52 protein-coding genes, 2 pseudogenes and 1 riboswitch (2 of these 55 running past the window's edge) are annotated in these 57,671 nt (G+C 57.7%); of the genes and pseudogenes, 30 read left to right on the top strand and 24 right to left on the bottom strand.

Annotated elements, in window-relative coordinates; genetic code table 11:
* From ACF8E5_RS01720 to ACF8E5_RS01700, 5 genes and pseudogenes are all read left to right on the top strand, one after another.
* Positions 1-625, top strand: partial view of a hypothetical protein gene (locus ACF8E5_RS01720; protein WP_392474817.1) — the 3' portion only. Its footprint begins 1,247 nt before the window's first position; only the last 625 of its 1,872 coding nucleotides appear in the window; its start codon lies beyond the left edge, outside the window; the stop codon is at positions 623-625.
* Positions 626-628: 3 nt separating this feature from the next.
* Entirely contained in the window at positions 629-1,618 is a 990-nt protein-coding gene (locus tag ACF8E5_RS01715; protein WP_392474816.1) for a hypothetical protein, read from the top strand.
* A 302-nt stretch (positions 1,619-1,920) separates the two neighbouring features.
* Positions 1,921-3,780, top strand: a complete 1,860-nt coding sequence (locus ACF8E5_RS01710) for a hypothetical protein (protein ID WP_392474815.1) — start codon at positions 1,921-1,923, stop codon at positions 3,778-3,780.
* A gap of 915 nt (positions 3,781-4,695) precedes the next feature.
* Positions 4,696-5,686: pseudogene (locus tag ACF8E5_RS01705) on the top strand (DNA-binding protein).
* 69 nt (positions 5,687-5,755) lie between these two features.
* Positions 5,756-8,029 (top strand): P-loop NTPase fold protein, encoded by a 2,274-nt coding sequence (locus ACF8E5_RS01700; RefSeq protein WP_392474814.1) that lies wholly within the window; start codon positions 5,756-5,758, stop codon positions 8,027-8,029.
* A gap of 188 nt (positions 8,030-8,217) precedes the next feature.
* Here ACF8E5_RS01700 and ACF8E5_RS01695 read toward each other — a convergent pair whose 3' ends face one another.
* Positions 8,218-11,733, bottom strand: a complete 3,516-nt coding sequence (locus ACF8E5_RS01695) for an SIR2 family protein (protein WP_174369650.1) — start codon at positions 11,731-11,733, stop codon at positions 8,218-8,220.
* A 668-nt stretch (positions 11,734-12,401) separates the two neighbouring features.
* Here ACF8E5_RS01695 and ACF8E5_RS01690 point away from each other — a divergent pair.
* The 3 genes from ACF8E5_RS01690 to ACF8E5_RS01680 all read left to right on the top strand — a co-directional run bounded on the left by ACF8E5_RS01690 (position 12,402) and on the right by ACF8E5_RS01680 (position 16,076).
* Entirely contained in the window at positions 12,402-13,052 is a 651-nt protein-coding gene (locus ACF8E5_RS01690) for a hypothetical protein (RefSeq protein WP_174369651.1), read from the top strand.
* A gap of 8 nt (positions 13,053-13,060) precedes the next feature.
* Entirely contained in the window at positions 13,061-14,200 is a 1,140-nt protein-coding gene (locus tag ACF8E5_RS01685) for an ImmA/IrrE family metallo-endopeptidase (RefSeq protein ID WP_174369652.1), read from the top strand.
* Between the two features lie 280 nt (positions 14,201-14,480).
* A complete protein-coding gene (locus ACF8E5_RS01680; protein WP_392474813.1) occupies positions 14,481-16,076 on the top strand; it encodes a hypothetical protein in 1,596 nt (531 codons plus the stop codon).
* A 131-nt stretch (positions 16,077-16,207) separates the two neighbouring features.
* On the opposite strand, the gene ACF8E5_RS01675 is transcribed toward ACF8E5_RS01680, so the two are convergent.
* On the bottom strand, positions 16,208-17,101 hold the full coding sequence (locus ACF8E5_RS01675; RefSeq protein ID WP_039577894.1) for a LysR family transcriptional regulator: 894 nt from the start codon (positions 17,099-17,101) through the stop codon (positions 16,208-16,210).
* Positions 17,102-17,236: 135 nt separating this feature from the next.
* Here ACF8E5_RS01675 and ACF8E5_RS01670 point away from each other — a divergent pair, with 135 nt between their 5' ends.
* Positions 17,237-18,382 carry a TDT family transporter gene (locus ACF8E5_RS01670; protein WP_392474827.1) on the top strand — a complete coding sequence of 382 codons (1,146 nt, stop codon included), beginning with the start codon at positions 17,237-17,239 and terminating at the stop codon, positions 18,380-18,382.
* A gap of 3 nt (positions 18,383-18,385) precedes the next feature.
* Here ACF8E5_RS01670 and ACF8E5_RS01665 read toward each other — a convergent pair whose 3' ends face one another.
* Entirely contained in the window at positions 18,386-18,961 is a 576-nt protein-coding gene (locus tag ACF8E5_RS01665; RefSeq protein ID WP_174369654.1) for a uracil-DNA glycosylase, read from the bottom strand.
* 85 nt (positions 18,962-19,046) lie between these two features.
* Positions 19,047-19,108, top strand: a riboswitch (Fluoride riboswitch).
* Between the two features lie 141 nt (positions 19,109-19,249).
* On the opposite strand from ACF8E5_RS01665, the gene crcB reads away from it, so the two are divergent.
* From crcB to ppa, 3 genes are read left to right on the top strand one after another with little or no spacing between them, the layout of a single operon-like run.
* Positions 19,250-19,633, top strand: a complete 384-nt coding sequence (gene crcB / locus ACF8E5_RS01660; protein WP_028697117.1) for a fluoride efflux transporter CrcB — start codon at positions 19,250-19,252, stop codon at positions 19,631-19,633.
* 10 nt (positions 19,634-19,643) lie between these two features.
* A complete protein-coding gene (locus tag ACF8E5_RS01655; protein ID WP_039577902.1) occupies positions 19,644-19,997 on the top strand; it encodes a DUF190 domain-containing protein in 354 nt (117 codons plus the stop codon).
* Between the two features lie 2 nt (positions 19,998-19,999).
* Positions 20,000-20,545, top strand: a complete 546-nt coding sequence (gene ppa, locus ACF8E5_RS01650; RefSeq protein WP_028697115.1) for an inorganic diphosphatase — start codon at positions 20,000-20,002, stop codon at positions 20,543-20,545.
* On the opposite strand, the gene tnpC is transcribed toward ppa, so the two are convergent.
* The 5 genes from tnpC to ACF8E5_RS01625 form a co-directional block, all read right to left on the bottom strand.
* The gene (gene tnpC / locus ACF8E5_RS01645; protein ID WP_392474812.1) at positions 20,504-22,126 is read right to left on the bottom strand and encodes an IS66 family transposase; all 1,623 of its coding nucleotides are present in this window, start codon (positions 22,124-22,126) and stop codon (positions 20,504-20,506) included. The genes ppa and tnpC overlap by 42 nt on opposite strands.
* Before the next feature lie 61 nt (positions 22,127-22,187).
* Positions 22,188-22,523: an IS66 family insertion sequence element accessory protein TnpB gene (tnpB, locus tag ACF8E5_RS01640; protein WP_039577914.1), complete on the bottom strand. Its 336-nt coding sequence runs from the start codon at positions 22,521-22,523 to the stop codon at positions 22,188-22,190.
* A complete protein-coding gene (gene tnpA / locus ACF8E5_RS01635; RefSeq protein ID WP_155290564.1) occupies positions 22,520-22,852 on the bottom strand; it encodes an IS66-like element accessory protein TnpA in 333 nt (110 codons plus the stop codon). The genes tnpB and tnpA overlap by 4 nt, the downstream gene beginning before the upstream one ends.
* Before the next feature lie 170 nt (positions 22,853-23,022).
* A complete protein-coding gene (locus ACF8E5_RS01630) occupies positions 23,023-23,625 on the bottom strand; it encodes a DUF6088 family protein (protein ID WP_219824843.1) in 603 nt (200 codons plus the stop codon).
* A gap of 419 nt (positions 23,626-24,044) precedes the next feature.
* A complete protein-coding gene (locus ACF8E5_RS01625) occupies positions 24,045-24,497 on the bottom strand; it encodes a hypothetical protein (RefSeq protein ID WP_174369655.1) in 453 nt (150 codons plus the stop codon).
* Between the two features lie 85 nt (positions 24,498-24,582).
* Between ACF8E5_RS01625 and ACF8E5_RS01620 the strand changes: the two genes are divergently transcribed.
* Positions 24,583-24,882 (top strand): helix-turn-helix domain-containing protein, encoded by a 300-nt coding sequence (locus tag ACF8E5_RS01620; protein WP_174369656.1) that lies wholly within the window; start codon positions 24,583-24,585, stop codon positions 24,880-24,882.
* A gap of 525 nt (positions 24,883-25,407) precedes the next feature.
* Here ACF8E5_RS01620 and ACF8E5_RS01615 read toward each other — a convergent pair.
* Positions 25,408-26,757 carry a site-specific integrase gene (locus ACF8E5_RS01615; RefSeq protein ID WP_254612364.1) on the bottom strand — a complete coding sequence of 450 codons (1,350 nt, stop codon included), beginning with the start codon at positions 26,755-26,757 and terminating at the stop codon, positions 25,408-25,410.
* Positions 26,758-28,543: 1,786 nt separating this feature from the next.
* Between ACF8E5_RS01615 and ACF8E5_RS01610 the strand changes: the two genes are divergently transcribed.
* The 3 genes from ACF8E5_RS01610 to ACF8E5_RS01600 all read left to right on the top strand — a co-directional run bounded on the left by ACF8E5_RS01610 (position 28,544) and on the right by ACF8E5_RS01600 (position 31,978).
* Positions 28,544-29,155 (top strand): trans-aconitate 2-methyltransferase, encoded by a 612-nt coding sequence (locus tag ACF8E5_RS01610; RefSeq protein ID WP_058639291.1) that lies wholly within the window; start codon positions 28,544-28,546, stop codon positions 29,153-29,155.
* A gap of 311 nt (positions 29,156-29,466) precedes the next feature.
* Complete coding sequence (locus ACF8E5_RS01605; protein ID WP_392474811.1) at positions 29,467-30,717, top strand: MFS transporter; 1,251 nt, start codon at positions 29,467-29,469, stop codon at positions 30,715-30,717.
* 7 nt (positions 30,718-30,724) lie between these two features.
* Entirely contained in the window at positions 30,725-31,978 is a 1,254-nt protein-coding gene (locus tag ACF8E5_RS01600) for an arsenic transporter (protein ID WP_197844478.1), read from the top strand.
* A gap of 41 nt (positions 31,979-32,019) precedes the next feature.
* Here the strand turns inward: ACF8E5_RS01600 and ACF8E5_RS01595 are convergent, their stop codons facing one another.
* Both ACF8E5_RS01595 and ACF8E5_RS01590 read right to left on the bottom strand, forming a co-directional pair.
* Entirely contained in the window at positions 32,020-32,256 is a 237-nt protein-coding gene (locus ACF8E5_RS01595) for a hypothetical protein (RefSeq protein ID WP_230384416.1), read from the bottom strand.
* On the bottom strand, positions 32,256-32,600 hold the full coding sequence (locus ACF8E5_RS01590; RefSeq protein ID WP_078478616.1) for a transcriptional regulator: 345 nt from the start codon (positions 32,598-32,600) through the stop codon (positions 32,256-32,258). Before ACF8E5_RS01590 ends, ACF8E5_RS01595 begins: the two co-directional genes overlap by 1 nt.
* A 248-nt stretch (positions 32,601-32,848) precedes the next feature.
* Between ACF8E5_RS01590 and ACF8E5_RS01585 the strand changes: the two genes are divergently transcribed.
* Positions 32,849-33,145, top strand: a complete 297-nt coding sequence (locus ACF8E5_RS01585; RefSeq protein ID WP_058604601.1) for a hypothetical protein — start codon at positions 32,849-32,851, stop codon at positions 33,143-33,145.
* An 18-nt stretch (positions 33,146-33,163) separates the two neighbouring features.
* Here ACF8E5_RS01585 and ACF8E5_RS01580 read toward each other — a convergent pair whose 3' ends face one another.
* Complete coding sequence (locus ACF8E5_RS01580; RefSeq protein WP_392474810.1) at positions 33,164-34,786, bottom strand: hybrid sensor histidine kinase/response regulator; 1,623 nt, start codon at positions 34,784-34,786, stop codon at positions 33,164-33,166.
* A gap of 115 nt (positions 34,787-34,901) precedes the next feature.
* Between ACF8E5_RS01580 and ACF8E5_RS01575 the strand changes: the two genes are divergently transcribed.
* Both ACF8E5_RS01575 and ACF8E5_RS01570 read left to right on the top strand, forming a co-directional pair.
* Complete coding sequence (locus ACF8E5_RS01575; protein WP_392474809.1) at positions 34,902-35,516, top strand: LuxR C-terminal-related transcriptional regulator; 615 nt, start codon at positions 34,902-34,904, stop codon at positions 35,514-35,516.
* A gap of 155 nt (positions 35,517-35,671) precedes the next feature.
* Positions 35,672-35,842, top strand: a complete 171-nt coding sequence (locus ACF8E5_RS01570; protein ID WP_392474828.1) for a hypothetical protein — start codon at positions 35,672-35,674, stop codon at positions 35,840-35,842.
* A gap of 25 nt (positions 35,843-35,867) precedes the next feature.
* Here ACF8E5_RS01570 and ACF8E5_RS01565 read toward each other — a convergent pair whose 3' ends face one another.
* Positions 35,868-36,137: a DUF6555 family protein gene (locus tag ACF8E5_RS01565; RefSeq protein ID WP_027915584.1), complete on the bottom strand. Its 270-nt coding sequence runs from the start codon at positions 36,135-36,137 to the stop codon at positions 35,868-35,870.
* Between the two features lie 131 nt (positions 36,138-36,268).
* Positions 36,269-36,442, bottom strand: a pseudogene (locus ACF8E5_RS01560) (general stress protein); the annotation flags it as partial.
* A gap of 319 nt (positions 36,443-36,761) precedes the next feature.
* Here ACF8E5_RS01560 and ACF8E5_RS01555 point away from each other — a divergent pair.
* Together ACF8E5_RS01555 and ACF8E5_RS01550 are read left to right on the top strand one after the other, a co-directional pair.
* Positions 36,762-40,901 (top strand): CheR family methyltransferase, encoded by a 4,140-nt coding sequence (locus tag ACF8E5_RS01555; RefSeq protein ID WP_392474807.1) that lies wholly within the window; start codon positions 36,762-36,764, stop codon positions 40,899-40,901.
* A gap of 90 nt (positions 40,902-40,991) precedes the next feature.
* Entirely contained in the window at positions 40,992-41,390 is a 399-nt protein-coding gene (locus ACF8E5_RS01550) for an NUDIX hydrolase (RefSeq protein WP_058639282.1), read from the top strand.
* 43 nt (positions 41,391-41,433) lie between these two features.
* Here the strand turns inward: ACF8E5_RS01550 and ACF8E5_RS01545 are convergent, their stop codons facing one another.
* Positions 41,434-41,985: an ATP-dependent Clp protease proteolytic subunit gene (locus ACF8E5_RS01545; protein ID WP_058604595.1), complete on the bottom strand. Its 552-nt coding sequence runs from the start codon at positions 41,983-41,985 to the stop codon at positions 41,434-41,436.
* A 186-nt stretch (positions 41,986-42,171) separates the two neighbouring features.
* On the opposite strand from ACF8E5_RS01545, the gene ACF8E5_RS01540 reads away from it, so the two are divergent.
* The 4 genes from ACF8E5_RS01540 to ACF8E5_RS01525 are packed head-to-tail and all read left to right on the top strand — an operon-like array spanning position 42,172 to position 46,023.
* Entirely contained in the window at positions 42,172-43,089 is a 918-nt protein-coding gene (locus ACF8E5_RS01540) for a DUF72 domain-containing protein (protein WP_392474806.1), read from the top strand.
* A complete protein-coding gene (locus tag ACF8E5_RS01535; RefSeq protein WP_196127759.1) occupies positions 43,086-43,871 on the top strand; it encodes an endonuclease/exonuclease/phosphatase family protein in 786 nt (261 codons plus the stop codon). The genes ACF8E5_RS01540 and ACF8E5_RS01535 overlap by 4 nt, the downstream gene beginning before the upstream one ends.
* A complete protein-coding gene (gene clsB / locus ACF8E5_RS01530; protein WP_326383463.1) occupies positions 43,868-45,070 on the top strand; it encodes a cardiolipin synthase ClsB in 1,203 nt (400 codons plus the stop codon). The genes ACF8E5_RS01535 and clsB overlap by 4 nt, the downstream gene beginning before the upstream one ends.
* The gene (locus ACF8E5_RS01525; protein WP_197844472.1) at positions 45,070-46,023 is read left to right on the top strand and encodes a lysylphosphatidylglycerol synthase domain-containing protein; all 954 of its coding nucleotides are present in this window, start codon (positions 45,070-45,072) and stop codon (positions 46,021-46,023) included. Before clsB ends, ACF8E5_RS01525 begins: the two co-directional genes overlap by 1 nt.
* A gap of 173 nt (positions 46,024-46,196) precedes the next feature.
* Here ACF8E5_RS01525 and ACF8E5_RS01520 read toward each other — a convergent pair whose 3' ends face one another.
* Both ACF8E5_RS01520 and ACF8E5_RS01515 read right to left on the bottom strand, forming a co-directional pair.
* Complete coding sequence (locus tag ACF8E5_RS01520) at positions 46,197-46,421, bottom strand: metallothionein (RefSeq protein WP_027915593.1); 225 nt, start codon at positions 46,419-46,421, stop codon at positions 46,197-46,199.
* A 2-nt stretch (positions 46,422-46,423) separates the two neighbouring features.
* Complete coding sequence (locus ACF8E5_RS01515; RefSeq protein WP_392474805.1) at positions 46,424-46,882, bottom strand: phosphotransferase system, HPr-related protein; 459 nt, start codon at positions 46,880-46,882, stop codon at positions 46,424-46,426.
* A gap of 148 nt (positions 46,883-47,030) precedes the next feature.
* Here ACF8E5_RS01515 and ligD point away from each other — a divergent pair, with 148 nt between their 5' ends.
* The 5 genes from ligD to ACF8E5_RS01490 are packed head-to-tail and all read left to right on the top strand — an operon-like array spanning position 47,031 to position 52,635.
* Entirely contained in the window at positions 47,031-49,532 is a 2,502-nt protein-coding gene (ligD, locus tag ACF8E5_RS01510) for a DNA ligase D (protein WP_392474804.1), read from the top strand.
* A 34-nt stretch (positions 49,533-49,566) separates the two neighbouring features.
* The gene (locus tag ACF8E5_RS01505) at positions 49,567-50,610 is read left to right on the top strand and encodes an acyl-CoA dehydrogenase (RefSeq protein WP_392474802.1); all 1,044 of its coding nucleotides are present in this window, start codon (positions 49,567-49,569) and stop codon (positions 50,608-50,610) included.
* Positions 50,607-51,362, top strand: a complete 756-nt coding sequence (locus ACF8E5_RS01500) for a PIG-L deacetylase family protein (protein ID WP_145254441.1) — start codon at positions 50,607-50,609, stop codon at positions 51,360-51,362. The genes ACF8E5_RS01505 and ACF8E5_RS01500 overlap by 4 nt, the downstream gene beginning before the upstream one ends.
* A gap of 11 nt (positions 51,363-51,373) precedes the next feature.
* Positions 51,374-51,973 (top strand): bifunctional 2-polyprenyl-6-hydroxyphenol methylase/3-demethylubiquinol 3-O-methyltransferase UbiG, encoded by a 600-nt coding sequence (locus tag ACF8E5_RS01495; protein ID WP_144965838.1) that lies wholly within the window; start codon positions 51,374-51,376, stop codon positions 51,971-51,973.
* Positions 51,970-52,635 (top strand): glycosyltransferase family 2 protein, encoded by a 666-nt coding sequence (locus tag ACF8E5_RS01490; protein ID WP_196125561.1) that lies wholly within the window; start codon positions 51,970-51,972, stop codon positions 52,633-52,635. The genes ACF8E5_RS01495 and ACF8E5_RS01490 overlap by 4 nt, the downstream gene beginning before the upstream one ends.
* A gap of 15 nt (positions 52,636-52,650) precedes the next feature.
* Here ACF8E5_RS01490 and ACF8E5_RS01485 read toward each other — a convergent pair whose 3' ends face one another.
* The 7 genes from ACF8E5_RS01485 to ACF8E5_RS01455 all read right to left on the bottom strand — a co-directional run.
* On the bottom strand, positions 52,651-53,511 hold the full coding sequence (locus ACF8E5_RS01485; protein WP_078478626.1) for a Ku protein: 861 nt from the start codon (positions 53,509-53,511) through the stop codon (positions 52,651-52,653).
* A gap of 103 nt (positions 53,512-53,614) precedes the next feature.
* Positions 53,615-54,202, bottom strand: coding sequence for a nucleosidase (locus ACF8E5_RS01480; RefSeq protein WP_058639270.1), 588 nt, complete (start codon positions 54,200-54,202; stop codon positions 53,615-53,617).
* Between the two features lie 145 nt (positions 54,203-54,347).
* A complete protein-coding gene (locus ACF8E5_RS01475) occupies positions 54,348-55,301 on the bottom strand; it encodes a methyltransferase (RefSeq protein WP_392474801.1) in 954 nt (317 codons plus the stop codon).
* Positions 55,301-56,647, bottom strand: coding sequence for an iron-containing redox enzyme family protein (locus ACF8E5_RS01470; protein ID WP_197844467.1), 1,347 nt, complete (start codon positions 56,645-56,647; stop codon positions 55,301-55,303). Before ACF8E5_RS01470 ends, ACF8E5_RS01475 begins: the two co-directional genes overlap by 1 nt.
* Positions 56,648-56,668: 21 nt before the next feature.
* Complete coding sequence (locus tag ACF8E5_RS01465; protein ID WP_058639267.1) at positions 56,669-56,866, bottom strand: hypothetical protein; 198 nt, start codon at positions 56,864-56,866, stop codon at positions 56,669-56,671.
* 60 nt (positions 56,867-56,926) lie between these two features.
* A complete protein-coding gene (locus ACF8E5_RS01460) occupies positions 56,927-57,094 on the bottom strand; it encodes a general stress protein (protein ID WP_058604579.1) in 168 nt (55 codons plus the stop codon).
* 147 nt (positions 57,095-57,241) lie between these two features.
* A protein-coding gene (locus tag ACF8E5_RS01455) for an NTP/NDP exchange transporter (RefSeq protein ID WP_197844466.1) crosses the window boundary here: on the bottom strand, positions 57,242-57,671 show its end. Its footprint extends 854 nt past the window's final position; 430 of the gene's 1,284 nt are visible here — the last part of the coding sequence; the start codon falls outside the window, past its right edge — the gene reads right to left on this strand; it ends in the stop codon at positions 57,242-57,244.

Here is a 57,671-nt window from a genome sequence, read left to right as displayed (position 1 = left end):
CCTGGAGGTCAAGAGCAATCCCCGATTGTCGAAGTCCTGCGTGTATTGGGAAGGCGTGCGCAGGCTCGTGAATGAGCCTGGCTTGCGGGTGATCGAGGATATTATCGACGACGCGTTCAGCTCCATTCGCTACACACTCGCGGACTACACCTTCGATACCTATCTGTTCTCATCAAACTATCAAGAGGATTTGAGAAAGGTTCACAGCGCAGGCAGCGAAGCCCGGCACGAATTGGTCCGCCTGTGGAAAACACATTGGCTCGGGGCATTGACAGCGCTTGACCAAGCGTTCAAGCGCGACATGAAGGCGCTCGAAGCCAACCTCGAACTGCAGCGGTACGAGCAGATGCTTCTGATCAAGCAGCGCGAGCGAGTTGAGCACGAAATCTCCCTCAAGCACGGCGAGTTGCAGCGCATTGCCCAAACCTCGCAACAAGACCTCGAGCGGTGCGAACGCTTCGTTCACTTGCTCAATGAGGAATACCTTGCCGAACTCAGCCAGCGGATGAGCTTGGCGATGAACGAGCAAGATGATTGTGACGCGTTACTGCAACTGCTGGCCTGTATGCAATTGAGCAACCAGCGGGTAGAACTGATGAGACTAAGCCAAGATGGCCGGGCCTGAAAAATGAGTACAGTTACAGAGATTCACCACAAAGAAAAGACCCTTGCCGAGCTGATGGTTAAGATCCTGAAGGAGCCTCTCAACCCACTCGAAGCCTCGATCAAGGCACTGAGTGGAGACCTTGCGGACACACGAGATTCTATCACCGAGATCAACGACACCTTGGGCGCCTCCGCGGACGATGCGGAAAAAGCCACGAAGTCGTTGCTGCAGGCGTTGCGCAAGATCCGCGAAGAAGACGTCCCTTCGTTGCTCACCAAGCTTCAGAAACACATCACCGACCAGAGCGCGAGTGATGCTCGTTCAGTCGAGGCCTTGCTCGAGCACTCTACGGCCGTCCACACCTCTAGCGTGAGCTCGACTGAGGCCGTGCTGCTCGATGCGCTCGCTGGGGCGACCCGGCAGCAGGGGGAGCTGGCGCAGTCGATCGAAGCGCTGCGTCCGCACATCGAAAGTTCGGCCGCTGAAGTGTCGCGCCAGCTGTCGTCATCGCATAGCTCAAGTGTCGCTGATTTCAACGCAGCGGTCATTGGCGTCGGCGTTCGCATCGCCGAGCAGCAGCAAGCTTCGCAGGAAACCCTCCTGGCAGGGCTGCAAACACTGGGGCGTGAAGAGCAAGCGGCCAAGGTCGAGGTGGTGGAAAAGGTCTTGAAAGAAATTGTGTTGAACCGGGAGTTCAGCAAGAGGATCAACTCGGCCTTGGCGGCGCAAGTCAGCACCCTGGGCACGGACGTGGCAGGTTTATTGACCCGGCTGTCGACGCAGGTCGAGGCCGTGGCGGCTGAAAACCAACGCGTTGTGCAACAGTTCTCGGCAGCGGCCAGCGGCGAGCAAAGAGCACTGGTCGCGCTGCTGACCGAGCAGAATGCGGGTTTAGCGGCGCAGCTCTCATCCAGCCAGCGTCATATGAAAAGACTGACAGTCATCACGGGCGTGTTTTTCGGATCGATGCTGCTATATGCGGGGTATGACATCTGGCGAAAATTGCTCTGATTGAGCAGGCCGCAATACACTCGGGTGATAAAATGTATCAGGGTTATAATCGGCCCGTGGTACCTAAGCCATTGCGCCGGCGAATCTTAGTTCGAATCGTCAAGCGCTGGCTAATTCTGCAGACCGACTGCTATGGCCAGGTCTTCGGGCACAAGTGTGCAGGTCTTCTCTTTGCAGGGCGATAGTAGTCACATATTTTTTAGAATAAATTTTGGTTGGTCTCGTACTCATTGTGGCATTGCATAATGGAATTGAGATCGGACTCTCAAAAATCAAAGACTTTTTAGATTGGGGAAGAGTGAGTGAATAAAAATACAGGGGAAGCAAATGAATGCGACGAAGAAAAATATAGTGATAAGTTTGCGACCATATGTTTAGAGCATTCCCATGCCGAAGTCATGGCTTACTATAAGGCTGGGGCGCCCCCGCAAGAGCCGGACTGGGCGTCCCTAAAATATTCCGTCGAATCAGGTGAGATCCATCTAGGTTTCGATGCGTCAAATACGCTTTCTGTACGGCAGCACTTGCTGGGCAAGTTGAGAAAAGGTGAAGGCGATATTGAGGGGCTAACATTCTTTCGCGACAAGACAGAGCGTTTTATACGCGATAATTGGTCGGCTTTCGAAGCCAAGCTATCTGACGAGGCATTCTCTCGATTTTGTAAATGTGATAGTGAGTTTCTTAGTTTCTCAGTACTGCTCAAAGACTGGCCATTATTGATTAGCAGTTCTGATCTTCGTAGTCGGGCTGTATCTTACTATCTTAACAGTAACTCCAGCGGAACGCTACAGTTACAGGGGTTGTCCCTGCTGAATGGCGACAGCGGAGTGATGCGTCAGATCTTAATTAAAACAATGACCATTGGTGGGCGCGAGCAACAAGCCAAGAACAATTTGCGGAGTTTTGCGAATCTGGCATATAAGTGGGATCCATGTTGCCCAAGAGCGCAGTTTTTTCGCCTTCTCTGGGCGGAAGAACAAAATGTTAACTCGGCATTACCAATAGACGTAATCTCGACCTGGGAGAAACTTGAGTTTATCCCGTTCGAGCCACACGGCCCCAGGGTCAAGACCAGATTGAACACGCTCTCTGCAGAGTCAGAGGCCGCCTGGCGTCGGCAGCTGAGAGACGCTGTTGGTAATAACCGTTCGTTGAAAATGGCAGTTACCGAGGTGCTTTTCTGGTTCGGTCGCCCGGATCATGATCGCTCGATTATTTTTGCAATACTTGAGATCTGGGGGGGGCAAGTGGGGGAGGCTCTGTCCGAGATGGCAAGCCACCCTGATTCACTGGTGAGGATACGTGCCGAAGCTGTTCGCGGTTTGATCGAGCAAGCCCCTGACGCCGCTCAGCTATTGTTACAGGCCCAATCCGCCCGACTGAATCTATCGACATCATCAAACTGCGGTGCACCTCCGAGAACTTGGCTGGCTGACGCAACGATCGAGCGCCTCATTGAGGCTGAGTTTGAAGCGTGCGCTGCTAGCTATAGCCACTGGGTCCCCAAGACCGGGGGGAGCGGAGAAGAGACCCATGTAGCTATGCTTTTTGAAAAGCTTGCAGCAACATTCAACAGCATAAACGAGCAAATTTCTTTGCTAGCCAGTCAACGAAAACAAAATGAATATCTTGAGTTCGAACTGAGCTATCGAATAGTTGGTAAATTTGAAGAGGGTAGTCCGCATTTAAGTGCGCGACGATTTTCAACGGACGTATGTCTTGTTTTTGAAGCCCATGACGTTGGCAGCCAATCATTCACTCGTCGTGCTTCGTTCATTCAAGCGAAGCGCCTGCACGGAGGGCATCTGGCTGGCCGAACTGGTTCTTACCCCGTCGACTTGTCACAACTTCAGGATCTGATCCTGCAAACGCAGTCCAGCTACCTGCTACTTTTAGGTCCGTGTGCAGTAGCCCCTATGCCCGTGATTCCGGTGCAGTTGTACTTGGATCTTATTAATCGTGGGGAGTCTCCTACAGGTATCAGCCCTGTCTTCGCATCGAACATTGGCAAAAGTCTGGCGAGTTGGCTGCTTTATGACGTGATTGGGTTGTGGAGCGGTGATCCAGATCCGCAGCTGGTTAGCAAAGCTATGGGGCGCGTGGGTAGTGAACCTTATATTCTTGTGAAGCTAACCGCGAGAAACATTAAAATAACTACTTAAGTAATATGCAGGAAAGGCAAGCTCAGTCAATAAGCCAAGGAGAGGTCGACGAGGGATGAGCAGCCAATAGCTTTGTCGGCTTCATGCACCGTTTGTAAAGTATTGAGTTTTGCTCACCTGCAAGAGCTTCACCCTTGATTCGCGATAAAAGATGCGCCCCTACAATGCTTGGTCGTACCGAAAGCTTTCCGCTTGCAACCTTTGTCATTCGCAACTTATCCCTGCTCTGTGGGCCTTTGGGAGTGGTAGCTGCGTTGAACTGTTCGGTAAGGATTGCACGACGCAGCCCCGCACATCCAGATTCGGAGTCAGCAGTTTTCGCTCGAAATATCCTCGCCTTAGGCTTTGACGGATTGCAACAACGTTGCTCCGTTCACCCTCCTGCTTGGAAAGCGAGGCCTACCGTGGCCACCGTGTTCTCGGTATGCATGACTGCGAATTTTAACCCTTATCCCCCCCAAGATAAGCAACCCGAGAATAGCAATTCTGGGCTTCTCCGGACGCACGCTGCCATCGTGGTCTTGGCGCTCTGAGTGCCCATCATCGCCGTTCCATTCTGGTAGCGGGTCGCGGAGCCATCGATGCAGGCAGTGAGAATGGCCAGGTAGTCGACACCAAATTGAGCGGCGGCCTCAGGGGGAGGGGCGCAATCTGCGGGCGTCCAGGCCTAGCGCATACGCAAATAGACGAACCAGTGGCCAAGCGCGCTCTGGCAGCTATCAAACGCATTCGCTGTTTGCCGAATCAACACTTCTGCAGTCCCTTTGCTAGGCATTCCAGAGCCCGTGGCGGTGGAAGCGTGCTAATCGAAAAATGTATATTATTTAATACGTTGAACGTATTTTTAATAAGGAAATCGACCAATATAGTCGGATAAGATTTAATTATCAGACCTAAATGGTTGGAGGCTAGGGCATGGCAGTGGGCGTACCAGAAAACGACGTGTTTGCCGCCGCGGACGCGGTCCTCGCCCGCGGCGAGAGGCCGACGGTGGAGCGGGTACGCCTTGAGCTGGGGCGCGGCAGTCCGGCCCGGGTCGGTACCTTGCTGGATCAATGGTGGGAGCAACTGGCCGCCCGGCTGCGCGGCGAGGCGCGCCTGCCGGGCCTGCCGGCAGAAGTAGCGCAGGCCTTCAGGGCGATTTGGCAGCAAGCCACTACCCTGGCCCAGGGCGTGGCGGAGCAGGCACTATCCTCCCAACGGCAAGTGCTGAACGAAGAGCGCGAAGCGGTGGGGGCGCTGGAAGCCCGTGCCCGGCTGGACGTAGCGCAGGCGCGCCAGCAGGCATCTGAGGCCGCTAGCACGGCAAAGCGTGGAGAGCCGCCTGGCCGGCCTGGAGCAACTGTTAGCCGAGCGCCAGGCACAAATCGATGACCTGCGTGCGCAGCGCGACGAACTTCAGGCGCAGCGTGACGAATCTCACGCTGACGTGGCCAAGGTGCGTCAGCTACTGGACGAAAGCCGTGAACAGGCCGAGCAGGCTCGTGAGGCACAACAGCTCTACACCCGTGATGTCGAGGATCGAGCTTATCGTGAAATCGATCGGGCTCGCGAGGATAGTAAAGGGCTGGCCATCCAGCTCAAGGATGCCAATGCCCGCATGCTCACCTTGCAACAGTCGCTACAAGCTGAGCAGCGCCAGCTGGCTGAAGCGCGTGAGCAGCGTGCAACTGCGGAGGCACAGAATGAGGCGCTGAATCAGAATCTCAGTCAGATGCACCAAGCCGCTGCGAAAGCGGAGGCGCATAGCCACGCCCTGCAACACAGCCTCCAACAAATGCAGACTCTGCTCGCCGAGACTCAGTACAGCGCCGTGGCACAGCAGTCGCGTGCCGATACCCTGGAGGCACAACTCGAGCAACTTCAAGAGGCACTTAAGAAGAAGCCTCAACGCAGCCGCCCCTGATATGCCACGCGGCCCCCGCGCCTGACTACACCGAACTCTCCATAGCCTCGATTGCCGGAAAGCCGCCCCATGAACCATGATGACTTGAAGTTCGCCGATGACCGTCCAATTCTATTGAAGAAATATGACCTCCTCGATCGCGCCGGGTTTGCCCAGCGGCTGGCACTGGCGATTAGCTCGTGGAAAAATCAGGAAAGCTTGGTGATCAGCCTGACGGGGGGCTGGGGTAGTGGCAAGAGTTCGATCAAAAATATGACTCTGGAGCAGCTCGAAGCAGACCAGAGCTGCCAGGTGATCGAATTCAATCCTTGGCAGTGGGCTAGCCAAGAGAAATTGAGCAGCGCGTTCTTCGAAGAAATCTCCCGTGTCGTACAGCGCCAGGATGCCGGCGGTAACGACAAAAAGCTTGCCAAGCTGTTGCGTCATTATGGCCGGTACTTGAATGCCGGCGCCGGCGTACTCAGCACGACTGCTAAATGGACGCCGGTGTTGCTCGGTTCGGCGCTGGTGACTACCGCGCTGGCCAGTGTGGCCGAAGGCGACGCGGCAAAGGTGACAATATGGCTCCTCAGCGCCGCTAGCTGGCTCGGAACCCTTGCACCGCAGGTAAAAAAGCTCGCCGGGACGATGACCAATCACTCCAAACGTCTCGATCAGCAAGCAAAGGACAATGAACTGACCCTCGGAGAAATTCGCACTGAGCTGCAGAAACTCTTGAGCGCGCGTACTAAGCCGCTGTTGATCGTGCTGGATGATCTGGATCGGTTGTCGGCCGATCAAATGAAGGCGATATTTCAGCTAATTAAGGCGCACATGGATTTCGCCAATGTCGTGTTCCTGCTGCTGTTCCAGCGCGATACGGTCGAGCAAGGACTGAACCAGGTCGGCTTCAAGGGGGCGGATTACCTGGAGAAGATCATCCAAGCCCCTCTCAGCGTACCGGCCATTGGAAACAGTCAGCTACAGACGATCTTGTTTAGCCGATTGGACGCTATCTTGACCGACGAACCGCAACTGCAGGAGCGCTTCGACAAAGAGTACTGGGAGCAGATGTTCGAGCGCGGGATGCGACCGTTCTTTCGCAATTTACGTCACGTTTACCGGTACACCTCGACCTTGGCTTTTCACTGTCGCCTGCTGCGCGGCACCGAAGTGGCAGAGGTCAATGCGGTCGATCTGTTTGCGTTGGAATGCCTACGAGTGTTTGCCCCGGAGACTTACGCTGAGCTACCACGGTACAAAGCGTTGTTGACTGACAGCGAGCCGTACGCCCGGAAGGATCAGCCACAACAAGCGCGCGTAAACCAAATAATCGATCAGCTGGTCAACCTGGCACCTTCTCCTCATCAATCTGCCATACGGCAATTGCTTCAAGCGATGTTCCCCACGCTGGAGTGGGCATTGACCAACACCTTCTACGATCAAACAGACCAACTGCGCTGGTTGGCCCGCTCACGGGTGTGCTGCGATGAGGTGTTCGACCGCTATTTCGAGCTCTCAATTCCTCTGGCGGACATCCCCAATTCGTTGCTACACGAACTTGGCAGACGCATTACCGATCCGGTGGCCTTTACCGCACTGCTGATCGGTCATGAAGAGGAGCGTCAGGCGGAAATCCTGCAGCGACTTCTCGGCCTAGTGGACGAGTTCCCCCTCGATCAGTCGCTCGCGGTGGTGCAGACTTTGCTGCGCGCCGGCGATCATGTTGGACGGCGCATGTCCTTCACCAACTGGTCGCCGCGTCTGCAGGTCACCCGTCTGCTGAGGCTGTTCCTTGAACGGCATCAACTGGAGCGCACCCGCAGTCAATTGGTCATCGAGGCCTTCGCCGCGGGACCAGGCCTGGTCGTCATGGATCAGTTGCTGGGAGGGGAGGTTGGACTGCGCCGCAAGGGTGATGTCGGCTATTTCGATGATGCCGGATTTGAGCAGTTAAAAACCCTCTATGTCGAAGCGCTGCAACAGTTAGCAGAACGTGACCCGGATGCGTTCCTGGCTGATGAGAACCTTGCCTCCTATCTCATCGACTTGAACCGTTACAGTGTCGGTGGTGATGGCGGACGTCGCTGGGTCAAGTCCCACGTCACCACGCAAGCCCGCTTCCTCCTCTTTGCACGAGGACACGTCAATTTCCGGACCTCACACAGTGGTGGTCGCTCAACCCGCACCGACTACATCTCATCAACCGCATTGGAACAGATGATGGGATTGGCGCGCTGCGCTGAGTGGCTTGATCACCTCGACGTCGGCGCAATGAATAATTGTGAGCTGGAGACGCTTAGGCTGCTTGAAGATGCTTTGGCCCGACACGCCCGGGGAGAGGCAGAGTCTTGGAGTGACTGATCCTCGCGGATCATCGCGTTAACCAACCGGGCCGTGCACTGCATACGTGTCCGCGCTAATAGACAGCAGCTAACTACGTCACTGAAGTTAGCAGTCACATTGCGGGGTAAACGGCAGTAGACCGCCTAACGGACCAAAGGCGTACCGCGCCAGCAGCATCGTCCAGAGTATTCGGTTTGCGCTCTTGCCTAGGCGAACCGGACTTCAGGCAATGGATCCTCCTTGGCTTCGACCATGACGCGAGCGAGCTCTCCGCAGGGTTCGGTACGGTGTGCGCTGAGGCTGCGAGCCAGCTGCACACACTTGGTCCTGACAATCGAAATGGTAGCGGCCTCATGCCCGAGGTCGCCGGTCGCTTCATATCGGGTGCAATCAAACACCACTGGCAGTGTGTCGATCAATGACCCGGATTCCTCTGCGGAGAGCCAACCGCGCTCAAGCAACGTACGCAATGACTCGATGATCTCCGGCAGTGCGCTCAGGCGCTGCGGGCCAAAAAGCATGACAAGCAAGCTCACCAGCCGGCGGGTGATGGGGCTGTCGACTCGCGTGCGCCATTCGCGGATTGCATAAGCGGCATAGCTTACGAACTTGGCATCTTGGTGCTGCAGCGCATGTCGCAAAGTCTTCTCGACAAGGGAGGCAACAGGATCTGTGTCGGCGAAATAGATGTACGCGACCAATGCTCCGGGTGCTTGGACTTCTCGGTAAAATAGGTCGAGCTGGGCGAACATCGCCTCGCTGGACAGGCCTCCCAGGTGAGGCGCCACAACTAGGCCCAACGCTTTACTGATCAGTATGCCTTTCCTTTGCTCGCCACCGTGCGAGAACGCCATTTCCAGCTGGCTTTGCGCTTTCGGCCGCCAGCGTGTCATCAGCTCGAAGTAACGTCGGGCCTGCTCGGCGCTGGGCCTGATATCCGCGCTGACAGAGCCCACCGAGTTGATCAAATCTTCCAACAATTCCTCTTCGAACAGACCCTCAGCACCTGCCTCAAACAGCTTAACACTCAAGCTATCTTTGAGGTTCTCTGGCTGATGGCTCGGAAGTTTGAGCAAGGCATGAGCGAACAATCGGTTGGCGCCCTGCAGGAGGGGATTGGCGGGGTCACTGCCCCACACTTGCTGGAGCAAACTATCGCGTTCTGACGGCGTAAGGTAGTTCGCATCCAGCAACGGGATCAGTCTGATCAAGGCTGCGCCGGTGTCCTTAATATCGGCGTTCACCGACTGAATGATCTGTGCGATCCGCCGATCGATGACAGGGTTCGCCAGGCGCTCTCCGGGTTTTTCAATCACCGGATTCGGCCAGTCGTTGTTAGCACTGAGACCGATCTCGTGCGCCAATGGCACCTCGAGTGCGTACTGCACCAAGTCGGCCTGTTCATTCTCAGGGACACTTTCTAGCGAATACCGCAACAAGTGGCCCAGGGCGTCCTTCAGCCAAAGATGGTGCAGGGCGGGTTGCTTACTGAGTTCGGTCGCCAATATGAATAACTGTCGGGAGCGGTCAGGAGGCAGTCGGACGCTAATGCGCGCCAGGATTTCGATGAATACACGCAGGTTGGGTAGTGCAGCGTGCCGGCCTGGGCCAACTCGCTCGGCGGCTCTTGCTTTCCAGTAATTGATCGCACGCACGCACTGATCGGCGAGTTGCTCGACCTGCGAGTACGCAAAGCGCGCGACTCGCAGTCTGCTGAATGTTTTCTTGATGATTTCAGCGGTCTCTGTGCTCGCACCCCGCACAGCAAGCGAGAAGCTGTAGAGCCCGTCCACGCCGTCCAGGTCGACCAACTTTTCCGCCTGGCGACAAAACAAGTTTGTCTGTTGCCAGCGCAGTGGAATGCCTACCGTGTCCAACAGCCCTGTCATAACGATCAGGGGATGTAAACCGGAGGTGAAAGTCACGCTGCTGGATCCGTCGCGATAGCTGCCAGGGGCAAAGTTGGGTACTACTGCGTTGTCTTTGCGCTGCCGATCGAGTGCATTATCGATACTGACCCTCAGGTCATCGAGGATCGCCCAGGGATCGCAACGATGCTCTCGATAGAGGGAAGGGAAGGGCAACGCCTGTCCTGCGAGGTCCAGCACATGATAAAGCCAATGGGCCCAGGCGAGTCGAGAAAGCAGGAACAGTGATCGCCGGTTTTGGTGATGAAGTACGAGAAGCTCGCGATAGGCCTGCGCGACTAGCAGGCTTGCTTCATTGAGCGTGCCGAGTTCCACCAGCAGCGAGGCTTTGCGCAGCTTCCACCAGGGTTCGTCGATGGAAATCCGGTCACATTGCACCTGCAGTGCTTCATAGTCGAACGCATCCCGTGCTTGGATGGCCCGGTAGTAGGCGATCTCGTTCGCCGCGTCGGACCAGTGTTTGGTATTGGACTCAATGAAATGCTCCACGCGACTCCATGAGTCGGAAATAACATCGGCCCAGCGCTGATTTTTCAGCAGCAACACCGCGCCCTCCAGCCGCTCTCGTTTGGAAAGCGGGCTTTGCTCGTCGAGCACGGTGTCCAGCAGCAGTTGAGAAAACTCAGCATCGAGCGGATCGTGTGCCAGGTATCCGCGCCAGATACGCTCGTAGATCAGGCGGGCGCGCAGCTGCTTCGGCAGTTGCCGCAGATTACTGGCTGAGAAAGCATGGAAAGTGGCTTGTTCAAGGACGCGGTCTTGAAGATGGGACGGCAAGACTAACCACCCTGGGTAGCTGCTTCGGTCCGCTTGTAAGGTTGCAAGGCTGTCTTCGAACCACTTGTAATTCTGTTCCCGCAGGAACGCATCGATGTGCTTGTTCTGTTGGAGTGGCTGGTTGAGATAAGTCGGTGACCAAGCGCTCTCGGCCTTCGGCTCGAGGCTAACAAGGGCCTGGAGAAATAGCTTGGTGGCCTCCCGATGAGCAAGTTCTGGATCATCATAATCGGCGACCAGCGGTGCCAAATCGATGGGAGCGATATTGATCGATTCGAGGTATTTCCGCTTGGCCGCGTTGAGCCCAAGTGCGCCCACCAGGTAGATACGACGCGCATGTCCAGCCAGGTGATCGCGGACCCAGCCCGCCCAGGCAAGGAAATTAGGATCTTCGCCGGAGAAACCCAATAAACACAGTTCGTTTTCAATGAACACTTGCCGGGCGTAGTTGACGAAAGCGGCATACCGAGCGGGATACCTCCGGTAATCTTCCTGGGTAAATACCAGATGGTTATCGAGCACGATGGTGCCGTGCAGTTTGACGATGCGCGGAGACCTGGCGCTTGCCAAGTCCTCCTGTTTGCGCACCACGTGGTAAACCCTCTCCGGTAACGCCGCTGCAGCGCGCTCCAACAGTGTGTCCCAATTGGTTGTCAACACTTCCGACCACGGCAGCCGCAACAAGTCGTCATGCAGGGCGCTAGGTTGAAATGCCTGGTCATTGACGGCCGTCTTCAGGCTGTCATGCATCGACTGAGGGCCAAAGAACGCTTGATACTCCTCCGCCAGGCGTAGCAGGTCGGAGCTCGAAGAGCCCAATTCCTCGCCCATTCGCTTGCAGAGCTCGAACCACAAGGGCATTTTTTGCGCTGGATTACCGCTGATGGCGGCGCTCCGGCTAAAGCCCGCTCCGACCATGATGGCAGCGCCGTGGAATGTCCCGTCTTGTTGCCACAACGCCGCAGCCAGTTTCTTAAGCGCGGCGAAATCTGCCAATTGGTTTACATCCACGTTCATTGCACCTCGTGCCATTGTTCCCAGCGGGCCAAGTTTTCTGCCTGCTGCCGTGCCGGATATTGTGTGTGGCTACGTGAGACCATTCGGCAGCACGTCAACGTCATCAGCCACCGCAGCGCTCATGCTTGTGGCAGCCTCACCCTGCGGCGTCCGCAGGCATTGTGCCACCGTCGACCCTTGGATCCAATCCGCTCAGCAATAGCATTTATGCCTTGCCGTGAAAGTTCAGCTGCGGCGTTGGCAATGGGGCGGTTGGGAGCAAGGCATGCGGCGGTGCTCGAAATACGAGACCGCTATCGCTGCGCACGAACAGGTCAGTGAATGCTCGGTAGTTATAGGCTGAAGCGCAGGTCAAAGCCGCTCGACCCTTTACATTGACGTCACTTCTGGCAACGACGTTTCCCGTCGAAGCTCATGGTAGCGAGTGAGCTGCCACAATCGATGGGAGTAGCGTTGTGAACGTAGTGGGTGCTGCAACGGGAGGGGTGGCGTTAAGTGAGCTGGACGTACAGACCCTGGATTTGGTGAAGGCGGCGCTGGGGTGGTGGTACTGGCTTGCAGCGCTACTTCAGCAGTAAGCAGAACAGCTGCTTGCAGGTCAGGACTTCTTGTTTTTATCCCTCAAAAGAGGGAGGATAACCGGAAGCGCGTCCCTGGAGGAAGTTGGCATGCATGTTTGTCAGGTTTACGAAGGTGTTGTCGAAGTGGCTGACCGTCTCGGCCAGTTGCGCATGCCAGCCGAGGCGATCGCCGAAGCTGTCTATCAAGGCCACTTGCACCGGGTCAGGCTGACCCCCAATCACCCCGGGATTTTCCCGGGTATGGAAATGTGGGGCTGGATAGTGAGCTCGCTGCGTGATCAGTTGCGCCCGTTCGGTTGGATGGCCCACGAAAATGCCAATTACCCGCTGACCGTGCACCCGGATCTTCTGCTTGCCCTCACCGTCGCCTCGGCTGACGCTGGGGTAGGGAATTCGTCGTGCACACCCACCAACCGTTCCAAAAAGGGCAAGAGCACCGTCGATGCGGTCCAGCAGAACCGCCAATTGGACATGTTTGCCGAGTTGCTCCCGCAATTGAGCAGCCCCCACGGGGCTGACGGACACGAAACCTGGATTCTGCTACATCACACGGACACGGTAAAAAATGAAATTCGCCTGGAGCTGTCCCGTCCAGCGAGTATTGGCCGTGGCGGGAAAATTACTGCCTGGTTTGAACGCATCCTATTGTCTCCCATTGACCTGAATGATGATTTCACTGCCCTCTCGACGCCGAGCGGTGCTGACATCGAAATTGACATCCGCCGTAAGAACGCCTGATTTTCTGTATGTTTAACTCCCTGCGGTTTGCGCTAGCCAGACGGCGGCGCGGTATGAAAAAACGGGAGCTCGCATCCCGTATCGGTGTGACCGAGCGCTCTGTATCGAGCTATGAAAGTGGCACACAAGAACCTGAAGCAGCCACGATGACGCGGATTGCCCAGGCACTGGGTTTCCCTGAAGCGTTCTTTTTCGGCGACGATCCGGAAATACCCACGCCTGACGTGGCCAGCTTTCGCTCGCTGTCGAAAATGTCAGCCGGCCTGCGTGACAGTGCGTTAGGCGCCGGTGCGATTGCGCTTCTTCTCAACGAATGGCTGGAATCACGCTTCGATCTTCCTCCGATAAATGTGCCTGACTTGGGCAGCGAACGTGCTGCACAGACTTCCGTGGATGGAGTGGCGGGTCCCGATCAAACCCCGGAAGTCGCTGCTGAAATGTTGCGGGCACACTGGCAGATCGGTGAGCAACCAATTAAAAATCTCATTCTGTTACTGGAATCGAAAGGCGTTCGGGTCTACTCCCTGGCCATCGACGCCAAGGAAGTTGACGCATTCTCCATGTGGAGTGGGGGGCGCCCGTTCATGTTCCTCAACACCTATAAGTCAGCGGAACGATGCCGGTTTGATGCGGCGCATGAATTGGGCCATCTGGTTATGCACCAGCACGCCCATCCCCAGGGCCCCGATTTGGAGCGCGAAGCTAACGCATTCGCGTCGGCATTTCTGATGCCGCGCGCTAGCGTACTGGCAAGTGCACCGCGCTCGATCACCTTGAACAGCTTGATCAAGTTCAAGCGGGTCTGGGCCGTCTCGGTTGCCGCATTGAACTATCGCTTGCACAGCCTTGGCCTCAGCTCGGATTGGACCTATCGAACCTTGTGCATTCAGATTGCCCAGGAAGGCTACCGCACCAATGAGCCGCAGCCGATGCAACATGAGCGCTCGGTGGTTTTGGAAAAGATTTTCGCGGCGTTACGGGCCGAAGGGCTGAGCAAATCGGCGGTGGCCGCGCAGCTGGCCATTCCGCCTGAGGAGATCAACGAGTTGACCTTTGGCCTGATGCTGAATGTCTTGAAGGGGCAGGGCGGGGATGCCGACATCTCGCGCCCGACTTCCGCGGCTCACTTGCGTCTAGTCAAAGGATAAGCGCTCCGGTCGCTAGGCAATGCCCCCCTGGATCGAATACCCCGGCAGCGGTGGCTGCTGCTGGGTGTCCAGCCAGTAAGAAGAGCTGAGCCCCCGTTTGGCAACTATTAAAGGATTCAGTCGCAATGGATTATGTCGCCGCGTTCCCCCTCCCCGAACACCTGCTGCCTAAGCGTTTACACGAGCTTCTTCTGCCCATCGGCACCGACCCGAACTGCGTGTCGAGGTCACCTGCTTCACGGAAAATGAAGGGCTTGGCATCTCCGACGAGGCGGTGTACATGGTCATGGCTGTAGTCCCGGACAATGGCCAACCGGTGCCGAGCCTGCACACCGAACAGGGTCAGGTGGCGTTCTCGACCCCGGATCTGGGCGAGAAGGGTAGCGTGAGCCGGTATTTGCCCAGTGTGAGCGGGCACGACTACATCGTGGCCTCTTGGGGCAACAGCGCCTTTTACACCTACAACCTTGCGGAAAAGGTATGGATGGCACTCGGTCTGACCCCGCGCTGTTTCGGTAATGAACAGCAGCGAATAGCCTACGATGACTTGGGCGTACCTGAATTCAATGTGGCCGAAGGTGAGATTTCCGCCCAGTACTATTTCAAGGCCTCGCGCCATGTGCGATGGCACATGTCCAATGACTATCTGCGCCGTTACCTCTGGCTGCGCGGAGGGCGAGGTGTCCGTCAGTTCTATTACAAGGCGCGGCTTGAAGCGGGCGCGGAATTGCGCGCCTGGATGAATGGCCGAGCTTTTGTTGAGCTGGGGAGCGCAGGCACCTGGTTGGACGGCGATATTCGGGTGGACAATGGCGGGTTGCTGCTCCAGGTTTGGGCCACCGTGGAAGCGGTGTCGTGCCAGCTTTCGCCACAGCAGTCCGCGGAAGGCCTGCTCTGGCCTGGTGTCCAAGAGCCTGTTACACATGCCCGCGCCAATGACATCTTCAATGCAGTTACCCTCTATCTGGATGACCGATTCCTCGAACGGTATGAACAGAGCCATTTTTACGACACGACTCCAGTCAACCTCCATGGCTTCTGGCACTGTAGTCCGTCCTACCTTGGCCAGTGGGCTTTCAGCGGATGCGAACGCGTCGGCCGCAATTTGATCAAGGTGCAACTTCGAGAGCTGTACAAAGGACTGCCAGATCGAGAAATTTTGCATGCCCATGCTCATGTAGTGCCGCCGCATCAGATCGGTGATCATGACCTTGGGGCTGAGCACGTCGTCGCTAAGGTCGACCGGCTGTTGGTGCAGTTGCTGAACCTCGCCGATAATCTGTCCGCACTGGCTGGCCATCTGGGCATTGCTAAGCCTGCGGAAGAACTCATCGGTTTGCGGCGCAGCGATATCAAAGACAATGGCTGGCTGCATTACCCCCAGTTGGCCAAGCTCGCGCAGGTTGCCCCGTTGGCCTTGACGCAACAGGCGTTCCTAGCGCGTTGCAAATCCATCCACGAGCTGTGTCAACGGCTTCCCGATGGTGTTCTCAAGCAGCTTTTGCATGCGGCAGGTGTACCCCGCGCCAAGATCGTGCAGCGAGGCAGTTTGAAGCTGCTACAAACGCTGCTGAATATCCTGCAACGCCTCGATGCAGAAGAGGAGGCGATTGATGCGTTTTCTCGCGTTGAATGCCCCGAAGGCTGGGATAATCGCAACCCTGACCTCGCCATGCTCTTCGTCGCAAACGATCTGCGTATAGCAGATGCTCACGATGCGGTAGGCGCGTCGCTGCAGCGTCTTCAGGATCAAGGGTTCGACAATGCATCTTTGCATCAAGGTTACGGACGAGCCCTCGACTTCGTATTGGACGGCGTTATCAATTCCTTCGCTGCGCTCAACTTGCCCCTGGGTCGAATCCTTGCAAGGCGATGAGGGCTCAGTCCTCGCTATTTGTCGCGCTACTTATGTGAGCTGAACCAATCATCAGGCTTCGCAAGCGGTTACCAGTAAGCGGCTGGTGAACACGTCTTCCATTTTGATGAGGGCATCGCGTGGTCTGACCGTCATCTCGCATTGGCCGACGCGAAATCCTTGATTACACTGAAAAAGGTTTCAAGAGAGCGGGAGATAAACTTGTCTCTGTGATAAATCGCGTGCAACTGCCGTTTGTGCTCAGGAATCATGTGGTTCAACGTGATCAGGCTCCCCTCGGCGATGAGATCTCCAACCACCCAATAGGAAAGGCAACTGATTCCGACGCCAGCCGAGACCATCCGCTTGATAGCTTCTGAACTGCCAATCTGCCGGGCATTGCGCCAGGCACCCAGGTGTGGAAAAAGCCAGCGCTGAACCTCTTCAGCCGTACCCGATCCCTCTTCGCGTACCAGCCAGCGCGCTTCTTGCAGGTCACTAAGCGAAAGCCGCCCCTTGTGTGCCAGAGGGTCATCCGCCGCTGCGACAATGATCAACTCGTCCTCACACCAGGGCTGCACGGCCAGAGTGGGCTGATGGCTCGGCCCCTCGACCAGGCCAACGTCAATTGACAATTGTGCCGCCTGCCGGGCGATCTCTGCGCTGTTGCCCAGGATGACATCGATCTGTGTCCCGCCGGCACGCTCGGCCATGTGTTGCATCAGCAGCGGCATGATGTAGTTGCCAATCGTCGTGCTGCAACCTACCCGCAGCCGCGCGACCACGTCAGTCCGAAAACCACCCTCGATCTCCAGTGCAGCCTCCAGCAGGCGGATAGCCTTGGGCAATAGTGCCTGGCCGTTTTCGTTGAGCACCAGGCGTTTGCCGACGCGGTCGAAGAGTCGAATATCCAATGCGCCTTCGAGTTCTTGGAGTGCTGCGCTGGTGGCTGACTGCGAAAGAGCGAGGGTTGCGCTGGCTTGGGTGGTTGAACCCAGCTGGGCGATAGCGCGGAAGATGTGGAGTTGCCGAAGTGTGAGCTTCACTTTCTTACCTTGAAAATAGGTATGCCATATTCAAAATATCCGTTTTTCCAGATAGATGCATGCCGCTATTCTGAACCTGTTGCCGCATCGCAATCATTCGGAGGTTTTATGCGCGAGATCAGCCTAATCAAGGTCATGCAGGGCGGCCAGCCGCTCTCGGCGCTTTCCAATCCCAAGGAAGCGATTCGACAGTTCACGCCTAACTGGTTTGCCGCAACGATGGGCACCGGCATTCTGGCCTTGGCCCTGGGGCAGTTGCCGGGTCACAGTGTGCTGCTTACAGGTATTGGGGAGGCCCTTTGGCTGTTCAATATCCTGCTGTTTACCGTCTTTACCCTGATGTACGCCGCCCGCTGGGTGTTCTTCTTCGATGAGGCCAAACAGATCTTTGGGCATTCCACGGTTTCGATGTTTTTCGGCACGATACCGATGGGCCTGGCAACTATCATCAACGGCTTGGTTCAGTACGGCCTGCCGAACTGGGGAGACGGTGTGATCCCCTTGGCCCATGCGCTCTGGTGGCTGGACGTCGCCATGGCACTGGCGTGTGGGGTGCTGATCCCGTTCATGATGTTTACCCGGCAGGAGCACAGCATCGATCAGATGACTGCTGTATGGCTGCTTCCTGTGGTAGCGGCGGAAGTGGCAGCGGCGAGCGGCGGTACCATCGCACCGCATCTGGCTGATATCAGTGCTCAGTTCACGATGCTGATCACCAGCTACGTCTTGTGGGCCTACTCGGTTCCAGTTGCTTTAAGCATACTGGTTATTCTGGTACTGCGTCTGGCACTTCATAAATTGCCCCATGAGAGCATGGCGGCGTCGTCTTGGTTATCGCTGGGGCCAATTGGCACGGGCGCTCTGGGCATGTTGGTCATTGGTAACGATGCACCGGCAATCTTCGCTGCCCACGGCATGTCAGGCGTCGGCGTGGTGGCCGGGGGTATCGGGGTAGTATCGGGTGTCCTGTTCTGGGGCTTGGGCTTGTGGTGGATGCTGTTGGCGCTGTTGATCACCGCGCGTTATGCCAAGGGCGGCATACCCTTCAATCTTGGCTGGTGGGGCTTCACATTCCCGCTGGGGGTATATGCGGTGACCACGCTGAAGCTCGGCGCGACGCTGAACTTGGCCTTTTTTGATGTGCTGGGCATTATCCTGGTGATGATGTTGGCCATCATGTGGCTGGTGGTTGCGACCAAAACCGCTGCCGGTGCATACCGTGGCAATCTATTTGTATCGCCTTGTATCGCGTCGCTGAACGCCAAACGCGCCAGTCGCTAACGATCAGACACTCGCCACGTTCACCGCCCGGGCTAGCGTGGCGACAATGTCTTTAGCGACATCAGGATGCTGACACACCGAAAGCGGGCTTGGGTGCGGCATGGCGAACAGCCTGACCTCGGGGCGATGATGCTCGATTTCGGGTGCAGCTCTTTGAGCCACGCGTCCAGCCAAGACCACGACGCGCAGGCACGGGAGCAGATCCATTACCTCTTTCAGCAGTGTGACGCCCTCTGCGATTTTCGAGCGGGTGATCGCTTCGGCAGGACTGTCCAGCTCCGGCAGCCACGGATAAATATTCCACAAAATGGTCTGCTCGCGCGCGAGGCACGCCTGTTCAAGGAAGCGCTTCAGGTTGCGCTGGGAGGGCCCTGTGTTGTCGCGGGAAACGAAGCGTGGCCACGAGCAATCCCTGGCCGGAGATTCCAGCAATATCAGAACAGACGCATCGACCCCACCATCCAGCGGATCAAAGTACGGCAGTCGTCTAGCTCCCAGGCTCCGGGCGTCTACCCACTTGTTCAGAATACCAGCAGGCTGGGAGTACAGACGATGTCTGCGGGTATCTTGAATATTCATCTAGTCTCTAGCCATCGAGGGGAAACCGTGCTCGCGTCAACGATTGCAAAGCACTATTTACGTGACAATCGCGCGAGTGATATGTTGCTTCCAAGGAGATGGCATTCCTCCTCACAACCGCCCCGTGCTGATGATGCCTACGTGAACCCTGGACAGGGTGCGTAGGTGTGCCCCCTGTCCGCAAATCTAGGACAGGAAATTGACTCAAAATTTCGTATTAACTCTCTATCGCAATCTGCGGTTATCAGCACCTCCTCGGCCCTACCAGCTTCGAGGAGATTTGCAGTCATGCTGAAATCACTCTTTGTCATCGCCATCGGCGCATCACTTGGTGCCTGGTTGCGCTGGCTCTTGGGTATGAAGCTCAACGCTCTGTTCCCGACTATTCCCCCAGGCACTGTAGTGGCGAACATGGTCGGGGGATACATCATTGGCCTAGCCATCGCGCTCTTGGCCGCATCTCCCTCCTTAAGTCCAGAATGGCGCTTGCTGATAATCACGGGCTTTTGTGGGGGACTTACCACCTTTTCCACCTTTTCAGCCGAAACAGTTGCCCTCATCCAAGAAGGAAGATTGCTGTGGGCGCTCGGCTCAATTTCATTGCACGTCGTAGGTTCGTTAGCGATGACCGCTGCCGGACTACTTTCCTACCAAATGATTGGTACTCGCTGAGGAAATTGAAATGAAAGGCTATATGGTCGTTTTCTTCACCCAACAAAACCGTCGTTATCAAGGAAAGATGCTCGGCGAATGGATCGTCGACATAGCTAAGGAAATGGGGCTGCGCGGTGCCACGCTATGCACCGGAATCGAAGGTTTTGGACACACTGGAAAACTTCACTCATCGCACTTTTTTGAGCTGGCTGATCAACCTACCGAGATTCGCTTGGCAATGACGGAGGAGGAGTCAGAGCTATTATTCAAGCGACTGGACTGTGAGGAAATTTCGGTGTTTTTCACAAAAACGCCAATCGAGATGGGCACACTTGGAAAAGCGCCTTCCAGCTCAGCCCCGTCTACAACTTCGGAGCTATGAACATGAGCTATACGGACATTTCAGCTGGTAAAGCGATTCCCGATGACTTCTTCACCGTTATTGAGATCCCTGCAAACCACTCGCCGATCAAGTACGAGGTGGACAAGCCAAGCGGACAGATCTTCGTTGACCGCTTCCTCAGCACGCCGATGTTCTACCCGGCCAACTACGGGTTCATTCCAAATACACTGAGCGATGACGGCGATCCTCTCGACGTCCTAGTGATTTGTCCTTACCCGGTATCACCTGGCGTTGTCATTCGTAGTCGCCCGGTTGGTGTGATGTACATGACGGACGAAGCTGGAGCGGATGCCAAGGTGATCGCAGTGCCTCATGAAAAACTCAGCTCTATGTACAGCGACGTTAAGGAGTGCTCAGACCTGCCTGCATTACTCCTCGCGCAGATCCAGCACTTCTTCGAAAACTATAAGGCGTTGGAACCGGGTAAGTGGGTAAAGATGGGGCGATGGGGTAGCGCAGATGAGGCTAGGGAAGAAATCCGCAAGTCAGTAGCTGCCTACGTTCCAAAGAGGCTGATGTCTCACTAGAGAATCTGGACTGTTAGAGTGAACCCACTTATGCGGAAGTAGCTCAGTAATCTCACTCGCCCGCTGTGTTGGCAGGCGGGTGAGCACGTCCTTTAGGTACGCATACGGATCATGTCCATTGAGCCGTGCCGTCTGGATCAAGCTCATAATTGCAGCCGCACGTTTACCGCTGCGCAATGAGCCCGCAAAGAGCCAGTTCTTACGCCCAAGAGCCCATGGTCGGATCTGGTTCTCTGCCCAGTTGTTGTCTATGGGTACAGCTCCGTCATCGAGGTAGCGCGACAGCGCTGTCCAGCGTTTCAGGCTGTAATCGAGTGCTTTGCTGATGGCTGAGCCCTCGGGCACAAGATCGCGCTGGGCAATCATCCAGGCATGCAGTTTTTCCATCACAGGGATGGCTTTTTCTTGCCGTATTCGGCGTCGCGCATCCGGCTCAAGATCGCGGACTTCGCTCTCGATTTCGTACAACAACTGGATATAACGCAGGGCCTGCTCAGCCAGCGTGCTTTTGTTCGTGGCGTGCAGTTCAAAGAACTTACGCCGCGCATGGGCCATGCAGCCGATTTCGGTCACGCCAAGTTCGAAACTGGCTTTGTAGCCGCCAAAATCATCACAGACCAGTTTGCCTTTCCAGTCTTGCAGAAAATTGCGAGCATGCTCTCCGGCACGGCTGAGACTGAAGTCGTACACCATCGCTGCCACGTCCGAGAACTGGCTGGTGGCATAGGCCCATACATAGGAACGGTGAGTCTTCTTCGTTCCCGGCATGAGCATCTGCACGGGTGTTTCATCGGCATGAATGACCTGCTGCCCGAGTACCACGTCACGCAGCGCGTCGACCAGTGGCTGCAACTGTACGCCCGTCACGCCCACCCATTGAGCCAGGGTTGAGCGTGGAATCGCCAGGCCAGCTCGACCGAAGATCGACTCCTGACGGTAAAGCGGCAGATGGTCGGCAAACTTGGCGATCATGACGTGGGCGAGCAGGCCCGAAGTCGGGATGCCCTTATCAATGACTTGCGCCGGAACGGGTGCTTGGATCAGCGTTTCGCAGTCGTCACAAACCCATTTGCCACGCACATGACGTTCAACGGTAAACACACCGGGCGTGTAGTCCAGTTTCTCGCTGAAGTCCTCGCCGATGCGCTTGAGGGCGCAGCCGCATGGGCAGTGGGTATTTTCTGGCTCGTGATGGATCAGTGTGCGTGGAAACTCTGCCGGCAAAGCCCTGCGCTTGGGCGTTTGCTTTTTCTCGGTCGGAGTTATCACGGCCTGCAAGCTCTGAAGCTCAGCTTCAATCGCAGCGATGTCGGTGTCTATCAGATCATCGAGCAGGCTAGCATGCTCGGGATTCATCTGTTCGCTGCGCTTGGCAAACCTCAGACGTTTGAGCTGGGCGATCTCAAAGGTCAGCTTCTCGATCAGCGTTTTGTCTTGGCCGATCTTCTTGCCCATGAAATCAACGGTCTTACCCATCGTCTCGATTTGTTGGTCGAGTGTCGCGACACGCTGCATCAACTGCCCCGCCAAGGCGCGCAATTGTTCAGGGGGCAAATGATCGAGATCGGGTAGTAAATTCATGGCGCCGATATTGCCGGAGCAGGCCAATCGCGGCGATAGAGCGATAGGCTAATGGCAGCCGTTAAAGGAGTGTGATCGAACCTCCAGCACCTGCGCGCTGCCATGGCAGACCCAACACCAATGCCTGAAGTTGCTGGGTATCCAACTCCATTTCAGCGCCATGGCGAACGCCAGGCCAGTGGAATTTGCCTTGGTTAAGTCGCCGCGCCGCCAGCCATATGCCGAAGCCATCATGCACCAGAACTTTCATGCGATTAGCGCGGCGGTTGGCGAACAGATAAGCACAGTGCGGCTGCGCCGCACCGAACACCGCAATCACCTTGGCCAACGCCGTTTCAGTGCCCGCGCGCATGTCCATAGGCTCGGTGGCGAGCCAGATGGCGTCGATGCGAATCATCGGAGTAGGTCTCGAAGAAAAGTCGAGCAGGTAGCCGCATGTTCAGTGGGCCAGTTCACTTTGATGGTGGCGCGCGGATGCTGGATTTCAACGCAGATGCTAAATGCTGCCGGGTGCAAGTTCGCGCTGGTCAGCGAAACAGGTAATGGAACAAATGCAGGTTGCAGGGCTGTGCTTTTCTGCGCTTGGAGCCGAATCCATTTGTGGACGAGGTTTGCGTTGAGGCTGTGGCTGAGCGCGATGCTGGCAATCGAGGCGCCGGGGTGGGCGCACTCTTGAATGATTTGGGCTTTGAAAGACTTGGAATAGGTGCGACGTGTTGGCTGCATGAAATACCCGCTTAAAAGGCTAGAACTGGTGTCCACTTAAATTAGGTGGACACCATGGCCTTCGGCGGTAGTGTCGGGAAGGTGTGTTTGCCGGACGGATACGGTTACCAGAGAAATCGTTGCTGTGGATTTCGCGGTTACCAGCTTGGTGGAGGGTGGAACGTACGATTTTAGCCTTCATTCTCGTAAGCGGAGCCGGCCCATACAGATCGCATCCACTTAGGCATTTTGCAGGCCATGAGCTTTTTGTGTTCCTCAGGGCTAAGCGAGTGTGCGATCTTCCTTACCGTTTGCTCAGTCAGCCCTGTTTTCCCAAGATAAAATGAAGCAGTCAGTACTATTCCTACTTTCGTGCCAGCTAGCTGGAGTCGTTGCCGTGACACATGATGTAACCGAACTACCGCGTTACCGACCTTAATTTCACGCGTCGATCCGCTGGTGTAATACGTCGGCAGAACCTGCATTTGAGTGCTCAGTCCAAGCCAGCGCACGGCCTCTGAGCCATGGATCTGGATAGTCTCGCCTCTAGCCCTTGCAACCGCTTTCATAACTGCAATCGGATTGGCTCGAACCTGTTTACCAGAGTATTCACTCTTCTTGGGGCGCATGTATACGCCGTGAACAACGCGCTCTAGGAAGCCACTTAGGACCATACGAGACAGCGCTTTGTTTACCGCAGAACGGGAGCCGGCTTGCGCGAAAACTGCACCAACAAAGGGCTTACCCTTGGGCATGTGCTTGATACGGTTCGAAATAGACTCTGCGACAGATATGACTGACGCCTCCATGTCATCTAGTAATTTTAAGCCTTGCTTCTTCAGATCTCCGAATGGCCAGCCTCTCTTCTATTTTGCAACACGTTTCCTGCAAGTTTCCCAAGGGGTTCAGCATCTCTCCCAGCAGCTTCCGCACGCGAGAGAAATCTTCCTCTTCGCTGGCTGAAAATGTCAGATTCCAAGATCGCTCTGGCATCTTGGGTGAACTGCGAAATTTGCTTCCACTTTGCCGACTTCGCTTTACGTCGCCCCTTCATCTGCTCCTCGCGTCAGTAACCTGGCCTGAAGAATTGATAGATCTGGAACTGATCACAGCTCCTCCCCACGCGGAAAACCCAATGCCCTGGGATATTTACCAAGTGGTCTCGAATGCCCGTGAATGCTGCTGTCAGTGGAGGAGAGGCCTCACAAGCATTTCACTTTTGACTGAGGAGATCATTAGTGGAGTCGAACAGGACATGACTTGTTGAAAAGCCTTGGGGGTCGTGGCTTCCGTTCAAAAAGTAGCTATGGCCGCCCTTGACCTCGTATTGCAGTTCAAAGTCATTGGTGCCCCCTGAGCTGAGCACACTCAATTTCTCAAGTTTCTCCATCATCCATCGAGCTTGCCCGTTGGTATGTGGTGGCGTTACCAGCATCACCTCATCAAGCCATGTGTGGCTGGATTGACAATCAACGAGATCTCGAAGCTCTTGGGCATGATGGACCATCATCATGGACGTTGAGACCTGACTCCCTGACTTGCGGCTCACCTGCAGATAGAACCATGGGTGAATCAGCTCCTGCTCAACGCATCGCCATAGCTGGCTGTGACCATGACCCTCAAGCCCTTCGATTACCATTTCAGTGTGGCGATAGGTAGTGAACATCGGCAAGCCCTCAAAATGAACACTATAGATTGTAGCCCTATAGGATTCGATAGCGCTTCATCGTTCCTTTTGTGGGAACGTAAAATTGGAACTCAGTATCGCGTTCGGCCTTGCGCTCAAAAAGGTTCGAAATAGTAGAAATCTCACGCAAGAAGATTTCTCTACCGTGAGCAGCCGCACGTATCTCAGCTCACTGGAACGAGGCCTGAAAAGCCCTACGCTGGAGAAAATCAATCAGCTAGCGGGTACGCTCGACGTTCACCCGCTCACCATCCTCGTAGCCACATACGTCGCGCGGGACGCCAACCTGGACATTGAGGGTCTTTTTCAGACAATCAAAGATGAATTGGCTGGGATGAGCTCTTTCCAGGACCTCTCTCAATGATGCGCTAGCGCCTCTCGCTGAACCTGTGATGAGTGAGCGCATGCTATCGCTGGGCATGGAGGTCTTTGAGGGTACGGCGTGAGCAAAAGGGGCAGGGCAGAGGTACATCGTTGGTTACCACCAGAGTGAGAGGCATAAGATCTGCCGGGTGCCTGGTGTGCCGGGATACACTGTTGACGCATCCTTGCCTGTTCCACGTTCTTCGGCAAGCGGCAGACTGCCGAAAACCTTGGCTGCCTGCTCAAGAACCTTGGCGAATTGAAAGGCTATTGCGCTCTGCGCGTCGGCGCAAGTGATCAGCATAATTGAATGCCAGGCTTGGGATACGAGCAACGAAGACCGTACACAGCATGAACGGATGCTGGCCCAGCGTGACCTGTTATCCAACGATGCTACTCCTTGAGGTAAGCCAATACTTGGAAAAAGCAATCCTCACACAGGTGCAGTTCATAGCGCTCCCCATCCAGGACGGAGCGTAGGTTAGCCAAAGTGAAGAGGTAGACGACCACGGTAATCGCCATCTATTCAGAGATCACGATCTACAATGCTCAAATCTTTGTTAGACCGGTGACGTTGTTCGTCAATGCTGTGGTAGTAATTGTTCACCGTAGTGGACAAGCTTTCGTGACGCAAATCAGCCTGCAGGTCTTTATCATTACGAACTTTTGCATCGAAGGTTGCTGAGGTATGACGTAGCCAATGGGTCGAGGCAGAACGTAGGGCATCTATCTCGTCCTCAGTTCGATCTTCCTCCTTCATTCGGCTTAGGGCCTCATCAAAGACACTCTGCACCAAAACACGAATATGTCCTTCAGACAATCCTTCTCGTCCATGATGAGCGCGGAGGAGGGGTGTTGCATCATCCGAGGTGGGGGTAGCAGTTAAGCCTAGATAATGACGGTACCGACGCATCCAGACATCGATATATTCATTTTTAACGCTAATCTTGGCAATTTTGTTACCCTTGCCGATTACGTGAAACCACCAGGCGCCGGATGAGTCCTTCCGGAAATCACTCATCAAAGGTAGCCAGTTATCACGACCGGCTAAGTCAGAGATACGGAGGTACATCGAAAAGATCGTTGAGATGATGAATAAGGTGCGCTCATGCTTATCCGGATCAGAGCTCGCCATGCCCTCAGCCGTATCAAGAACGTAGCTCCATTGGAGTGGGGTCAAAGATTTAGCTTTTTGAGTCCCGGAAACACGCTGCTTATACTTGGATTTCTGCTTAATGGCTCGAATGGGGTTAACGCTTTCAGTCAGGCCTTCATCAGTACAGAATTGGAAGAAGCTACCGCATACCGCAAAGATTTGGGCGATCGAGTCTTGAGCCAGCTTGCGTGACTGCGGCTCAAGCTCGCGCAGTGTCTCTTTTGCAATTTTCGCGGATCTTTTACTGGTGGTAAAGAAAAAAGGACGCCATTGAGGATTGGCAATATACGTGTCTGTGTCTTTAGCCTTGCGGCCTCCGATGCGCTTGAATCGGGCCTTGACGATTGGACCGATCCACTCAGCCGGAGGCTTGATGCAAAACTCCATGAAACGTTCGCCATCCTGGCGTTTCATCTCCAGCAGCGGTTTTTTTGCCACGATGAGACACCACAGAAGCATTCGTTCCACATGGGTGCGGTAGGAATTGAAAGTCGCTTGGTTACCACCGTACGATCGGAGAAAACTGCGGACAGCTAGATATCCCTCAAATGGCTGAAGGGCTTCAGGGAATGACTTGAGAAACTCGAGGACCGGAGGCTGCTCAGCACTCAAATTGCTATGGTTTAACTCTTGAAACCGGTCGTGGGTTTCAAAAAGCGGAAATGGAGAAACTGCAGTAGCCATTGGAAATCCCGGGATGGATGCTAGTGAATCGTACATCTGAACCTCCGGTGCTGCAATATTCGGTTCTGACAATTATCGAATACTGCAGTACTCAGAATGAGTTACCTAAACTACTCCGTTGAGGCGCCGGAGCGCAACGGACGGAAATCCGATCGGGACCATGCTTGATCTTCCGCTAGCGCGGCATCGCGCGCACCAGCACCCTTCAGAATTGCAAAAGGGGCAGTCCTTAGCTGAAGGCATCGCTCTTTCGTGACACCACTGGCTTCCATCTTGTCAGCAATAAGTGCGAAGAAAACGTTAACAAGCTCTCGAACTTGTCGAGCGCTGAGACCAGGCCTCCCGTATGAGGTCTCTAACAGAGGGACGTCCTCTTTATCTGAAGGGAATGGAGGCAGTCCGCGGCTTAATCGATAACGCTTCAGGTACGGTAGGAGACCTAGCGGAACTCGAATCGGAATTATCTCGTGCACGCAACTATCTAACTTGAACCACCATACATCGCGACGCTTAAAAAAAGAGGTCATTAACGGGGCTTGCCGATTACTACCCCCTAAGTCCGAAATACGGACGCGTAAGTGGTATGCGCACATAACGATAAATAGTGCTCGCTCATGCCTCTGATCTTCATCAGCTAACTCAACTGCAAGCTGACTTGCAAACTGCCACAAATCAAAAGCTAATGTTGGTCTGGGTGCACGAAAGGGTTTCTCGCGCTTTGAGTGCACTGAATTTAGGACTGCAACCGGGTTGACGAAAGCGTTCCCGGTAGCCAGCAGGTAATTATAAAGAGAGCTGCATATTCGGAGTAGCTGTACTATAGAGCTGTTTGACATCGAGAGTGATCGCGCATTGTTGAAGGGTCGCCAATTTTCGTTGAATGAAATTCCGTCCTCCCCATTCACGAAGCGTTTTCGGGGGCACGCTGTTTGCCAGTTGTCAGGCGGCATCTTATTGAAAGCAATGAAGTCATTGATCTCCAGGGCCGACAGATCAAGAATTGACTTATTTGCTACTAGCCAGCTCCAGAGCAAAAGACGCTCAGCAGACTGCCTGTAAGATAAGAACGTGCTTTGCTCATCCGTATATTTAGCTAAGAAGCTGCGAACCAAAGTAAAGTCAGTAAAATATCTATCAGGGGCGAGCAGACTTTGAAGGAAATCCGAAACAGGCGCGTAGTGCTCCAGAAAATCCTGCAGAGGAATCTCTACGGACATACGATCATTAAATATTGGGCGAGGATGCATTCGGGCGTTCCGCATAACTGGGACTGATCTTTACGTTAAGTTGACATCTTCGGCGCGTCAAGAAAGCGTTTGCTCAAGCGGATGTAATCGGTAAATTCCATTCATTACCAGTAATGAGCGGAAAAAAATTTGGATGATTTTTTTGCTGCCTCTGTCATTTGAACCCCCGTGATACAGCGCCTCCAGCGCGACAGCGCCGGAAAGCTATCAATTAATAAGTGGACAAGATAGGGCGCGAACATGGTTCGTTTCGCCATTAATGGGTGGAAAATCTGTAGATGCAGGCGGGCCGAAGAGTGATTTCCACTCAATAATTACGTTTTCAAGTGGTACAGGTTATGAGGGCGAACGAAAAAACCATCGAAATCAGCTGGTTGCCTGAGAGCGCGCCATTCCATTCATTAAGTGACGGTCACATGGTGACACGCTCAGTCCAACAAGCTTACCTATTATTTAACATAATACACATTATGCGCATCTAGGTATTTCCAGTTCGATACCACCCTGGGGTACATTCGAACCCACGAACCGCATACAGCGTCCTTCTGTAGACCGCTCACGGAAACTCTCTTCCCATGTCCCACCATCTATCAGCTGACCACATCATCGACCTCTACGATCGCCATGCATTCACCTGGCACCAAAAACGTGCCAATCACTTCACCGATCGCAAATGGATTGAGCGTTTCGGGGCCTTGTTGAGGCCGTCAGCAACTGTTTTAGATCTGGGCTGCGGCTCTGGCCAACCTGTGGCGCGATATCTGGTCGGAATCGGCGCTCGCATTGTGGGTGTAGATTCCTCCAACCAGATGCTGACCCTTTGCAGTGCACAGTTTCCTGAACAGCAATGGATTCACGCAGACATGCGCGCGCTTGCATTGGGACGCCAATTTGACGCGATCATTGCTTGGAACAGCTTCTTCCATCTCAAACCCTCTGATCAGCGCGGGATGTTCCCGGTTTTCCGTCGTCACGCGGCTCCAGGGGCGTTGCTCATGTTCACGAGTGGGCCTTCTTACGGTGAGGCCTTGGGTACATTCGAAGGCGAAACGCTGTATCACGCGAGTCTAAATGCCAAGGAATACGCCGATCAGTTGCGCATCAACGGGTTCGAGGTCGTCGATCACGTTGTTGAAGATCCAGAATCTGGAGGACTAACCGTATGGTTAGGGCGCCTCCTGCCCTAAACTAATATAACTACAGGTGATAACTACACTAAATATTCATTTAGTTTAGTTATAATTTATTACTCCGTATCGTTGTATATCCAGCCCTACCTTGCCAAGTTCTCATCTGATGATGCCCTGATGACCAGGCCTGTTATTTCATCCCTCACTGATTCTTGGCCTTCACCCCAGACAACTCAAATCCGCCTCTGGAACCTATTATCGCAGAGCACAGTCTTTGCCAATGACACCCCAGCATCAGTACTCGCCTGCCGTCCATCCCCCGGCCCACGCCAGCGAGATGGCTGCGTGGCCCTCTCGAGAGCACGTCCTTGGAAAACCCTAGGCAATCCGCCCCGTATCGCTCGCTTGACTGGTTGAACTTCTTCCTCGCCGATGTACGTGACGGACTTGGACCGTACCTCGCCATCTACCTACTTGCCGTTCATCAATGGCAGCCCGCAAGCATAGGGCTGGTCATGACGATTGCCGGTGTTACTGCCCTGCTCGCCCAGACGCCCGCCGGCGCCCTGATTGACCGTACGCCTGCCAAGCGTGCCGTGGTGGTCATAGCGGCAGTACTGGTAACCGGGAGCTGTGTGCTGTTGCCTTTTATCACGTCATTTACCTGGGTCGCTATAACCCAGACTGTAAGCGCACTGGCCGGCTCCGTGTTCGCGCCGGCGATCGCTGCCATCTCACTGGGGCTGACCGGACCGAAGGCGTTTACGCGACGCGTAGGGCGCAATGAAACCTTCAACCATGCTGGCAATGCATTCTCTGCACTACTAGCCGGTGGGCTCGCCTACCTTTATGGCCCAGTAGTGGTGTTCTATTTGATGGCTGCCTTGACCGTGGCCAGCGTCATCGCAGTAGCATGCGTGCCGGGCGCCGCCATCGACCACCACGTGGCTCGCGGCCTGGCCCATGGCCCGAACGATCAAGACAATCCGGCTGGCTTTGCGCTGCTTTTGCATAACCGCACCTTGCTGCTCTTCGCGATCTGCTGCGCTTTGTTTCACTTGGCCAATGCGGCCATGCTGCCATTGGTAAGCCAGAAGCTCTCCCAGGTCGACCTGCGCCTGGCCACGCCGCTGACCTCGGCCTGCATCGTGGCAGCCCAGCTGGTCATGGTACCCATGGCGCTGTTGGTCGGGGCGCGTGCCGAACAATGGGGGCGCAAGCCGTTCATGCTCGTGGGGTTCCTGATACTCCCACTGCGCGGCGCCCTCTACACCTTGTCGGACAATCCCTTCTGGCTTGTAGGCGTGCAATTACTCGACGGCATTGGCGCCGGCATTTTCGGGGCGTTGTTCCCGATCATCGTCAAGGACCTCACCGAGGGCACCGGGCGGTTCAACGTCAGCCTTGGGGCGCTTACCGCCGTGTTCGGTCTTGGTGCGGCGCTAAGCCCTGGTCTGGCTGGGTTCGTCGTCCAAGCGGCGGGCTATAATGCCGCGTTCATGACGCTGGCCGGTATAGCAGCCTGCGCCTTCGTGCTTGTGTTGGTAGCCCTGCCCGAAACCCACCCGCGCCAGGGCGATGCGCCCTCCTCCTCAATACCGTCAGCCGCCGGAAACTGAACCCTTCATGCACCTGAGCCAAACCTCATTGATCATCTGGATCGTCTCGGCCTTGGCCACCGCCGGCGTCATACTCCGACCCTTCAAGGTGCCGGAATTTATCTGGGCGCTGGGTGGCGCCATCGTACTTGTTCTGTTTGGGCTGATCCCGCCGATGAACGCTTTGGCCGCCGTGGCCAAGGGCGGCGACGTCTACCTGTTTCTGATCGGCATGATGGTTCTGGCCGAAGTGGCCCGTCAGGAAGGCCTTTTCGCTTGGGTAGCCCGTTACGCCGTAGGACATGCCCGGGGGTCTGGCCAGCGCCTGTTCAATCTGGTTTTCCTGGTCGGCACTCTGGTGACCGTCTTTCTCTCGAACGATGCCACTGCCGTGGTTCTTACCCCGGCAGTGTATGCAGCCTGCAAGGCCGCCAAGGCTGAGCCCCTGCCCTATCTGTTCATCTGTGCGTTCATCGCCAATGCCGCAAGCTTTGTCCTGCCCATTTCCAATCCTGCCAACCTAGTGGTTTTCGGCAGCCAGATGCCGCCCTTGTGGGACTGGCTCAGGCAGTTCACTTTGCCTTCGTTGGCAGCAATCATGGCGACCTATCTCATGTTGCGCATTACCCAACGCCGCCAGGTCTGCCAACCGCTTGCCCTGACTGTGCAAACACAGCCTCTTTCAGCCGGTGCCCGTCTGTGTGCATGGGGTATTGCGCTGACTGCTTGCGTGTTATTGGGTGCTTCGGCACTGGACATACCCTTGGGCCTGCCTACCTTCAGCGCTGGTGTCGCGACCACCGCGCTGATTCATTTGCGCCAACGGCGCAGCCCGATGCCCGTTATGCGACACGTGGCCTGGAGTGTACTGCCATTGGTTGCGGGCTTGTTCGTATTGGTCGAAGCTGTGGCCCAGACAGGCGTGATCGAACACTTGGCGCACATGCTCATGACGCTGGAACAGCGGTCTCAGGCCGCTGCGAGCTGGACCGCTGGGGTCGGTGTGGCCGTGGCAAGCAACTTGATGAACAACCTACCGACTGGGCTGATTGCCGGCTCAATGGTTGATATCGCCCACCTGCCTCGGCAAACTACCGCCGCTTTGCTGATCGGCGTCGACCTGGGTCCGAACCTGTCCATCACCGGGTCCCTTGCAACCCTGCTCTGGCTGGTGGCGATTCGACGTGAAGGCGAGTCTGTCAGCGCCTGGCAATTCCTGCGCCTGGGTCTGCTGATCATGCCGCCAGCCTTGGCCGCCGCGCTGTTGGCCCTTATGGTCTGATTGCCGCAAAGACCCCGCTGCGAAATCAACTGAGCATCCGATCACTGCTCGCCGCTGCGCATGCGCTGTCCAGGTCCGCACCCGCGAGGAAGGTGGCATAGTGATCGCGAAGCGCAGGCACGCAGCGGGTAGTGGATCGGGTCTGGTACCCATCCGTCCTGCGCCACGTATTCGGGTGCGTAGACGAATTCGCCCAGTCTGCCCTTCAGGCTCAGGCGGCCGAGGGTGACTACTTGGCCGCTCTCGGGATGCTCCATGTAGATGTAGGCACGTTGCATCAGAACGCCTCAGGCTTGGGTTTGGGAAGGCGCACGCGTCGGGCTGAAAGTTGCTCAGGGTCATCCTCCAGCTGAACGAAACGGGCCATCTGGGCGCTGTGCTCAACGTCCTCGAGCGTTCGGAAGACCGTATCGTTGATGCCAAGCCGCCATAGCACCAGCATGAAGGAGCGCAGGTCTACGTGAGGCGAGCCCTGTTCGACCTTGCGCAACAGGTGCGGCGATATGCCAATAGCGGCCTTGATGTCCGCCTGCCGAATACCTAGCGCCAAACGCTGTGCCTTCACCAGCATGCCTACACGCGCGAGCATGTCGGCACAAGCCACGGGAAAGAAGTCTTGCATAATGCTCACCATCGTCAATTTTACGAGACTTAAGACTTACGTCGGTTGCCTCTAAAATGAGAAACCAGACTCATAGAAGCGACTATAATCAACACTAACTAGTATAAGATCAATAGTTGTTGACTCTATATCTCGTATAAATTGATCAAGGCTCTAGTAGCCAGGTGCCATTTAGCACATCCGTCCTAATCGCTCCTCCCTTCAACGCACGCTATATTCCAGGGCTTTCATCGCCAAGGAAACCTCCCATGAGTCCTTTCAAGCTAATCGGCATTGCCGGTGCGCTGTTCGCCGTGGCCGGCTGCCAAACCGTCAAGCCTTCCGATGACACGCTGAAGAAGCGTACCGAGTTCGTACTCAATACCAAGGTCTCCAAAGTGGAAGATGTGCGCAGCGACAGCACCATCACGTACTACACCGCCACAACTGGCAAAGGGCGATTCGAATGCCAGATGCCCAGTGGTGCGCTGGTCGCTGCGGCCGGCATGGGCATCTATCAACCCACCCCCAGCTGCGTGAAAGAAGGCCAGACCGGACGCTTTTGACCGGCGCTATGGCCGCTTTCAATAACGGGGCGAGGTGGCGTTATCACAGAGCGTGCGCAACATGGCCCGCAATTCGGCAGGGCGCACGGGCTTGGACAGCACTGCGATACCGCGACCCTGTACTGCGACCTGTATTCGGTCCGGATCATGCCCCGTCATGATCAAGCCTGGTACAGCCCAGCCCCGCTCGCTGCGCAGCCGCTCGATGCAATCGACTCCGGTGGCGTCCTGGCCAAGGTCATAATCGGCAACGATGACGTCGCAGCCCTCATTCGAAGCGGCAGCTGAACTATGGCCATCTACCTCGCATCCCCAGCGCTGCAACAGGGCCGATGTTGCCCTGAGCACGTTTTGGTCGTCCTCAATCAGGCAAACCCGCAGGCCGTTGAGCAAACCTGCAGCAGCCAGTTCTTGCTCAGGCGCTGCCCGTGTAGGTTGAGGCGTTATTTGCGGCAACCCCTTCAGGATCACGGTGGTGCCGTGACCGGGTCGAGATCGCAGGTGCACCTGCACGTTCATCAGCCGCGCAAGCCGACGAACGATCGACAGGCCCAACCCGACGCCTTCGACGTCCTTGTCGCGCACTTGCCTGACCCGGTAGAACTCTTCGAACACCAGCGTCTGGTGTGCAGGTTCGATGCCTCGTCCCTGGTCACAGATCATGATGGCAAGCCCATCCCGGCAGCGCCGTACACCTATCAACAGTGGCCGTCCCGATGCGTATTTAAGGCTATTGGACAGCACGTTCTGGACCATGGTCGTCAATATGCCGCGGTCTGCACGCGTCCAGTAGGGACAAGGCCGCACGCGTATCTCCACCCCCGCCCAGCGAGCGGCCTCGGCATGCTCACGTGCAAGGGCTTCGAGAAAATCGCCCAGAGCAAAGGTTTCGTAGCGCGGCTGCACGCGCCCGTTATCCAGGGTGTACAGGTCCAGAATCGACCGAAACAGCTGGGACACGTTCAGCAACGATCGGTCAATGCTGTCCACCAGCCTGCGTTCCTCCTCGCCCAACCGCGCCTCGCGCAAACACGCCGTGAACAGACTGATGGAGTGAATGGGTTGGCGCAGGTCGTGGCTCGCCTGGGCCAGAAAGCGGGACTTCTCGCGATTAGCTGCAGCCGCCTGCTCCGAAGCTCGGCGCGTACGTTCGAGCAGCAAGTGCGCATAGACGGGTATCACGGTACTGGTGGTCAGCAACATCAGCACCAGAAAAGGGTTGGCCTGCCAGTAAGGCGTCAGCCGGTACACCACTACCAGCGCGACCAGCGCCAGCCCGGTCGCAATGGCCAGGTACCGGGAGCCGAAACGCATGCCGTTGCCCAGGTTGACCCACACCATCACGGCATACAGCGGCAGCGCCGCTTCACCGCCAACCCCCAAGCCGAAACAGGTGCCTGTGTAGTCGTGCACCATGCCCAGCACCCTGCGCCACGGATAATGCCCGGGCCAGCGTGCGATGGCCTGGCGCAGAAGCACCGATACCAAGAGAAAGACAAAGATGTAGACAACCACCGGCACGTAGAGCGCGGCAGAGCGGTCCAGCAGAAATACCAGCATCGCCACATAGGCGAACGCGCAACTGCCAACAATCAGACGCAAGTTCGCTTGATCGAGCTCGTTATTTTTATCCATGACCATGGCCGAAATCCTTATCATCAGGCGCCTTTGCTCCCATCACGGGGCAGCACGCACTTGCCAGGGCTGCTACGTTAACATGGCCTGATCGACCTGCGGCCAAAGGGAGTTGCCAAGTGTGACCAGTCGAATAATCGTGGCGGACGACCATCCGCTGTTCAGGGAAGCCATGGTACGTACCGTCTGCCGTGTGCTGCCAAGCGCCTGCGTGGCCGAGGCCGGTAGCCTGGATGAGGTATTGCAGATTGCCAGCGTTGGCGAGGCTCTCGATACCCTGATCCTAGACCTGCGTTTTCCGGGCCTGGATTCCGTCAGCCGCCTTGCCCAGCTGAAACGCCAACTGTCGCGTACGACCTTGATCGTCGTTTCGATGGTGGACGATCCGGTCATCATCGACCAGGTCATGGCCTGCGGCGTGGATGGTTTCATCGGCAAAAGCCTGAGCGCCGAGCAAATGGGCGCCGCTATCCTTGCCGTTCGAGCAGGGGAAGTGATGGTGCGTTACCTGCCTTCCGGCCTGCTGCCGATCGCCAATGCCGACGCGGGTACCGAGCACCTGACTCAACGCCAACAAGATGTGTTGCGTTTGATCGCACAGGGCAAGACCAACAAGGAGATAGCCAAAGCCCTGGACATCTCGCCCTTCACGGTGCGCATCCACGTCTCGTCACTGCTCAAGGCACTCAACGTCAGCTCGCGGACCGCGGCTGCCGTCAAGTACTCGGCCGGATAGCACCGTTGGTCAGACCCGCGCCTGCGCAGAGGGACTTCTACCCCTGCAGTGGCGCTCTGAAAAACTGAGGGGTCTGGCAATGGCTGTTCCTCTCACTCCTGTGTTGGCCCGCCTTCGGGGCGGGCCTTTTTTCCAAACCAACGGAGGCGCATGCAGTGATCCAGAAACTTATGATGGGTGGCGGCAATGTCCAGGACGACTGGCCCGAGCTTGAACAAGAGCAGCGCAATGACAAAGTCGACGACCCCGACACTGACCCGGGCCTGACCGATGACGATCAAAATCGTCCAGGCGTACCTGCCAGCGACCCTGAGGCGGGTGTGTAATCAGGTAATGGAAGAGGTTGCGCAATCAGGCGGTGGTGGCAGGGTCTTCCAGAGACTGTCCGGGCTTACTGCCTGATAGGCGCCAAGTCACATCCGTGACGCCGTAGCGCTCAGCCATAGGCCGGCTGACCTTGCGGATCTTCTCGCGCCCGAATTTTGGGATGATGCCGATGCCGGCATCACAGCTCGCCCAGTGCCAGGCCTCGGCATTATCCAGACGTTCCAGACGAATGATGAAGGTGCGTGGCTCGCCATGGAGCCGGTAATCGATGATGTACAACTGGGGACTAGGCATCGCTGCACCCTCCTCTTTTGCGTGGATGACCCTGCGATGGAGTGCAGCGCGGCGCGAAAGATTCAATCGGATATGCGTCGTTGCCCCCCGACGGGTGCCCAGCACGGCCTCGGCGGGCACCTACGACAAGGTCAGCCGCGTGCTTCGCTCGTTACATGGCGCCCGCCGCCGTGGCTGTTCTGACCGCCCTTGCGTCCAGCCTGCGAGGCGCGCTCACGGTCATTGGCGAAGTTCCCACCTGAAACTTGGCCCCCTTTCTGCCCAGCACGGGAAGCCTTTTCGCGGTCGTTGGCGAAGTTGCCTGGATTGGTTTCCTTGGTGCCGCCACGTTGACCGGTCGATTTCTGATCACGAGCCATTTCGTTTCTCCTTGCGGTTCTGGAAATGTGCAAGACATCAAGCCGTGCCCTTCATCGGAACCCGCGCGATAACAGGCTACTCAGTCCCATGGCATGGGTTGCAGACCGGTGGCGCGAAAAGATTATCTGGCCGAACACTTGCGGGCCAGTCATTAGCGTCGCATCAAGGCACTCGCGAATATTCGAGCGCGTTGCCTATAATGGCGCTCCTCATGCCCCGCGACGTGTCGATGGGCTGTCTGTCAGGTCTGTACAGGGCATCGCCATGAAGTCGACCGTTAACCAGCCCGCCGCGCCGCATCCCTCTAACCTGAACCCTAGCCATCTCAATTTCCCTGTGGTGGGTATTGGTGCCTCAGCGGGGGGCATCGAAGCCATCTGTACCCTGTTCAGGCAGATGCCCGCCGACTCAGGCATGGCGTTCGTCATCGTGCTGCACCTGTCTCCAGACCATCAGAGTGTCGCTGATCGGATCATTCAGGAGACAACCAGCATGCCGGTGAGCCAGGTAACGGAACCGGTGCCGATCGAACGCAACCATGTGTACGTCATCTCTCCTGCCAATCGGCTATCGACCAATGATGGTTACCTGCGGGTAGCGCCGGCCAACAGGCGGCGCGGTGACCATGTGGCCATCGACCTGTTCTTCCGCGACCTGGCCGACGTGCATAAGGATCATGCCTTTTGCGTGGTCCTTTCCGGTACGGGCGCGGACGGCGCCGTAGGCCTGGCACGTGTCAAGGAACAAGGCGGCCTCACCCTGGTACAGAGCCCGGATGATGCTCAGTTTGACAGCATGCCTCGGGCGGCCATCGAGACGGGTCTGGTCGACGTGGTGCTCCCGGCGGCAGAGCTTGCCCAAAAGCTGATGGAGCTGTGGCACAACGCGCGACAGGTCAATCTGCCACGTATCGAAGACGATAGCCTACCGCCGGCGCTGGGTACCCGAGCCGGCGACCCTCAGGCGTGCAAACCTGTGCTGGAAGACATCTTGCTGCAATTGCGCAGCGCCACTGGTCATGATTTCCACCATTACAAGCGCGCCACTGTGCTGCGGCGTATCGAGCGACGTCTGCATGTCACGGGACAGGCCGATCTTCGAGCCTACCTGCACTACCTTGAGACCCATGAGGAAGAGTCGGCAGCGTTGCTGGCGGACATGCTGATCGGGGTTACTAATTTTTTCCGCGACCGCGAGGCGTTCGAGGCGCTTGAGCGTATCGTCATGCCCCAGCTGGCAAATGAGCCGGACCAAGGCGATAACTCAGCCGAAATTCGCATCTGGTCCGCGGGCTGTTCGACGGGAGAGGAGTCTTACAGCCTAGCCATGCTGACGTGCGAGCAGTTGGCCTTGGACCAGCGCGCCAACAAGGTGCAGGTGTTTGCCACAGACCTCGACGAGCGTGCCATTGGCCATGCCCGCACCGGCCTTTATCCAGAGTCCATCATCACCGATGTGCCACCCTCGCGTCTGCGCCAGTTTTTCGCCAAAGAAGACCAGCACTATCGCGTGCGTAAGGAAATACGAGAGAAAGTGCTGTTCGCACGGCATAACCTGCTGTCCGATCCGCCTTTCTCGCAATTGGGCTTGATCGTCTGTCGCAATCTGCTGATCTACCTGGACCGTGAAACCCAGCGGGATATCCTGCGCATGTTCCATTTCGCCCTGCGCCCGGGTGGCTACCTGTTTCTGGGCTCTTCCGAATCGGCTGAACTGGCTGGCGATCTGTTCGCGGTGGTGGACAAGCGTAATCGCATCTACCGGGCACGCGAGGTCGCCCATGCCGACACGCGTCCGGGGCGTCAGTTGCAAGGGACTGATCTGGGCGCTCTGAAGCAACCGGCCACCGCCAAAAGCAGAGCCCAGCGCAAGCCCTCTTACGCTGAGGTGCACCATCGTGCACTGGCCCGCCGAACCCCGCCGAGTCTGATCATCGACGGTGAGGGTACCCTCCTTCATCTGAGCGAAGGTGTCGGGCGCTACATGCAATTGGGCAGCGGTGAATTGAGCCGCAACGTGCTCAACCTGGTATTGCCCAGCTTGCGACTGGCGCTTCGCAGCACCTTGTTCCAGGCGCGCCAGGGCACCCATGCGGTCACCTCTCGCCCTGTGGACATGGGCGAGGAGGGTCAGCGCTGCCAGATCGAAATTACCGTGCAACCGCATAAGGATGAGCAAACGGCCGGCGAATACCTGCTGGTGGTGTTCGAAGAGCGTGCGCCCGATCTGTCATTGCCGTTAGTCGATGCTATTCGCCAGACCGACAGCATGGTGCTGAACAACCTGGAGCGAGAGTTGCAGCGCATGCGCGTGCAATTGCAGGAGACCATTGAGCAGTCGGAGCTATCCAGCGAAGAACTCACGGCCTCCAACGAAGAGATGCAGACAATCAACGAAGAGCTTCGCTCGGCCAGCGAAGAACTGGAAACCAGCAAGGAAGAGCTGCAGTCGATCAACGAAGAACTGTTGACCGTCAATTACGAGCTCAAGAGCAAGGTTGAGGAGACCGACAAGGTCAATGACTACCTGCGCAACTTGATCGCCAGCACCGACATCGCCGCCGTGTTCGTCGACCGCAACCTGCACATTCGCTGGTTCACCCCACGTGCGACCGACCTGTTCAACATGCTGCCGGTGGATACAGGGCGTTCCCTGCTGGACATCACTCATCGCCTGGACTACCCCGCCTTGGCCGATGATGCGCGCGCCGTGGTCAATGGCGAGCACATCATCGAGCGGGAAATCGGGGGCCAGGCCTACCACTGGTACCTGGCCCGGTTGCTGCCCTACCGTTCAAGCGAACAGAAGATCGACGGGGCCGTGCTCACCTTCATTGACATCAGCAAGAGTCGCGCGGCCGAGGAGCGGGTGCGACTTGGCGAAGAGCGCATGCGAGTGGTCGCTGAAAGTACCCACGACTTCGCCATCATCCTGTTGGATGAGCAGGGCCTGATCACTGACTGGAATACAGGTGCTGCATTGATCTTCGGTCATGAAAAGGCCGATGTCGTGGGCCGGCATTACCAGCTCATCTTCACCCAGGACGACCGCCAGCACGGCATCCCCGAGCAGGAATTACAGACAGCGCGCGCCAACGGCCGTAGCCAGGATGAGCGCTGGCACCTGCGCAAGGACGGGAGCCGCTTCTATGCCAGTGGTGAAATCTCGCGCTTGAAGGGCAACTCATTGCGTGGCTTCGTCAAGATTGCTCGGGACCTGACCGGGCACAAGCGCCTGCACGATGAGCAGAGCAAGCAACTGGCCGAGTCGCAAAGCAGCAGCCACATGAAGGATGAGTTCTTCGCCATCATGTCCCACGAACTCAAACACCCCCTCAACCTGATCCAGCTCAACGCCGAGATCCTGCGTCGTCTGCCCTCGATCGCCCACGTCGCCGCTGCGAGCAAGGCGGTGGGCATCATTCGCGAAGCCGTGACCAGCCAGGCGCGCATCATCGATGACCTGCTGGACGTGGCCCGTATCCGTACCGGCAAGCTCAAGCTCAAGACCGAAGCGGTGGACGTGGTTGCCATCATCGAGGGTATCCACGCGGTGGTCATCAGCGAGCAGCCTGACTCGGCGGTTGTGCTGGAACTGCCTGCAGACGGCTTGCCACTGTTCATCGACGGGGATAGCACACGCCTGGAGCAAGTGATCTGGAACCTGCTCAACAACGCCCTGAAGTTCAGCCCACCCGGCGGCACTATCCGGTTGTCCCTGAGCCATGACGACACGCAGGTTTCGCTCAGCGTGATCGACCAAGGCATTGGCCTTGAGGCAGATAGCCTGGAACACATTTTCGACCTGTTCAGCCAGGCGGCTTCGCCGCTCGGGCATGCGGCGCGAGAGGGCCTGGGCATTGGGCTATCGCTGGTCCGTCAGTTGGTGGAGGCCCACGGCGGAAGCGTATGCGCGTACTCCGCCGGTCTTGGTCAGGGCTGTACGTTCACCGTCACCCTGCCCTTGTCCAAAAGCGGTAAAGGCGAGCGACTGGCCTGCCAGCAAACTGAACGCATGGGCCGGCTCGATGGCTTGCATGTACTGCTGGTGGATGACTCACCCGAGGTGCTCGACGTCATGCAACAGCTCCTGGAAATGGAGTGTGCGCAGGTGAGCGCGTTCGCTGACCCCCGCCAGGCGCTCGAAGCAGCACGGCAAACGGACTATGACGTCATTCTGTCGGACATCGGCATGCCAGTCATGGATGGCCATGCCCTGATAAAGGCTTTGCGAGACATCAAGCACCTGCAGCATACCCCGGCCATTGCCCTTACCGGCTATGGGGCAAGCGCTGATCAGCATCGGTCGAAGCAGTCTGGCTTTGATCGTCATCTGAACAAGCCTGTCGGCTACGACGAGTTGGTAGAGGCCATCGAGAGCCTCCACGGTTCGGTACCCTACTGACCGTTCGTCGGTCAATTGTTACAGTTTTATGACTTTTGCACGGTGCTCGGCGACTAACTCCTCATAGGAATGTGATTCGCCGGAGTACCCATGAAATCCGCCAAGCCCCGCGCAACCATCATCTGTCGGCATGGCAAACACGCTCATAAATGGCTGTGGGTTCGCAAGCCAAATGCCCCTTGGACGCTGCCAGGAGGCAAGGTAGAACCTGGTGAGACGCCGCTTGAGGCAGCCCAGCGCGAACTGCTGGAAGAGACAGGCCTGCAGGCCCACAATTTCACGCTGCTGATGCGCCACGAAACGCCACAACGCATGCATTATGTCTTCGAGGCCGAGTTCGACGAAGCACCGCAGCCCTGCGCCTTGCATGAGATCGCTGACTACCAGTTCGCCCATTTCGAGCACGTCAGCACGCTCAAGCAAGACATCAAGAAATTGATTCGCTCTTTGCTCGAGTGCGACGCAGCTACCGCAGCGTCTGTGCGCTAACGCCCACTTTACTGGCTGCTAATTCAAAAGCGGGCGTGCCGCTCTAAGCGTGCACGCTCCATTGGCAGTCGCCCGCCTCTATCGGCAAGTCGTCGATTGCATGAATCATCCCGCTGTCCAGGGCTTCTTGTGGGCCAAGGATTCGCGGGGCCGCCATCAAGTAGCGCGGCACGTCAAGTGCCTGCGCTGCACCCTCGGTGCGCTGCGCCACAATCTGCGCGTAAAGGCGCAAGTCATAATCCAGGCTCATGGCATATTCGGCCATGCGTGAGTGGTCGATGGAGCCGTGCAGCGTCCAGTGAAAGGGGTGGAAGAGGAACTTGCTGTGAGTGCACGCGGTGCGGTGCTCGCCGGCCAGGAACAGGATGTTGCCCATTGACTCGACCGTGCCCAGGTTGTGGGTATGCACACTGACCGGCAAGGTCCGCAGGTAGTTGTACAGGGTAAACCCGTAGCTGCACTCGCCGCCCATGGTGGCGACATTCAACTGCACCACTTCGGCCCCCTGGTTCACGGCCTTGGTGCAGGTGTTGATCAGATTGCCGCAGGTAGACGAGTTGATAGGGCCGGTGAAATGGATGATGTGTCGGGCCATGTGCACCTCCAAGAAGTGTCGATACAGAGCGTTGGTCACCACCCTGCCTGTCTAAAAGTGGCATCAAGCCTGCCCGCAAAGTTCAATTCCAGCCCTGCTCGCCACCACTGATCAACTGCGCCTGAACCCTCCTGCCGCTGCACTGGTCGCAATGATGAATGGAATGGAGATGCGATAGGAGGCAGCGTGAGCGAGGTACGCATTGGCATTTCAGGATGGCGATACGGTCCCTGGCGCAAGGACTTCTACCCCAAGGGGCTGCGCCAGGACGACGAACTGGCCTTCGCGTCGAGGGCAGTCAATACCATCGAGATCAACGGCTCGTTTTACAGCCTGCAAACGCCCGAACGCTATCAAGCCTGGCATGACGCCACACCCGATGACTTCGTGTTCGCGGTCAAGGCGCCGCGATACATCACCCACATCCGCAGACTTAAGGACATCGATACGCCATTGGCCAATTTCTTCGCCTCCGGGCCGCTCCTTCTCGGTAACAAGCTCGGCCCATTCTTATGGCAGTTTCCTGCCAACATGCGTTTCGACGCTGAGCGATTCGATGCATTTCTGCGATCGCTGCCGCGTGACCGCGCCGCTGCCCGACGCAGCGCCAGTGGCTGCGAGCAACGCCTGCAAGGTAACGGCGGCACGCAGATAAGCGGCAATGCGCCGCTACGCCATGCGGTGGAAATTCGTCACGAAAGTTTCCTGTGCGAGCGCTTCGTGGAACTGCTGCGCCAGCACAACGTTGCCCTGGTGGTTGCCGACAGCGCGGGCAAGTGGCCTTACGTGGAGGACGTCACCGCAGATTTCATGTACATGCGCCTGCATGGCGACGTCGAACTCTACAGCAGCGGTTATACCGTCAGCGCACTGCGCCGCTGGAAGAAACGGATCGAACAGTGGCGTGAGGGGAGTCAGGCCGACGATGCACACCTGATCGTACAGGGCCCTCCCCACCGGCGCTCAACCCGGGACGTGTACTGCTATTTCGATAACGACCAGAAAGTCCACGCCCCTTACGACGCGCGCCGATTGCTGGAAAAGATGCACCTGGACCACGAGCTGATGACAGAGCCGGGCGCCGAGCCGGAGGTTGAACTGTGAACCCTACACTCCCCGCGCCAAGCTGCATCATCGACAAAGTCACCGCCGTGCACCGTTTGAACGTGCTGACGCTCAACGTGCACAAAGGCTTCACCTTCTTCAACCGCCGCTTCATCCTGCCGGAGCTGCGCGATGCGGTACGTGCCACGGGCGCCGACCTGGTGTTTCTCCAGGAGGTGCATGGCAGCCACCAACAGCATGCGATCAGCCACCCTGCCTGGCCGCAGGCGCCCCAGTACGAATTCCTGGCAGACAGCATGTGGCCGCAATTTGCCTATGGGCGCAACGCCGTCTATCCCCATGGCGATCACGGCAACGCGTTGCTCTCCAAATTTCCGATCGTGCGTTCGGAAAACCTTGACGTCTCGGTGGCGGGAAATGAACAGCGAGGCCTGCTGCACTGTCAACTGGAAGTACCCGGCCATGACGAAGTACATGCGATCTGCGTGCACTTGGGGCTACGGGAGGCACACCGGCAGAAGCAGGTGAGTCTGCTGTTCGAGTTGCTCGACCGCCTGCCTGCCAAGGCGCCGGTGATTATCGCCGGCGACTTTAACGACTGGCGTCTGAAAGCAGATGCCGTGCTGTCGCAGCGCTTGATAGAGGCATTCGGGGAGCGTTTCGGCTCGCCAGCGCGCAGTTTTCCGGCACGCCTGCCGCTGCTTCGGCTTGACCGGATCTACGTGCGCAATGCCATGCCCCACGCTGCAAAGGTTTTATCCAACTATCCGTGGTCGCACCTGTCCGACCACGCCCCCCTGGCTGCGGAGATCAACGTGTGAAAAGACCTTGGGTCGATGGCAACAGCGTCGAGCTGCTGATCAATGGTGAGGCGTTCTACCCGCGGGTCTTCGAGGCCATGGGCCAGGCGCGCAATGAAATCCTGCTCGAGACATTCATCATCTACGAAGACAAAGTAGGCCATCAGCTGCAGCGTGCCCTGATCGAGGCAGCGCAACGCGGGGTCCGTGTCGAAGTGGTTGCCGACGGGTACGGCACCGCTGACCTGTCAGCCGAGTTCATCGCGGCGATGACCCAGGCGGGAGTAAGGTTTCACCTGTTCGACCCCCAGCCTCGTCTGGCGGGCCTGCGCACCAACCTGTTCCGCCGCCTGCATCGCAAGATTGTCGTGATCGACGGGAAGCGTGCGTTCATTGGCGGCATCAACTACAGCGCCGATCATCTCGGCGACTATGGCCCCATGGCCAAGCAGGACTACGCCGTGGAGGTAACCGGGCCAGTGGTCGCGCAGGTGCATGCCGTCAGCCGTCGATTGATGTCGCCGGTGCTCGAGCCCCCAAGCGAGGTGCGGCCTGTCACCGACCCCACTGGCGACATCACCGCCGTGATGGTAGAGCGGGATAATGGCCAGCGCAGCACGGCTATCGAAGCCTATTACCTCGAAGCGCTGCGTGGCGCGCGCAAGCGCATCGTGGTAGCCAATGCCTATTTTTTCCCAGGCTATCGCCTGTTGCGCGAGTTGCGTAACGCCGCGCGTCGCGGGGTAGAAGTGACCCTCATCATGCAGGGTGAGCCTGACATGTGGTGGGTGCGTACCCTGGCTCGCCTGCTCTACAACTACCTGCTTCGCGACGGGGTGCGGATCCATGAGTATTGCCGGCGCCCCCTGCACGGGAAGGTCGCACTGGTGGATGACGAATGGTCCACGGTCGGTTCGAGCAACCTCGACCCGCTGAGCCTGTCGTTCAACCTTGAAGCCAACCTGTTCATCCGCAGCCGTGCCTTCAATCAGCAGCTACATGACCACCTGCAGTCGCTGGCCAGCGAACAGTGCAAGACGGTCACCCTGGAGCGAATGATTCGCGGCTACTGGTGGCGGGCGCCACTGATCTTCTTGAGCTTCCACGTCATACGTCACTTCCCGCGCATTGCCGGTTGGCTACCTGCGCATCGCAAGCGCCTGAAAACGCCTGGGCAAGCCGTAGAGACCCAAGGCAACCTGCACGAGGGCAACACCTGATGGAACGAAAGCGTTGGCAAGTGTGGGCCAAGCGTCTGTTCACCGTCCTGTTCCTTATCCTGATCCCGGCGTTACTGTTCACGTTGGCGCGCAACCTGGATTGGAACGAGGTGCGTGAATCGCTGTTGGCCTACAAACCCGGCACATTGGCCGTCGGGTTGGTCATGGCACTGATGAGCTTCTTGATCTTTGCCAGCTACGACTTATTGGCCCGTACCTATACCGGTCACAAGTTGCCGGTCCGGCAAGTGCTGCCGATCGCCTTCGTGTGCTACGCCTTCAACCTCAACTTCACCACCTGGGTGGGCGGGGTTGCGTTGCGCTATCGGTTATACGGCAGGCTTGGGTTGGACACGCCCACCATCACACGCATTCTCACCTTGGGGCTACTGACCAACTGGATGGGCTACATGCTGCTGGCAGGCAGCGTGTTTGCCATGCGCCTGGTCGAATTGCCGGCAAACTGGGCGGTCGGCACCACTGGGCTGCAGCTCATTGGCCTCGCGCTGCTGGCCATTTCGATCGGCTATCTGCTGGCCTGCGGTTTTGCCAAAAAACGCACCTGGCGCTGGCGCGAGCATGAACTGACGCTGCCCTCGCTGCGGCTTGCGCTGTGCCAGGTGGCCTTAGGCGCCAGCAACTGGGCAATGATGGCGCTGCTGATCTTCTGGCTGTTGCCAGAGCAGGCGTTCTATCCCTCCATCCTGGGGGTTCTGCTGATCAGTTGCGTGGCCGGGGTGGTGGCTCACATTCCGGCAGGGCTTGGGGTGCTGGAAACCGTATTCCTGGGCCTGCTTCAGGGGCAGATTCCACAAGGCAGCCTGGTTGCAGCCTTACTGGCCTATCGAACCTTGTACTACCTGATACCGCTGGTGTTGGCGGTCATCACCTACTTGGTGCTGGAAAAGCGCGCTAAGACCATGCGCCGGCAAGATACGGCAGCATCAACGTGAAAGGGGTGGGCTTGGTGTGTGTGTCGCACAGCTAGTGCGGCTCCAAGCTCGGCACAGTCCCCTTGTAGGCACGCCTCGTAAGGCCGCTTCTATGGAATTCGCCAACGCTCTCAAACGGTTTGAGACAGGTTGAACAGGCCGGGTCTGCCTAGGCAGACCCGGCTCAATCTCCCTCACGGCGAAATAGGATCGCTCGCTGGGAAAGTCTCATCCAGCGCATTGTCCACACTGGTTTCCTTTTTCTGCTCAACCTTGCCACAGGTGCAGTCAGGCATGCGGCATGGCTCGCCGTTACGATGCCCGGTTGCACACGCTTCGCAGCAGTAGGCCTTGCCATTCTGCGGCAAGGTGCTCACCGTGCAGGAACACTCGGTACAAGCGCAGCGTAATTCGCTCATGATCAACTCCTTTCGTCTTCTTCGATTGCATCGTCAGTCCACGGTTTCCCGTCAAGCGGGTTGGTGCGGGCCAGTTCTGCTTCGTCAAGGCCTCGACCGCCGCCGATCTCGATCGCGTCTTTTTCGGTCAGCGCCTGATCGGCAGGGCCGCCGTACCCAGGCTCATGGGGATCTCGAGCGCCGGTTTCGTCCAGCAGCGTGTCAGGGCTCAGATCATCATCGGTGACACCGTCCTCATGCAGGCTGTCGGTCAGCGCCTCGCCGCCTGTCAAGCCGCTCTGGCACACCCGCTCTTCCGGGAATTCCTGCTCCACTTCACGCTCTGGTCGTTCATCACCTACCCGCCCCTGACGGTCATCAAGGCGATCACTGAAGTTCAGCTCATGCACACTGCCCATACGATCCTCGATGTCATCGATCTCGGTCGGGGTATAGGCTTTGGGTTCGTCGGGTCTGGACATTACGCCTCTCCATCAGTTGGCTTACCCAAAGTCGACTGCTTTGTAGCCAGGAAGATTCAGAGTTTTACGCGGCCAGTGGCGGTTTTTTGAACTCCGGTGCCGTTCCCCGTCTCCCAAGATCAAGACAGCGCAGGTTCCGGAGCCCCCCATGGCCACGCCACTCGAGGAATACGCGCGCAAGCGCGATTTCAACGCCACGCCCGAGCCAAGCGGCAAATCCGGCCGCAGCAAAGCGGCTCACGCGTTACAGTTCTGCATCCAGAAACATGACGCCAGCCATTTGCACTACGATTTCCGACTGGAACTGGACGGCACGCTCAAAAGTTGGGCGATTCCAAAGGGTCCCTCCCTGGATCCGAAAGTCAAACGCCTGGCCGTGCATGTCGAAGACCATCCGCTCGATTACGCCACCTTCGAAGGCCACATTCCGGAAGGTCACTACGGTGGAGGCGATGTCATCGTCTGGGACCGTGGGATCTGGGAACCTGATGGTGACCCGCATGAGGGTTACAAAAAAGGCAAATTGCGCTTTCGCCTGCAAGGCGAGAAGCTCGCGGGCATGTGGAACCTGTTCCGCACACGGCTGGCTGGCAAGAAAGAGCAATGGATGCTGGTCAAGTCGAATGACAGCCAGGCCCGCAGCGAGGCCCAGTACAGCATTGTCGAGGACCAGCCCGACAGCGTGATCAGCGACCGCACGTTGGTTGCCAAGCAATCCGCCAAAACGGCCAAACCCGGCAAAGGCAAGCCTGCCCCGACCAAGCAATCCGCCAAGTCCAAGCCCGCTGAGTTGCCAGACCATGTGCAGCCGCAGTTGGCCACGTTGGTCGAGTCACCCCCTTCAGGGGACTGGCGGTATGAGGTGAAGTACGACGGTTACCGCATCCTCGCGCGCATCGAGGGCGATGATGTGCGGCTCTACACCCGCAATGGCCATGACTGGAGCGCGAAGATGCCGGGCCAAATCGCTACGCTACGCGCGTTGGGTGTGGACTCTGCGTGGCTCGATGGCGAGATGGTCGTCAATGACGACCAGGGGGTTGCAGACTTCCAGGCCTTACAGAACGCATTCGATACCGCGCATGATGAACAAATCACCTATTACGTCTTCGACCTGCCGTTTCTGGGCGGTCAAGATCTGCGCGCCCTACCCTTGCAGCAGCGACGCGACGCGTTGGAGCGCTTGCTTGAGCACAACACTGCGGACAACCTCAAGTACTCTGCGGACTTCGACGAGCCGGTTGAAGCGTTGCTCGAGAGTGCCTGTAAGCTGGGCCTTGAAGGCTTGATCGGCAAGCGTGCCGACAGCAGCTATTCCGGCACGCGCAGCGCCGACTGGATCAAGCTCAAGTGCAAGCGGCGGCAGGAGTTTGTAGTGGTGGGCTATACCGACCCCAAGGGCAGCCGCAGTGGGTTCGGCGCCTTGCTATTGGCCCTGCACGACGACGCAGGCATGCTGCGTTACGCCGGCAAGGTGGGCACAGGGTTCAGTGCCACCACCCTTGACACATTGCACGCACAACTCAAACCCCTACAAACCGCCCAGCCTACTGTAGCCAACCCCCCCACTGGCGCCGAAGCCCGAGGGATACATTGGCTAGAGCCCACGTTGCTGGCCGAGATCGCCTTTGCCCAGATGACCCGTGACGGCGTAGTACGCCACGCGGTATTCCACGGTTTGCGCGACGACAAACCGGCAACCGATATCGACCTGGAGCGTGCCATGCCGAGCAAGACCGTCCATCAGCGCAAGGCGGCCAAGAGCACCGAGACGCTGGGTGATATGCGCCTGACCCACCCTGATCGCGTGATCGACCCTACCTCTGGCATGACCAAGCGTGACGTCGTCGAATACTACGCCCAGGTCAGCGAATGGATCTTGCCCCACCTCAAGAATCGGCCGGTTGCGCTTGTGCGTGCGCCAGACGGCCTCGCCGGGGAACTGTTTTTCCAGAAAAACGCGGGCCAGCTGCACATTCCAAACGTGCGTACGTACGGCAAAGAGGAAGCCGGCCAGGCCGCCATGGTCATCAACCGCCCTGACACTTTGCTCGGCGCCGTACAGATGAACATGCTTGAACTGCACACCTGGAACGCCACCGACACGCAGTTCGACCGGCCAGACCGTTTCGTACTCGACCTGGACCCTGACCCGGCCCTGCCGTGGAAGGCAATGCTGGAGGCCACCCAGCTGACCCTGACCCTGCTGGACGAACTGGGTCTGAAGGTGTTCATCAAGACCAGCGGGGGCAAAGGTATCCATCTGGTTGTCCCGCTAACGAGAAAAGCGAGCTGGGACGACGTCAAGGATTTCAGCCACGCCATCGTCACCTACCTGGCAAAACTGTTCCCTGATCGGCTCACCGCAGTGTCCGGCCCCAAGAACCGTGTAGGCCGCATCTTCATCGACTACTTGCGCAATGGCAAAGGTGCTACCACGGTGTGTGCTTACTCGCTGCGCGCTCGCGAGGGCTTGCCGGTGTCGGTGCCGGTCTGGCGTGAAGAACTGGCACAGCTCAAGGGCGCCAATCAGTGGACCATTGCCACAATAGGTGAGCGACTGGCCGATACCCAAGACCCTTGGGCCGACATGAGCAAGACCCGTCAATCCATCACGGCGCGGATGCGCAAACAACTTGGGCTCACGTGATGGGCGACGCCCAACGCGACAGGGAGTTACGCGCATGAGCATGCCTCAGAACTATGACCTCACCCAGCTGGACCGCTTGTTGCGCACTTATGACGAGCGGCTGCAGCCGCTCAATGTCGACACCCAGTTACTTGAACTGATGAAAGCTTTGCAGGCCCATTGCCTGGATATTCTGCCCAGGCCGGGCCACGGCAATACGCTTGAGCGTTGGCAGACCTTGTCGCGGGTCGCCGGCTGTGACCTGGTATTGGCCAAGCTCTATGAAGGGCATACGGACGCTTTGGCGATCCTGACCGAGTGTGGTGCTGGCCATCTTTCGTCTGAGGGGATCTGGGGCGTGTGGGCCGCAGAGCCCCCGGATGCTCGTGCCGTCATCACCTCCCAAGACGGGGGCCGTGTCCGCCTCGGCGGAAAGAAAGCGTGGTGTTCGGGCGCCTTGCAAATCGATCAGGCATTGATCACCGCCTGGGACGAGTCCGGTCAGCCACAGCTGGTTGCCATCCGCTTGGCCGACCCAACCTTGGGCCTCAATATCGAGCACTGGCAGGCTGTGGGCATGGCCAGCACTGCCAGCGTCGAGGTCGAATTCAACGACACACCTGGTGTACAGGTCGGCGCGGCGGGCCAATATTTGTCCAGGCCGGGCTTCTGGCACGGCGGCGCAGGCATAGCCGCCTGCTGGTATGGGGCGGCCGAGGCGCTGGCCGAATACCTGCGCGAGCACTGCCGCAAACCCAAACCAGACCCCCACGCAGACGCACACCTGGGCGCTGTAGATGCCGCCCTGTGCGGCGCTGGTGCGGCATTGCGTGAATGTGCTGCCTGGATCGATCGCAACCCAAGCGCCGATGCCAGCCTGATCGTGCAACGCGTGCGCGCTCAGGTTGAACATGCCGTGGAACACGTCATGCGTCACGTAGGCCGAGCATTGGGTGCAACCCCGTTTTGCCGTAATGCCCACTTTGCGCGCTTGAGCGCAGACCTGCCGGTGTTCATTCGCCAAAGTCACGCCGAGCGAGACCTTGCAGCCCTCGGCGAACAGACCGCACAGCTTTCTTCCGGAGCATGGCAGCTATGAGTGAAGACCTGATCCAGTCCAATGATGGTACGCCCTGGTCAGCGTGGCAGCACTCGGCCCATCTGGCCCGGGCCACCTGGCTCAATGCACACCAGCTCTGCCCGCCTGGTCGGCGCCTGGTGCTGATCGCACCCCATCCGGATGACGAGATTCTCATGGCAGGCGGTCTGCTGACCGATTTTGCCGGGCGTGAAGAGGACCTGGTGCTGATCTCGGCGACCGACGGCGAAGGCAGCCATCCCAGCTCGACCCGCTGGACAGAGCATCGTTTGCGTCGCGACCGGCCGCAAGAAAGTCGCAAGGCCATCGAGCAACTCGGGCTGGACCCCAAGCGTATCGATTGGCGCCGCCTGCACCTGAAGGACAGTCAACTGGCCAGGGAGGAAGCCTTTCTGGTCAGCCATCTGACTCAGCTACTGCGCCCTGAGGATGTGCTGATGACGACCTGGCGAGGTGACGGCCACTGCGATCACGAGGCCGTAGGCCGGGCCGGGGCACAGGCAGCGCTAGCGCGTAAAGCCCAGCTGGTGGAAGTCCCAGTATGGGCATGGCACTGGGGCCAACCTGACGATCCACGTCTGCCCTGGGAGCGCGCGCACCGCTTGCAACTCAATGAGGGCCAGGTGGCACGCAAGCGCAAAGCCATTGCTGCACACGCCAGCCAGTTCGAGCCTGACGGTTGTACACCGCCGGTGCTACGCCCTAACCTGCTGGACTGCGTGCTACAGCCCTTCGAACTGGTCTTCTTGTAAAAGGATTCGCCATGAGTATCGATGCCCAATATTTCGCCGACCTGTATGCCGCCAACGAAGACCCCTGGGCCTTTCGTACCCGCTGGTATGAAAAACGTAAACGCGACCTGGTCATGGCAAGCCTGCCCCGGCAGTGTTATGAACGGGTGTTCGAGCCCGCCTGCGCCAATGGCGAACTCAGTGTGCTGCTGGCCGAGCGCTGTGCCGAGTTGGTGTGCCAGGACCTCGACCCGAAGGCTGTGGGCTTGGCCACCGATCGCCTGGCCGATGTCCGCCATGCACAGGTCGAACGTGCGCGCCTGCCTGCCGACTGGCCAGGCGGGCGTTTCGATCTGATCGTGCTCAGCGAAGTGGGCTACTACCTTGATCCCACCGACTGGTTGCAGGTAATCGAACAGTCTGTCGCCAGCTTGTCCTACGACGGCGGCCTGCTGGCGTGTCACTGGAAGCACCCGATTGCCGGGTGCCCCCAGGACGGGCGCGAGGTGCACCGAATGCTGTCCAAACACCTGCCGCTGTACCCGGTGTTCTGCCACGACGAAGCCGACTTCATCATGGCTTACTGGTCGAATCAGCCCAGCGTGGTAGACCTGGACGAGACGTGCATATGATCGGCATCGTCATTCCGGCCCACAACGAAGCCCGGCGTCTGGGTCGATGCCTGAAGGCTGCCTCGGCTGCCGCCCAACACGCTGCGGTAGCCGGTCATGAGGTCGATATTCTGGTGGTGCTCGATCGCTGTACCGACGGCACCGCCGCCGTCGCCCGGCGCCATGGTGCACACACCTTCGCCATCGATGCCGGTAATGTCGGCATGGCTCGGCGCGCGGGCGCAGAATGGATGCTCGCGCGCGGTGCCACATGGCTCGCCTGCACAGACGCCGACAGCCAGGTTCCTGCCCACTGGCTGACGTCACAGCTCGAATGCGGCGCTGAAGTCGTCTGCGGTACGGTCCATGTGAGCCACTGGCAGCCCTGGCAGACCGCTGCGTTGCGCAAGCTCTACCTGAGCCGCTACGAGGCACGTGACGGTCATCGTCATATTCATGGAGCCAATCTCGGTGTGAGCGCCCAGGCGTATCAGCGCGTCGACGGTTTCCAGCCACTGGCTGCCCACGAGGATGTTCAACTGGTGCGGGACCTGGAAGCGCTGGGGGTGCCGATCAGTTGGTCGGCTGCGCACAGTGTGGCCACCAGCAGCCGGCGCGAGTGTCGAGCACGCGAAGGGTTTGGCGATTACCTGGCCGGCCTGCAGGAGCACCTGCAGGCCTAGCAGGTGTGAGTGTACTCAGGAAGCCTTGCGCGTACGTTTGGCGGGCTTCTTCGCCGCAGCCGGTTTCTTCTTGGGAGACGCGGTGCTTTTGCCGCCGAGGCTGCGTTTGAGCAGCTCGGTGAGATCGATGATGTCTGCGCTCTTCTCGCCGCTGCTGTCCTCGCCCTTCTCCACCGTCTCGATCTTGCCTTTGCTGGCTTTTTCCGCGACCAACTCCATGATTGTGTCCCGAAACGCGTCGTGATACTCGTCCGGTGACCAGGTGCCGGTCATGTCTTGAACCAGACGCTTGGCCATGTCCAGTTCCCGTTTGTCCACTTTGGCCTTGGTCACAGTCGTGTCCAGTTCAAGGGTATCGAGCCCACGTACCTCATCGGGCCAGCGCAACGTGATCATTACCAGGGCTTCATCCAGGGGTCGGATAAGCGCAAGGTGCTGGCGTGTGTGCAGCACGACTGTCGCCAAAGCCACTTTGCCGGTGGTGGCCAGCGTTTCGCGCAACAGCGCATAGACCTTACCGCCGCGCCGGTCAGGGCTCAGGTAATAAGGGGTGTCGAAGTGTTGAAGGGGAATTTCCCCTGCGTCCACGAATGAAAAGATGTCGATCGTCTGAGTGGCCTCCGGGCGGGCCTTGCGGATCTCCTGTTCACTGATCACCACATAGCGGCCCTTCTCGTACTCTACGCCCTTGACGATGTTCTCCTTGTCGATGTCCTTGCCGGTGACCTTATTGATGCGCTTGTAGCCCACTGGGTCCATGCTGCGCTTGTCCAGCCAGTCAAAATCAACGCGTTCACTGCTGACGGCGGAGTTGAGCGCCACGGGGATGTGTACCAAACCGAAACTGATGGCGCCTTTCCAGATTGCCCTGGCCATTGACATGCTCCCTGAGTGATCTGCTGATACCTCAAGTGACTGCGCCACATCAGGAAAGGTTTAACCGCAGTGCCCGGTGGCTCCCACAGCCATAGGCAGATATTCAGGCAGGATTGAAGAGCACCCGCTTGAAGGCTTCTGCCGCCAAGTGCACCTGCACGGACCAGTCGGTGGCCGCATCGCTCCCGGCATCGTCGGAGATGTATTTCAGGCATACGAACGGGATGTCCTCGGACCGTGCGACAAGCGCCAGCGCATAGGCCTCCATGTCGACCACGTCATAGGGCGCATCACCGTGCCTGATCTCGAAATTATCGCCTGTGCCACAGGTTTCGATAGGCAGCCCCGCAATGGCCAGCCCATGTTCAAGTACGACAGGGATGTCGGAAAGCGGCGTTTCGTAACGCGCAAACCCCAGAGGCGTGACGTCCATGTCGCGCTGGACGAACCGTGTGCAGCACACCAGGCTGCCCTTGCCATGCAGCCGACTGCCTGCCGAGCCGAGATTGACAATGAGCCTGGGCCTGCGCGTAGTCACAGCGCGGGTGAGCGCGATGGCCGCGTTCACCTTGCCAATACCGGTGAAGACCGTATTCAGATGCCCGAACAGACCGCCCGCCTCTGCCTCCAGGGCAAAGACGAACAGCGTGTCTTCCAGGGCTACACGGGGGAACAGCGGGGTCAGCATCATGGCTACGGTCCTTGGAGAAACGGTTGTCGATCCCGCTATTCTCATTGAACCGGTGGTTAGGTCAAGGATGTGTCTGCACAGGCAGGTCTGCTACGGCAGCCGCTTAACGCCACGATGGTCCAGGCGTGTCGATAACACTCCGGTCTCAACGATTGCGCGTAACCGTCAGCGCTACCGCGGCGATACGTTCCACCCGCTCATACCCCGGCTCCAATAATTGCTCGCCGAACACGTCAGGGTCGATCTCTCGATAGACCCAGGAAAATTCAGGGCCTGCCAGCTGCTCGCGAACGCCTTCGAGCAAAGCGTCTGCCCCTTCGACGATAGCAACGCCGGTATACAGCAACAGTGATCCGCCCACGCTCAGTCGCTCAAGGCTCTGTTCGATGATGCGTCGCGAAAGCTCCGCCCCAAGTGAACCTCCGCCATGACGATACGTGCGTTCCCCATCGTCAAGCATGTAGGGCGGATTGGCCACGATCAGGTCGAACTCACCTGTCACATCTTGCAGAATATCGCTTTGCTGCACAGACACATTATCGATGTCAGCGAGCGCTGTATTGACCGAAGTGAAACGCAGTGCCTTGGGGTTGATATCCACGGCGGTCACCTGCGCATGCTGCGCAGCACGGGCAATCACCAGTGCGCCCACCCCTGTGCCACAGCCAATGTCCACTGCACGCTCTATGCGCTTGGGCGTCGATTGCAGGTGATCCTGGATGACATGAGCGAACCGGTAGCTGTCGGGGCCGAAGAACACCGCATCGCTGGCCTGCGTAGGGTAGGCCGAGTGCACCAGTAGCAGCCCGTCGAGGCTCGACCAACGGACGGTGCTGGCCAATAAGTCTCGATGAGACTTCACCACGCCAGCGGTTTTCATCAAGTCCAGCTCATCGGCCGAAAGCATCGAGCCGGCGAATGGCCGGCTCCAACCGAATACATCCCGGACGGTGCAAGCCTTCTCAGCGCCTGGTCGCGCATTGACCAATGCATGGGTCGCCGGGGTCACGCAGGTAAAGTGGTAACCACCAGCGCGAAGGCGCTTTCCTAGCTGTAGCAGAGCCTGGTCAGCGGCTGTCTGTGGTGAATCGAGGGGCATCAGTGAGATCCTTCCTGGAGCAGGCCAGTGGCCTGTATGTAAGCCTGGGTCGCGGCCAGTCCTTCGGGCGTCGCATGTTTATTGCCGGACATGGCACAGATCAACGTATCCATATCGTGGTGCGCAGGGCGCTGCCGCTGGGTAACCGGCGCCTGGTCCTGCAACTGCAGGGCGGCCTCCCAGCTGCCAGGTAACACACGGCGAATGCGAGATTGTGAACCTGCGGCGATCCAATCGTGCCACAGCTGCTTCTCGTAGGCGGTAAATACACCATACATGGGCGCGGTTGGCCCCTCGATCAGCGTCCACCAGCGGCTTTGCTCAGGAGCTTCGCCGCGGCGAATCCAACCCTGGGCCTGCATGGCGTCAAGAAAGGCCGGCATGGCGCCTGGCTCGGCCAGCCATTGGTTGATGGTGCGTTTTTGCAGACGGCAGTGGTCCGAGTGCATGAACTGCCCAAAATTGCGCTTGTGCTCCAGGGCCTGAAGCAGCTCAGCTTCCAAGTCGAAACTTGCGATGAGCGCAGGGGTGCTGATCCCTAGATCATTGAGACGGTAGCCCCGACGGACCCGCTCATAAAAGCCTGCCACGTCATCAGCCGGGCACAACTGACGCAGGGCCTGGAGCGACAGATGGGCATGACCGCTGGCTGCATTGTCGATAGTGACGTGCAGCTGGAAGTAAAATCCGTCGATGCCCAGCTCAGCCAATTCGTAAGTTGTGATCAACAGGTGCAAAGGCGGTTGTTCGTAGCCAAGGTTGTAGCCGATCACTTCAGGTAAATAGTCCTGGCCATACTCGCCAAGGGCCAATTGCAAGGACGCCTGCAGGTAGCGGGAATCGTCCAGGTCCGGACGCTCCAGGCAGCCGAGCCGGCTCATCAGGCGCTGGTAGATCAGCACGTGGTTGCAGCGAGGGTCACCGCTGCCCAGCTCCTCGAGGTAGGTACGGATCAGGCCGTGGTAGCGTGGATCTCGCCATTGACGCAGGGCACTGAACAACCACGCGCCGTCCACAACCTTGGTGGGTTCGACTTGCTGCAGGAACCACAACGCCTGGGCGCGGTTGGCGAAATAGCGCCGCGGGCCGCCCTGCTTGCGCTGCTCCAGGTACGCCTTGTATCCCTCGGCCACACCGGCAGCGTGCTGCAAGCTCCAGGCGTCGAGTTGCGCTGGGTCATCCGGCAGGTCGTCAGGCATGCTCCGGGCCTGAGCCAACTGGCTATCGAGCCAGGCCCGGCTACTGGTGTCCTGGCCCTCGAGCAGGGCGTGATAGCGATCTTTCAGGCTGGGAGCGATAGATGGGGCTTGGACCATCGCGGCGGTCTGGCGGGTCATGACCGTCATGGCGTATTCCTCGTGCGCGTATTATTGGTTGGCTTTCTGCCCTGGCATTGGCTCAGGGGCTGGCGCAGAACGGGGTGCGGTTTGTTCGTCAGGTTTTTGCATCTGCAAGGACGGCTTGCTGGCATCGGAGTCCTTGCCGGGGTGATTGTTGTCGCGGTCAAAACAACCGCCGACGAGAGTCAAGGCGCCCATGAGAGTGATCAGTGGGAATGTGCGCATGGCTGGCTCCTTATTCGAAGAATCGCAGTGCCAGGCTAGCCTGGCACTGCAAGGCTTCACTTACGACTTGCCGCCTTTGCGGCCCGACTCGCTGGAGTGGCTTGCTTGCCCCCCTTTTTTGCCGGCTTCGGAAGCCTTCTCACGGTCATTGGCGAAGTTGCCCGAATTTTTGCTACCGCCCTGGCTGCCCTGCTGGTTACCGCTACGGCTGTTGTCTTTAGTGGCCATGATCTGAAACCTCTTATGACTTCGGAATGCACGGCGCCAATGCCGTACATGACTTGGGAGTACACCCGTGCGCGAGGATTCGTATTATCGAGAAGGCTTCTGACAAACGGCGTTAAAGAAGGGTCAGCCCAATAGTTGGCGTACCTGTCAGCGGCGATGGCTTTCGTCGCGTCGACCTTGCTGGCCACCGAGCCAATGACCGGTTGCGGCCCAGCAGACGGCAAGTAGCGCTCCGATTAGCATGGCCACCTGTGGATGATCCCCCATCAGGTCCAGGGCCCGCTTTATCCAGCCGCTGACCGCATCCCCGCCTCGGTAGACCACGGTGTCGATGAAGTTCTTGGCCTTGTACTTGTCTTCGGCGCTGACCACGGTGAACAGCATCTCGCGGCCAGGCCGAACCAGGGCATACTCGCCGGCCCGCCGTACGACCATCACGATGACGAACAGGGCGAAGACAGGCGACAAGGCCAGGCACATGAACCCGGCAGCCATGGCCAGCGGCACTGCCACCAGCAACACCCGCACCCCCAGGCGTCGAGCGAGCCGACCGGTGAAAAACAGCTGCGTGAGAATG

This window comes from Pseudomonas sp. WSY_20, assembly GCF_043104335.1.
Classification (GTDB): Bacteria; Pseudomonadota; Gammaproteobacteria; order Pseudomonadales; family Pseudomonadaceae; genus Aquipseudomonas; species Aquipseudomonas parafulva_B.
Note: the sequence above shows the minus strand (reverse complement) of the source record. Positions and strands in the feature narration are given on the sequence as shown.

Coding starts and splice junctions, on each gene's coding strand:
- crcB (WP_028697117.1), top strand. CDS start 19,250: ATGCTGAAATCACTCTTTGTCATCGCCATCGGCGCATCACTTGGTGCC.
- ligD (WP_392474804.1), top strand. CDS start 47,031: ATGGCCACGCCACTCGAGGAATACGCGCGCAAGCGCGATTTCAACGCC.
- ACF8E5_RS01475 (WP_392474801.1), bottom strand. CDS start 55,301: ATGCCCCTCGATTCACCACAGACAGCCGCTGACCAGGCTCTGCTACAG.
- ACF8E5_RS01550 (WP_058639282.1), top strand. CDS start 40,992: ATGAAATCCGCCAAGCCCCGCGCAACCATCATCTGTCGGCATGGCAAA.
- ACF8E5_RS01520 (WP_027915593.1), bottom strand. CDS start 46,421: ATGAGCGAATTACGCTGCGCTTGTACCGAGTGTTCCTGCACGGTGAGC.
- ACF8E5_RS01700 (WP_392474814.1), top strand. CDS start 5,756: ATGAACCATGATGACTTGAAGTTCGCCGATGACCGTCCAATTCTATTG.
- ACF8E5_RS01545 (WP_058604595.1), bottom strand. CDS start 41,985: ATGGCCCGACACATCATCCATTTCACCGGCCCTATCAACTCGTCTACC.
- ACF8E5_RS01685 (WP_174369652.1), top strand. CDS start 13,061: ATGTTTAACTCCCTGCGGTTTGCGCTAGCCAGACGGCGGCGCGGTATG.
- ACF8E5_RS01565 (WP_027915584.1), bottom strand. CDS start 36,137: ATGCCTAGTCCCCAGTTGTACATCATCGATTACCGGCTCCATGGCGAG.
- ACF8E5_RS01695 (WP_174369650.1), bottom strand. CDS start 11,733: ATGAACGTGGATGTAAACCAATTGGCAGATTTCGCCGCGCTTAAGAAA.
- ACF8E5_RS01600 (WP_197844478.1), top strand. CDS start 30,725: ATGCACCTGAGCCAAACCTCATTGATCATCTGGATCGTCTCGGCCTTG.
- ACF8E5_RS01670 (WP_392474827.1), top strand. CDS start 17,237: ATGCAGGGCGGCCAGCCGCTCTCGGCGCTTTCCAATCCCAAGGAAGCG.
- ACF8E5_RS01625 (WP_174369655.1), bottom strand. CDS start 24,497: ATGTTCACTACCTATCGCCACACTGAAATGGTAATCGAAGGGCTTGAG.
- tnpA (WP_155290564.1), bottom strand. CDS start 22,852: ATGCAGCCAACACGTCGCACCTATTCCAAGTCTTTCAAAGCCCAAATC.
- ppa (WP_028697115.1), top strand. CDS start 20,000: ATGAGCTATACGGACATTTCAGCTGGTAAAGCGATTCCCGATGACTTC.
- ACF8E5_RS01555 (WP_392474807.1), top strand. CDS start 36,762: ATGAAGTCGACCGTTAACCAGCCCGCCGCGCCGCATCCCTCTAACCTG.
- ACF8E5_RS01500 (WP_145254441.1), top strand. CDS start 50,607: ATGAGTGAAGACCTGATCCAGTCCAATGATGGTACGCCCTGGTCAGCG.
- ACF8E5_RS01580 (WP_392474810.1), bottom strand. CDS start 34,786: ATGGTCATGGATAAAAATAACGAGCTCGATCAAGCGAACTTGCGTCTG.
- ACF8E5_RS01595 (WP_230384416.1), bottom strand. CDS start 32,256: ATGCAACGTGCCTACATCTACATGGAGCATCCCGAGAGCGGCCAAGTA.
- ACF8E5_RS01665 (WP_174369654.1), bottom strand. CDS start 18,961: ATGAATATTCAAGATACCCGCAGACATCGTCTGTACTCCCAGCCTGCT.
- ACF8E5_RS01655 (WP_039577902.1), top strand. CDS start 19,644: ATGAAAGGCTATATGGTCGTTTTCTTCACCCAACAAAACCGTCGTTAT.
- ACF8E5_RS01590 (WP_078478616.1), bottom strand. CDS start 32,600: ATGCAAGACTTCTTTCCCGTGGCTTGTGCCGACATGCTCGCGCGTGTA.
- ACF8E5_RS01490 (WP_196125561.1), top strand. CDS start 51,970: ATGATCGGCATCGTCATTCCGGCCCACAACGAAGCCCGGCGTCTGGGT.
- ACF8E5_RS01515 (WP_392474805.1), bottom strand. CDS start 46,882: ATGTCCAGACCCGACGAACCCAAAGCCTATACCCCGACCGAGATCGAT.
- ACF8E5_RS01470 (WP_197844467.1), bottom strand. CDS start 56,647: ATGACGGTCATGACCCGCCAGACCGCCGCGATGGTCCAAGCCCCATCT.
- ACF8E5_RS01690 (WP_174369651.1), top strand. CDS start 12,402: ATGCATGTTTGTCAGGTTTACGAAGGTGTTGTCGAAGTGGCTGACCGT.
- ACF8E5_RS01485 (WP_078478626.1), bottom strand. CDS start 53,511: ATGGCCAGGGCAATCTGGAAAGGCGCCATCAGTTTCGGTTTGGTACAC.
- tnpC (WP_392474812.1), bottom strand. CDS start 22,126: ATGAATTTACTACCCGATCTCGATCATTTGCCCCCTGAACAATTGCGC.
- ACF8E5_RS01480 (WP_058639270.1), bottom strand. CDS start 54,202: ATGATGCTGACCCCGCTGTTCCCCCGTGTAGCCCTGGAAGACACGCTG.
- ACF8E5_RS01585 (WP_058604601.1), top strand. CDS start 32,849: ATGAGTCCTTTCAAGCTAATCGGCATTGCCGGTGCGCTGTTCGCCGTG.
- ACF8E5_RS01505 (WP_392474802.1), top strand. CDS start 49,567: ATGAGCATGCCTCAGAACTATGACCTCACCCAGCTGGACCGCTTGTTG.
- ACF8E5_RS01680 (WP_392474813.1), top strand. CDS start 14,481: ATGGTCATGGCTGTAGTCCCGGACAATGGCCAACCGGTGCCGAGCCTG.
- ACF8E5_RS01465 (WP_058639267.1), bottom strand. CDS start 56,866: ATGCGCACATTCCCACTGATCACTCTCATGGGCGCCTTGACTCTCGTC.
- ACF8E5_RS01615 (WP_254612364.1), bottom strand. CDS start 26,757: ATGTACGATTCACTAGCATCCATCCCGGGATTTCCAATGGCTACTGCA.
- ACF8E5_RS01715 (WP_392474816.1), top strand. CDS start 629: ATGAGTACAGTTACAGAGATTCACCACAAAGAAAAGACCCTTGCCGAG.
- ACF8E5_RS01610 (WP_058639291.1), top strand. CDS start 28,544: ATGTCCCACCATCTATCAGCTGACCACATCATCGACCTCTACGATCGC.
- ACF8E5_RS01495 (WP_144965838.1), top strand. CDS start 51,374: ATGAGTATCGATGCCCAATATTTCGCCGACCTGTATGCCGCCAACGAA.
- ACF8E5_RS01460 (WP_058604579.1), bottom strand. CDS start 57,094: ATGGCCACTAAAGACAACAGCCGTAGCGGTAACCAGCAGGGCAGCCAG.
- tnpB (WP_039577914.1), bottom strand. CDS start 22,523: ATGATTCGCATCGACGCCATCTGGCTCGCCACCGAGCCTATGGACATG.
- ACF8E5_RS01525 (WP_197844472.1), top strand. CDS start 45,070: ATGGAACGAAAGCGTTGGCAAGTGTGGGCCAAGCGTCTGTTCACCGTC.